This is a genomic window from Flavobacterium sp. TN-1 (assembly GCF_052828645.1).
Map to the genome: position 1 here is coordinate 288,358 of NZ_CM128253.1, position 57,671 is coordinate 346,028.

Annotated in this window: 47 protein-coding genes and 3 tRNA genes (2 of these 50 only partly in view); 26 read left to right on the top strand and 24 right to left on the bottom strand. The window is 29.5% G+C overall.

Going from position 1 to position 57,671, the window contains the following annotated elements:
• A protein-coding gene (locus ACUXZJ_RS01155) for a hypothetical protein (protein ID WP_060381662.1) crosses the window boundary here: on the bottom strand, nt 1-117 show its 5' end (the start). It extends 630 nt beyond the left edge of the window; only the first 117 of its 747 coding nucleotides appear in the window; it begins with the start codon at nt 115-117; its stop codon lies beyond the left edge, outside the window.
• 366 nt (nt 118-483) lie between these two features.
• On the opposite strand from ACUXZJ_RS01155, the gene pepE reads away from it, so the two are divergent.
• Nucleotides 484-1,191 carry a dipeptidase PepE gene (pepE, locus tag ACUXZJ_RS01160; protein WP_063743241.1) on the top strand — a complete coding sequence of 236 codons (708 nt, stop codon included), beginning with the start codon at nt 484-486 and terminating at the stop codon, nt 1,189-1,191.
• A gap of 276 nt (nt 1,192-1,467) precedes the next feature.
• On the opposite strand, the gene ACUXZJ_RS01165 is transcribed toward pepE, so the two are convergent.
• A tRNA-Gly gene (locus ACUXZJ_RS01165) sits at nt 1,468-1,540 on the bottom strand.
• A 573-nt stretch (nt 1,541-2,113) separates the two neighbouring features.
• Here ACUXZJ_RS01165 and ACUXZJ_RS01170 point away from each other — a divergent pair.
• Complete coding sequence (locus ACUXZJ_RS01170; protein WP_063743242.1) at nt 2,114-3,766, top strand: L,D-transpeptidase family protein; 1,653 nt, start codon at nt 2,114-2,116, stop codon at nt 3,764-3,766.
• Here ACUXZJ_RS01170 and ACUXZJ_RS01175 read toward each other — a convergent pair.
• The gene (locus tag ACUXZJ_RS01175; protein ID WP_060381658.1) at nt 3,710-4,417 is read right to left on the bottom strand and encodes a murein L,D-transpeptidase catalytic domain family protein; all 708 of its coding nucleotides are present in this window, start codon (nt 4,415-4,417) and stop codon (nt 3,710-3,712) included. The two genes, ACUXZJ_RS01170 and ACUXZJ_RS01175, sit on opposite strands and share 57 nt — an antisense overlap.
• An 803-nt stretch (nt 4,418-5,220) precedes the next feature.
• Nucleotides 5,221-6,498, bottom strand: coding sequence for a hypothetical protein (locus ACUXZJ_RS01180; protein WP_063743243.1), 1,278 nt, complete (start codon nt 6,496-6,498; stop codon nt 5,221-5,223).
• Between the two features lie 1,064 nt (nt 6,499-7,562).
• On the opposite strand from ACUXZJ_RS01180, the gene gpmI reads away from it, so the two are divergent.
• Nucleotides 7,563-9,080, top strand: coding sequence for a 2,3-bisphosphoglycerate-independent phosphoglycerate mutase (gpmI, locus tag ACUXZJ_RS01185; RefSeq protein ID WP_063743244.1), 1,518 nt, complete (start codon nt 7,563-7,565; stop codon nt 9,078-9,080).
• Between the two features lie 66 nt (nt 9,081-9,146).
• Here the strand turns inward: gpmI and galE are convergent, their stop codons facing one another.
• Together galE and ACUXZJ_RS01195 are read right to left on the bottom strand one after the other, a co-directional pair.
• On the bottom strand, nt 9,147-10,160 hold the full coding sequence (galE, locus tag ACUXZJ_RS01190; protein ID WP_060381655.1) for a UDP-glucose 4-epimerase GalE: 1,014 nt from the start codon (nt 10,158-10,160) through the stop codon (nt 9,147-9,149).
• A gap of 74 nt (nt 10,161-10,234) precedes the next feature.
• The gene (locus tag ACUXZJ_RS01195) at nt 10,235-11,365 is read right to left on the bottom strand and encodes a DegT/DnrJ/EryC1/StrS family aminotransferase (protein ID WP_063743245.1); all 1,131 of its coding nucleotides are present in this window, start codon (nt 11,363-11,365) and stop codon (nt 10,235-10,237) included.
• Nucleotides 11,366-11,458: 93 nt separating this feature from the next.
• Here ACUXZJ_RS01195 and ACUXZJ_RS01200 point away from each other — a divergent pair, with 93 nt between their 5' ends.
• Nucleotides 11,459-12,691, top strand: coding sequence for a 3-deoxy-D-manno-octulosonic acid transferase (locus tag ACUXZJ_RS01200; RefSeq protein ID WP_060381653.1), 1,233 nt, complete (start codon nt 11,459-11,461; stop codon nt 12,689-12,691).
• Complete coding sequence (locus ACUXZJ_RS01205) at nt 12,688-13,134, top strand: GNAT family N-acetyltransferase (RefSeq protein WP_060381652.1); 447 nt, start codon at nt 12,688-12,690, stop codon at nt 13,132-13,134. The genes ACUXZJ_RS01200 and ACUXZJ_RS01205 overlap by 4 nt, the downstream gene beginning before the upstream one ends.
• A 38-nt stretch (nt 13,135-13,172) precedes the next feature.
• Here ACUXZJ_RS01205 and ACUXZJ_RS01210 read toward each other — a convergent pair whose 3' ends face one another.
• The gene (locus ACUXZJ_RS01210; protein ID WP_063743246.1) at nt 13,173-13,892 is read right to left on the bottom strand and encodes a LytR/AlgR family response regulator transcription factor; all 720 of its coding nucleotides are present in this window, start codon (nt 13,890-13,892) and stop codon (nt 13,173-13,175) included.
• Between the two features lies 1 nt (nt 13,893).
• On the bottom strand, nt 13,894-14,976 hold the full coding sequence (locus ACUXZJ_RS01215) for a sensor histidine kinase (protein ID WP_060381650.1): 1,083 nt from the start codon (nt 14,974-14,976) through the stop codon (nt 13,894-13,896).
• Between the two features lie 696 nt (nt 14,977-15,672).
• Between ACUXZJ_RS01215 and ACUXZJ_RS01220 the strand changes: the two genes are divergently transcribed.
• On the top strand, nt 15,673-17,832 hold the full coding sequence (locus tag ACUXZJ_RS01220; protein WP_060381649.1) for a S46 family peptidase: 2,160 nt from the start codon (nt 15,673-15,675) through the stop codon (nt 17,830-17,832).
• A 190-nt stretch (nt 17,833-18,022) separates the two neighbouring features.
• Nucleotides 18,023-18,229: a hypothetical protein gene (locus ACUXZJ_RS01225; protein ID WP_060381648.1), complete on the top strand. Its 207-nt coding sequence runs from the start codon at nt 18,023-18,025 to the stop codon at nt 18,227-18,229.
• A gap of 136 nt (nt 18,230-18,365) precedes the next feature.
• On the opposite strand, the gene ACUXZJ_RS01230 is transcribed toward ACUXZJ_RS01225, so the two are convergent.
• The 3 genes from ACUXZJ_RS01230 to ACUXZJ_RS01240 all read right to left on the bottom strand — a co-directional run bounded on the left by ACUXZJ_RS01230 (nt 18,366) and on the right by ACUXZJ_RS01240 (nt 19,713).
• Nucleotides 18,366-18,725 carry a YegP family protein gene (locus ACUXZJ_RS01230; protein ID WP_060381647.1) on the bottom strand — a complete coding sequence of 120 codons (360 nt, stop codon included), beginning with the start codon at nt 18,723-18,725 and terminating at the stop codon, nt 18,366-18,368.
• A 318-nt stretch (nt 18,726-19,043) separates the two neighbouring features.
• Nucleotides 19,044-19,114 (bottom strand) — tRNA-Gln (locus tag ACUXZJ_RS01235).
• 528 nt (nt 19,115-19,642) lie between these two features.
• Nucleotides 19,643-19,713, bottom strand: a tRNA-Gln gene (locus tag ACUXZJ_RS01240).
• Between the two features lie 155 nt (nt 19,714-19,868).
• Between ACUXZJ_RS01240 and ACUXZJ_RS01245 the strand changes: the two genes are divergently transcribed.
• Together ACUXZJ_RS01245 and ACUXZJ_RS01250 are read left to right on the top strand one after the other, a co-directional pair.
• Nucleotides 19,869-23,072 carry a glycosyltransferase family 117 protein gene (locus tag ACUXZJ_RS01245; RefSeq protein WP_446195593.1) on the top strand — a complete coding sequence of 1,068 codons (3,204 nt, stop codon included), beginning with the start codon at nt 19,869-19,871 and terminating at the stop codon, nt 23,070-23,072.
• Between the two features lie 252 nt (nt 23,073-23,324).
• Nucleotides 23,325-24,002: a polysaccharide deacetylase family protein gene (locus ACUXZJ_RS01250; protein WP_063743248.1), complete on the top strand. Its 678-nt coding sequence runs from the start codon at nt 23,325-23,327 to the stop codon at nt 24,000-24,002.
• Here ACUXZJ_RS01250 and ACUXZJ_RS01255 read toward each other — a convergent pair.
• The 3 genes from ACUXZJ_RS01255 to ACUXZJ_RS01265 form a co-directional block, all read right to left on the bottom strand.
• Nucleotides 23,999-24,295 carry a thioredoxin family protein gene (locus ACUXZJ_RS01255; RefSeq protein ID WP_060381644.1) on the bottom strand — a complete coding sequence of 99 codons (297 nt, stop codon included), beginning with the start codon at nt 24,293-24,295 and terminating at the stop codon, nt 23,999-24,001. The genes ACUXZJ_RS01250 and ACUXZJ_RS01255 overlap by 4 nt on opposite strands.
• Before the next feature lie 52 nt (nt 24,296-24,347).
• The gene (locus ACUXZJ_RS01260; protein WP_063743249.1) at nt 24,348-25,583 is read right to left on the bottom strand and encodes a metallophosphoesterase; all 1,236 of its coding nucleotides are present in this window, start codon (nt 25,581-25,583) and stop codon (nt 24,348-24,350) included.
• A 618-nt stretch (nt 25,584-26,201) separates the two neighbouring features.
• Nucleotides 26,202-27,692: a hypothetical protein gene (locus tag ACUXZJ_RS01265; RefSeq protein ID WP_060381642.1), complete on the bottom strand. Its 1,491-nt coding sequence runs from the start codon at nt 27,690-27,692 to the stop codon at nt 26,202-26,204.
• A 214-nt stretch (nt 27,693-27,906) separates the two neighbouring features.
• On the opposite strand from ACUXZJ_RS01265, the gene polA reads away from it, so the two are divergent.
• From polA to tsf, 5 genes are all read left to right on the top strand, one after another.
• On the top strand, nt 27,907-30,741 hold the full coding sequence (polA, locus tag ACUXZJ_RS01270; protein ID WP_060381641.1) for a DNA polymerase I: 2,835 nt from the start codon (nt 27,907-27,909) through the stop codon (nt 30,739-30,741).
• Between the two features lie 471 nt (nt 30,742-31,212).
• Nucleotides 31,213-31,668 (top strand): 50S ribosomal protein L13, encoded by a 456-nt coding sequence (gene rplM / locus ACUXZJ_RS01275; RefSeq protein ID WP_060381640.1) that lies wholly within the window; start codon nt 31,213-31,215, stop codon nt 31,666-31,668.
• A complete protein-coding gene (gene rpsI, locus ACUXZJ_RS01280) occupies nt 31,668-32,054 on the top strand; it encodes a 30S ribosomal protein S9 (protein WP_060381639.1) in 387 nt (128 codons plus the stop codon). Before rplM ends, rpsI begins: the two co-directional genes overlap by 1 nt.
• A 161-nt stretch (nt 32,055-32,215) precedes the next feature.
• Entirely contained in the window at nt 32,216-32,974 is a 759-nt protein-coding gene (rpsB, locus tag ACUXZJ_RS01285) for a 30S ribosomal protein S2 (RefSeq protein WP_060381638.1), read from the top strand.
• 135 nt (nt 32,975-33,109) lie between these two features.
• The gene (gene tsf, locus ACUXZJ_RS01290; RefSeq protein WP_060381637.1) at nt 33,110-34,072 is read left to right on the top strand and encodes a translation elongation factor Ts; all 963 of its coding nucleotides are present in this window, start codon (nt 33,110-33,112) and stop codon (nt 34,070-34,072) included.
• A gap of 683 nt (nt 34,073-34,755) precedes the next feature.
• On the opposite strand, the gene ACUXZJ_RS01295 is transcribed toward tsf, so the two are convergent.
• Together ACUXZJ_RS01295 and ACUXZJ_RS01300 are read right to left on the bottom strand one after the other, a co-directional pair.
• A complete protein-coding gene (locus tag ACUXZJ_RS01295; RefSeq protein ID WP_063743250.1) occupies nt 34,756-35,697 on the bottom strand; it encodes a S41 family peptidase in 942 nt (313 codons plus the stop codon).
• Nucleotides 35,698-35,797: 100 nt separating this feature from the next.
• Nucleotides 35,798-36,235, bottom strand: a complete 438-nt coding sequence (locus tag ACUXZJ_RS01300; RefSeq protein WP_063743251.1) for a MarR family winged helix-turn-helix transcriptional regulator — start codon at nt 36,233-36,235, stop codon at nt 35,798-35,800.
• Nucleotides 36,236-36,867: 632 nt separating this feature from the next.
• On the opposite strand from ACUXZJ_RS01300, the gene ACUXZJ_RS01305 reads away from it, so the two are divergent.
• The 6 genes from ACUXZJ_RS01305 (at nt 36,868) to ACUXZJ_RS01330 (ending at nt 41,688) form a co-directional block, all read left to right on the top strand.
• Nucleotides 36,868-37,242 (top strand): hypothetical protein, encoded by a 375-nt coding sequence (locus ACUXZJ_RS01305; RefSeq protein ID WP_060381634.1) that lies wholly within the window; start codon nt 36,868-36,870, stop codon nt 37,240-37,242.
• Between the two features lie 645 nt (nt 37,243-37,887).
• Nucleotides 37,888-38,262 carry a hypothetical protein gene (locus tag ACUXZJ_RS01310; protein WP_060381633.1) on the top strand — a complete coding sequence of 125 codons (375 nt, stop codon included), beginning with the start codon at nt 37,888-37,890 and terminating at the stop codon, nt 38,260-38,262.
• 171 nt (nt 38,263-38,433) lie between these two features.
• Nucleotides 38,434-38,808: a hypothetical protein gene (locus ACUXZJ_RS01315; protein ID WP_060381632.1), complete on the top strand. Its 375-nt coding sequence runs from the start codon at nt 38,434-38,436 to the stop codon at nt 38,806-38,808.
• 627 nt (nt 38,809-39,435) lie between these two features.
• Nucleotides 39,436-39,810: a hypothetical protein gene (locus ACUXZJ_RS01320; RefSeq protein ID WP_060381631.1), complete on the top strand. Its 375-nt coding sequence runs from the start codon at nt 39,436-39,438 to the stop codon at nt 39,808-39,810.
• A 485-nt stretch (nt 39,811-40,295) separates the two neighbouring features.
• Entirely contained in the window at nt 40,296-40,937 is a 642-nt protein-coding gene (locus ACUXZJ_RS01325) for a hypothetical protein (RefSeq protein ID WP_145902534.1), read from the top strand.
• Between the two features lie 112 nt (nt 40,938-41,049).
• On the top strand, nt 41,050-41,688 hold the full coding sequence (locus ACUXZJ_RS01330; protein ID WP_060381629.1) for a hypothetical protein: 639 nt from the start codon (nt 41,050-41,052) through the stop codon (nt 41,686-41,688).
• 655 nt (nt 41,689-42,343) lie between these two features.
• Here the strand turns inward: ACUXZJ_RS01330 and ACUXZJ_RS01335 are convergent.
• The 5 genes from ACUXZJ_RS01335 to pyrH all read right to left on the bottom strand — a co-directional run bounded on the left by ACUXZJ_RS01335 (nt 42,344) and on the right by pyrH (nt 48,808).
• Nucleotides 42,344-45,100 (bottom strand): TonB-dependent receptor, encoded by a 2,757-nt coding sequence (locus ACUXZJ_RS01335; protein WP_446195603.1) that lies wholly within the window; start codon nt 45,098-45,100, stop codon nt 42,344-42,346.
• Nucleotides 45,101-45,129: 29 nt separating this feature from the next.
• Entirely contained in the window at nt 45,130-46,119 is a 990-nt protein-coding gene (locus ACUXZJ_RS01340; protein ID WP_063743252.1) for a hypothetical protein, read from the bottom strand.
• A 139-nt stretch (nt 46,120-46,258) separates the two neighbouring features.
• A complete protein-coding gene (locus ACUXZJ_RS01345; protein ID WP_060381626.1) occupies nt 46,259-47,332 on the bottom strand; it encodes a Ppx/GppA phosphatase family protein in 1,074 nt (357 codons plus the stop codon).
• 152 nt (nt 47,333-47,484) lie between these two features.
• Entirely contained in the window at nt 47,485-48,048 is a 564-nt protein-coding gene (gene frr / locus ACUXZJ_RS01350) for a ribosome recycling factor (protein ID WP_060381625.1), read from the bottom strand.
• A 52-nt stretch (nt 48,049-48,100) separates the two neighbouring features.
• On the bottom strand, nt 48,101-48,808 hold the full coding sequence (gene pyrH, locus ACUXZJ_RS01355; protein WP_063743253.1) for a UMP kinase: 708 nt from the start codon (nt 48,806-48,808) through the stop codon (nt 48,101-48,103).
• A 182-nt stretch (nt 48,809-48,990) separates the two neighbouring features.
• On the opposite strand from pyrH, the gene ACUXZJ_RS01360 reads away from it, so the two are divergent.
• Both ACUXZJ_RS01360 and ACUXZJ_RS01365 read left to right on the top strand, forming a co-directional pair.
• Nucleotides 48,991-49,632: a PAS domain-containing protein gene (locus tag ACUXZJ_RS01360; RefSeq protein WP_063743254.1), complete on the top strand. Its 642-nt coding sequence runs from the start codon at nt 48,991-48,993 to the stop codon at nt 49,630-49,632.
• A gap of 6 nt (nt 49,633-49,638) precedes the next feature.
• On the top strand, nt 49,639-50,874 hold the full coding sequence (locus tag ACUXZJ_RS01365) for an MFS transporter (RefSeq protein ID WP_060381622.1): 1,236 nt from the start codon (nt 49,639-49,641) through the stop codon (nt 50,872-50,874).
• Nucleotides 50,875-51,154: 280 nt separating this feature from the next.
• Here ACUXZJ_RS01365 and ACUXZJ_RS01370 read toward each other — a convergent pair whose 3' ends face one another.
• The 3 genes from ACUXZJ_RS01370 to ACUXZJ_RS01380 all read right to left on the bottom strand — a co-directional run bounded on the left by ACUXZJ_RS01370 (nt 51,155) and on the right by ACUXZJ_RS01380 (nt 53,372).
• Nucleotides 51,155-51,523 carry a hypothetical protein gene (locus tag ACUXZJ_RS01370; protein WP_060381620.1) on the bottom strand — a complete coding sequence of 123 codons (369 nt, stop codon included), beginning with the start codon at nt 51,521-51,523 and terminating at the stop codon, nt 51,155-51,157.
• A 73-nt stretch (nt 51,524-51,596) separates the two neighbouring features.
• Nucleotides 51,597-52,247, bottom strand: coding sequence for a queuosine precursor transporter (locus ACUXZJ_RS01375; RefSeq protein ID WP_060381619.1), 651 nt, complete (start codon nt 52,245-52,247; stop codon nt 51,597-51,599).
• A 54-nt stretch (nt 52,248-52,301) separates the two neighbouring features.
• Complete coding sequence (locus tag ACUXZJ_RS01380; RefSeq protein ID WP_060383798.1) at nt 52,302-53,372, bottom strand: Ppx/GppA phosphatase family protein; 1,071 nt, start codon at nt 53,370-53,372, stop codon at nt 52,302-52,304.
• 138 nt (nt 53,373-53,510) lie between these two features.
• Between ACUXZJ_RS01380 and ACUXZJ_RS01385 the strand changes: the two genes are divergently transcribed.
• The 4 genes from ACUXZJ_RS01385 to ACUXZJ_RS01400 all read left to right on the top strand — a co-directional run.
• Nucleotides 53,511-54,746, top strand: coding sequence for an MFS transporter (locus ACUXZJ_RS01385; RefSeq protein ID WP_060381618.1), 1,236 nt, complete (start codon nt 53,511-53,513; stop codon nt 54,744-54,746).
• Nucleotides 54,747-54,764: 18 nt separating this feature from the next.
• Nucleotides 54,765-55,238 (top strand): GNAT family N-acetyltransferase, encoded by a 474-nt coding sequence (locus tag ACUXZJ_RS01390; RefSeq protein WP_060381617.1) that lies wholly within the window; start codon nt 54,765-54,767, stop codon nt 55,236-55,238.
• 249 nt (nt 55,239-55,487) lie between these two features.
• Nucleotides 55,488-55,808 (top strand): DUF6370 family protein, encoded by a 321-nt coding sequence (locus tag ACUXZJ_RS01395; protein WP_060383797.1) that lies wholly within the window; start codon nt 55,488-55,490, stop codon nt 55,806-55,808.
• Nucleotides 55,809-56,064: 256 nt separating this feature from the next.
• Nucleotides 56,065-57,671 carry the 5' portion of a peptidase U32 family protein gene (locus ACUXZJ_RS01400; protein WP_063744147.1) on the top strand. 265 nt of this gene lie beyond the right edge of the window, so only the first 1,607 of its 1,872 coding nucleotides appear in the window; its start codon is at nt 56,065-56,067; the stop codon falls past the right edge of the window.

Sequence of the window (57,671 nt, forward strand, 5' to 3'; positions counted from 1 at the left end):
AATGGATTCTAAAACACCTAAATCAGATACAATTGTTCCTTCTAAGATTGTTTTGTTCTGTGAAAATCCTATTTGAAAAATGGCCAATAAAAGAAATATTATAATTTTATTTTTCACTATTATTAGGTTTATTAACTTTAAGACAAGTGTTAGAAGCAAAAATCTTAAGTCTACATTTTTTTATTTTTTATCTATCAAAAAATATTCAGATACCAAGACTGAGCATTTTTTTTTAAAATATTTTCTCTTAATCTTTAATACAAAAAGAAAAAATCACCTATCATGTATTTACTATATTATAAAGTATTTTATTTTTATTTGTCGTGTTTTTCTTAAATCAAGATTTTAACAATCTCTATCTTATTTCTTTTTCATACAAGACTCGCTTATTTTTTGTAAAAGTAATTGACTTTTTGGTCAATAAAGTATTAATGAAATAGTAAAATTTTGTTAATTCTGTATATTTGAATCAAATTATAAGAAATGAAAAAAGTTATTTTAGCAAGCACATCCACCTTATACAACGGTGGTTATTTAGAATATTTACTTCCAACCTTAAACAACCATTTTAATGAAATAAAATCTTTACTTTTTATACCTTACGCACAACCGAATGGAATAAGCTATGAAGAATATACTACAAAAGTAAAAGAAGTTTTTTTAAAAATTGGAATTGTTGTAAATGGAATTCACGAATTTGAAAACGCAATAGAAGCAGTAAAAAATGCTGAAGCTATTTTTACAGGCGGTGGTAATACTTTTTTGTTAGTAAATAAACTTTACGAAAAAAATCTAATTCCTATCTTAAAGGAGGTCATTAAAAATGGAACACCTTATTTAGGAACTAGCGCGGGAAGTAATATTGGAGGAAAAACAATGAACACAACAAACGATATGCCCATCATTTTACCTCCTAGTTTTGACACATTAGGTCTAATTTCTTTTAATTTAAACCCGCATTATCTAGATCCTATCGAAGGCTCTACACACATGGGCGAGACTAGAGAAACCCGCATTAATGAATTTCACAAGCTAAGTACAATTCCTGTTTTAGGATTACGAGAAGGAAGCTGGTTAGAAGTTTATAATTCTGATATTTTTTTAAGAGGTGAACTTACAGCAAGACTTTTCCGATCAGGTGAGTTTGCAGTAGAAATGGCTCCTGGGGAGAATCTAAATTTTTTAAAATAATCTTTTAAATTTTAAAAAACAGAATGGATCGGATTCTTAAATACAGAATCCGATTCATCAAAATATAAATTTTGCACTTTTTAGATTAACAAATTTGTATACTTAATCTATCTCACAACTTTTAGTCTTGATTCTGGATTTCTTCTTATTCGGATTATCCAATCTTTTTGCATAATCCCACTTCTGTTCTTAACCTCAGATTTTGGACTTGATCCCTAATCTAGGGATTTTAGAGTTGATTCCAAAAAAAAAGCCTTGAATTTCTTCAAGGCTTTGAGCGGAAGACGAGGCTCGAACTCGCGACAACCAGCTTGGAAGGCTGGAGCTCTACCAACTGAGCTACTTCCGCATTGCGAGTGCAAATATAAGCATGTTTTTTGTTTCTGCAAATTTTAAATCTATTTTTTTTAAAAAAATTTGATCATCAACTTATTTATTCGATAAAAATTTTGCTTTAAAATGAGTCTCTTATTAATAAAACTGTACTTTTGTATATCATGATCAGCATAGAAATTCTTTTAAAAAAACGAGCTTACTTTATTACAAATAAAGTGTTTATAAGAAAAAAAATATTAAGAAATACTTTTCTTACAATTTCACAATTATCTAAAAAAGTTGATTTCAATTTATTTTGTATTTATTTTTTTAAAACAGTCTTTTTGATCTTTCCTTTTCAAAATAATTTATTAAACCACGCTCATTCCTTTCCTACAAGAAACTTTACTTTTTTTAATACTATTACTAAAATAAAATTTTACAGGGAATTATTACGACACCATTTGGAACAATTTTTGAAAAGAAAACCTCTAAGAAAAGTTTATCTTAATAGTGAAATAAGCATTATATTTTTTTATAAACCATACATAAACAAAGTTAAACTAGTAAAGTATAATATAACCTATGATAAATAAATTTTACAGTTATGAAAAGTTTTTACCCCGTATTTATTTCTGTTTTGATCTACTTAGGTTGTGCTAACAACACAAATCCCAATCTTTTCTCAACAGAAGAAAGTATTCAAAATGCTTTAAAAAATGAAACTTTATTAGAAAATTGGGATTTAGATAAAAATAGAATAGCATTATTAGAGGCTATTAGGAAATCTACGGAAGAAGGACTAAATCCAGAAGATTATCATTATTCTGAATTATTAAGATACGAGGACTCAATAATACTAACCTCTGACCAGAAAGAAAGTTATCATAAACTACTTACTATCGCGCTGATTAAATATAGCTCTCATTTAAAAAATGGAAAGCTTAATGCTAACGAAATCTATTCTGATTGGGAAATAATCCCTAAACCTATAGTAACAGATTCAATATTAACTTTCGTTTTAGCAAAAAAGCAAATAGATAGTTTAATTAACGTAAGCAAACCACAACATCATATCTACAAACAACTCAAAAAGGCTTTATTAAAAATTAATACTATGCCGAATGAAGTTTTTGACACTATAAAACCTAAACCAAATGAAAAACTATACTTTGGATTAAAAAATAGCAGTACAATTGCTAAAATTAAAAAAAGACTAAGATTATGGGGCGATTTAAAACCTAATGATACTCTTTTTAATAAAACATTTGATGAAAATTTAAAAAAAGCAATCATCTTATTTCAAAATCGTCACGGATTGCAAACAGATGGTAAAATAGGCTTAGGCACACTGAAAGCATTGAATTACAGCAAGGAGTATCGCAGACAGCAAATACTTGTAAATCTTGAAAGATGGCGATGGTTCCCTGTAGATTTGGGTAATAATTTTTTAGCCGTTAATCTTACTGATTTTCAACTACAACTCGTAGAGAACAACGATACTATAAAAACATATAAGGTAGTGATTGGTCAACCTAAACGTAAAACGCCTATTCTGTCTTCAAAAGTTGACAATATTGTCTTTAATCCTACATGGACGGTTCCTCCTACAATTATAAAGGAGGATTTAATTCCTGCTGCTACAAAAAGTAAAAATTATTTTTATAAAAGCAAAATCAAAATTTTTAATTCTAAGAATAAGGAAATACCTCCATACTCGTGGAAGTCTGAAGACGCATTAAGTTATAAATACGTTCAAGATCCTGGCTATAATAATTCTTTGGGGTTAGTAAAAATAAACTTCAGCAATAAACACCTTGTTTATATGCATGATACAAATCATAGAGAACTTTTTATCAATCAATACCGTGCTTTGAGTTCTGGCTGTGTTAGAATAGAAAAACCACTACCATTAGCGGAATATTTATTAAAAGACAAATTTAAAAAGAAGTACGTAAAAGAGGAAATCATTCAAAAAAATAAAACAAAAAATACAATTCCTATATACAAGAAGAAATTAATAGAAGTACCAACTTATTCACTAGCAGAGATCGACACAATTCTTCAGAAAAAAGAAACAAAAGCTGTAAGAGTAAGTCAGAATTTTGGAATTCATTTTCTATACTTTACAGCTTGGTATGATAAAGAAATATTACAATTTAGAAACGATATTTATGAATATGATCCTGACTTATACTTACGATTAAGCGATCAATTTACTAGCAATATCATAAGCCCTAGTAGGATGATAGATAAATAAACATGTCTTATCTTTCACAACATTTATAACATCGTATTTAATAGATTCTGGTATAGCTGGACAACCTTGACTTCTTCCTAAATAACCTTGCCTCTTTATTGTTATTAGGTTAGCATATTCGGCTCCGTGCATTACAACGGAACGGTTTCTTGCGTTATCATTAATTCCTCTTTCTTGACCGTCTAACTTCAAAGACAAACCATGTTTACCTATATATGTTTCTCCTGTTATATAAAACCCTAAACTACTTTTACTAGAATTTAATTCATTTGAAAAACTACTAGCAAACTCAACTCCCGATTTCATTCCGTGTGTAACTAAATTATTAAACAAAATTCTGTTCGAAATCAAATCAATAACCCACATTCTTTTTTTAGTTGATGATAAACTAAAATCAATTACCGTTAATACATCTTTTTCTATTAATCCTTTTTCTTTTAATGAATAATATCCAAACATTGCTTTCTTAAAACATTCCATAGGCGGTAATGCCAAATGATTTGCGTCTAAAGAAAAATAGATCATCTCAATTTTGGCTAACATAGCAAAATTACTTTTACTCGTTACCAAGTCAGAACTCACGTTATTAGTAGTCTTTGGGGAAAAAGACATTAAGAATAACAAAACAAGGGGTAAAAATCTGTAAACCATTGACAATCTTTTATTTATATTGTTATTACTATAATACAAATTTCATAAAAAAAAATCGACATAGCAAATTATTTTTGCATTTTGTCGATTTTTTTTGCATTTTGTCGATTTATTGTTCTTTTTTATGATCCAATTCTTTTTGGTTGAAGGGAAATAAAAGAACCTTGTTTAATATCTTGATGATTTTGTTCCCAAGAAAAAATGCAGATACACTTTTTTGGAGTTACTACAAGATGTAAAATAAGAAGGCTGTCCTAAAATAGACTGCACTAGAAAAAATACTTCCTACTCCAAAAGTAATAGCTCCACTAACTGCTCTTAAAGAAGCTGCTTTTAAAGCACTACCTATACTCTAATATTTTAAACTTCCATCTTTAAAATACGTTATTGCGGTACAACTAAACAAAACTATTGTAGCTGCTATTCCCGCTGCAATAAGCAATGGCATAATCTCTCTACTCGGTTCATTGAATATCAATGAGTTATTCATTACGTATCCATACTTGTTATAACACTATATATGGGTCTGATCTTGTCTATTTTTGTCCGTATTCAAAAATCAACGTAAAATAGGATCATACAACCTACCGTTCATGTGAATCAACCCTTCCTCTTCGAAATATTCATGCCGGTATACTCTCTATCCAATAATTGCATGATACCACGTGTTAAATTTCCCCAAGCGTCAAAATCACGTTCTTCTAATAGTTTCCCTTTTTCAATCAATTATTACTAATATGGCTCCTAGATAGTTATTGTGCTGGATTAAGCGAAGAATTTTATATTATTTTTAAAAAAACTTATTACTTCCTGTTTTTTTTCTCCAATTCTTCTATGCGCTTATTTTGTATTTCCAATTGTTTTTTTTGTTGAATTACATATAATGTTAATTCTTCAATTTTTTGTAATAATTTTATCTGAAACGCTCCGACGTTCACACCTTCTTTTTCCATTTCTTTTGCTGATGCTATTTCGGGTAGATGTCTTTTTTCTTTTACATGTTTTTCTACTTCTTCTAATTTGGGCAGGTTATAATCGTCGGCAAAAACAAAATCCGCTGTAGGGGTAGTGGTTACTTTTATTTCTTTGGCTTCTAATTTTCCTTGTAGTGCGACATTACCATCTGCTTTAATAACCATACCTTTATCCCATTTCCAATTGTTTTCAGAATTGGGTGCTATATGCAATGTATTTCTACCGTCATCAGGCGTATGAAAAATCCATGAATTAGTTCCTCCTGATACAAGATCGCTCGCATATAAATTTTTACTTAAAGTAACATTCCCATTTACATTCATATCTCCATTATCGTGTAAAACTAAACGCTGATTTGAATTTGAAAAATTATTAGGATAATTCCAAAACTGTAAGCTATTACCATAGGGACCTGTCATATTGTACATTCTCCATACTGCTCCTGCTTCTGTTTTTTCTGGATTATATAAACATAAAGCAGGTCCTTCTTTACCTGAATTTGTAATTCTAATATATCCTCCATTGACTTCCATTTTTTCCGAAGGATTATCTGTACCGACTCCTACGTTTCCATTATCTAAAAAAGTAACCAATTTCATATTATCATTCCTTCTCCTAATATAAAACTTCCATCCTGACCCATCTCCAAAATCAATAGCTCCCGCATTTGGACTCTGAAAAGCTGCTCTGAAAATAGGCGAAGCTCCATGTTGAAAGTTCAAAGATATATCCCCATAAACATCTAGCTTTGTTATAGGTGATACTGTTCCTACCCCTACATTACCATTAGGTAAAAAAGTCATATATGCCTTGTTCCAGTCTTTACCAATAAATCCATAATCTAAAGTTGGAGCACCATTTATTGAAGTAGTTCCCTTACCTCCAAACATAATTAAATTAAGATTGTTTGGATCCGAGTTTTCTCCTATTTGAAAACCTCTACTCCATGCTCCATTCCATCCTTTTAATGAACTAACATCTATTCTAGCACCATAATTGGGACCTCCTAACCCAATACCTACATTATCAATAACTTGTTGTCCGTATCCTAAAGAAGCTACTAGTCCAAAACATACAGTTCTTAAATCTTTAATTTTTATTTTCATTTTGTTCTTTTAAATCTTAATTTTCATTTTGTTTAAAGGTTATGAACGAAAAGTAAAAAATTGATTTCTAATAATTATCTCATTTTTACTTCTTAACCTAATTTCAATTACAAAAACTCATTCCTTTGTGATTATTGTATTTTCTTCATCTCCTGTGATGTATTCCATCACTATTATATATATATTTCTCTGGGCAATTTTCCAAACTCAAACAGCGTGGTATTCATTTGTTCTACTTTTGTTGATGCACGTAATACTTGTCCCGAAAATAAAATTAAACAGAATAACCAAATTGATTTACCTTGAATGGATTGCCTATGTAAATACGACTGCTAGTAAACTGGATTGAAATAATAAGAGAATTATTACACCCTCGAAACCAGATGTAAATCAAACGATACCAATTCCTCAACTAACTTTATATCTATTTTATTTAAACTAGGGCAGTTTATACAAATAGAACGTTTAATCTGGTTGCCTACCTCATCATATTCAAAAAGTAGCTTACTTAAATCTTAAGCATAACAAATCCTTATAAGAAATAAAAAAAACACCAAAATAACTTCTCATAAAACCTTATTTCTTTAAAATTCACTACAAAAGTATAACAAAAACAGATCTTATCCCAAAACCCCTTTAATTCTCTAAGAATAAAGATTTGATTTACAGAAAGTATTATTTTTACAATTTGATGAAATACTTATTTATCAGATGAAATACACCTTTGTCTAAGATCTTTTATCCCCTTTTAAAAATGTTTTTTAATAAAATCTACGTGATAATCATCCTCTTTTCTAAACATTTTTTTACAAAAACAAAAATAGTTGATAATAACAGTCTAATTTCATAGTCTAACTACCTTTTATTAAAAACTATTTCATTCTTTTAGTTTACCCTATATCAATAAAATTACAATAATTATAGTTATTTATTTGTATCCATAATTTGATCTCTAATTCACAAAAAATAACGTTTGATAACCCCGCTTTATAATCTGTTCGAATTAAAAGATCATATTTGATTTCAAATTCCTAATTTTGAGGTTTCACATAACACTTCTAAAAATGAATAAAAAAGTAATTCTAATGATTCTTGATGGTTGGGGAAAATCACCTGATCCTAAAGTATCTGCTATTGACCAAGCCAATACTCCTTTTATAGATACCCTTTATACACAATTTCCAAATGCTACATTACGAACTGATGGACTTAATGTAGGCCTACCTGATGGACAAATGGGAAATAGTGAAGTAGGTCACATGAACTTAGGTGCTGGAAGGATAGTATATCAGGATTTAGCTAAAATTAATCTAGCTGTTCAAAACAAGACTCTTAATAACGAAAAAGTCCTGCTAAATGCCTACGAGTACGCTAAAAAAAACAATAAACCTGTACATTTTTTAGGATTAGTATCAGATGGAGGGGTTCACTCACATACAGATCATTTAAAAGGACTATTGGATGCTGCAAATGATTATGGTTTAAAAAAAGTTTTCGTTCATGCTTTTACGGACGGTCGCGATGTAGATCCTAAATCTGGTGAAAAACATATAGATGATTTAGCGCAGTATTGTACACGTTCAGCAGCTAAAATTGCCACTATAACAGGACGTTATTTTGCTATGGATCGTGACAAGCGTTGGGAACGGGTAAAAAAAGCGTATTCCGTTATGGTAGAAGGCATAGGGAAAAAAGCTACTGACCCTGTAACCGCTATTAGAGAGAGTTATTTTAATAACATAACAGATGAATTTATTGAACCAATTGTATTAGTTGATGCTCATCAAGAACCTTTAACAACAATACAAAATGGCGACGTAGTTATTTTCTTTAATTTTAGAACAGATAGAGGTCGTGAACTAACAGAGGTTCTTTCTCAAAAAGATCTTCAGGAACAAAAGATGAATCATCTAGACTTGTATTATGTGACAATGACCAACTATGATGAAACCTATAAAAATGTATACGTTATTTATGACAAGGACAATATTACAGAAACCTTAGGTGAAGTAATATCTAAAACTGATAAAAAACAAATTAGAATAGCCGAAACTGAAAAATATCCACATGTTACTTTCTTCTTTTCTGGAGGGCGAGAGGAGCCTTTTGAAGGTGAAAATCGAATTTTATGTTCATCTCCTAAAGTAGCCACTTATGATTTACAGCCTGAAATGAGTGCATTTGACCTAAAAAACGCATTAATTCCAGAATTAAAAAAAGAAACAGTAGATTTTGTGTGTCTTAACTTTGCAAATGGTGATATGGTAGGTCACACGGGAAATATGCAAGCAGCTATCAAAGCATGTGAAGCAGTGGATCAATGTGTTAAAGAGGTTATAACAACTGCTTTAGAAAATAGTTACACAACAATACTCATTGCTGACCATGGCAACTGTGATACTATGATAAATCCTGACGGAAGTCCCAATACTGCTCATACAACAAATCCCGTTCCTATTATTTTAATAGATCCAGAATTAAAAAATATAAACGATGGTGTTTTAGCTGATATTGCCCCTACTATTTTAGAATTAATGGGCATTTCTAAACCCGAGGTAATGACTGGAAGATCTCTATTATAAATACTTACAAAAAAGAGGTTGCCCAAAAGAATCTAAATTATTACTTTTAGGACAACCTTTTTTTAATTATCTTCTAATTTTTTGTTCCCATTCCCAAGCGCTTGTTAATGCTTCTTCTAGGGTAGATTGAGATTTCCAGCCCAAAACCTCATTAGCTTTTGCTGTATGGGCGTAAGCTTCTGTTATGTCACCTTCTCGTCTTCCTACAATTTTATAAGGTAATTTTTGACCTGATACTTTCTCAAAAGTAGAAATAACTTCTAACACGGAGCTTCCTGTTCCTGTTCCTACATTAAACACCTCTACTTTTTCTACATTCTTTTTAGCTAAAAGTCGTTCTAGGGCAACAACGTGGGCTTTAGCTAAATCTACTACATGAATATAATCACGAATAGCCGTTCCATCTTCTGTAGGATAATCATTTCCAAAAACCGATAATTCTTTTCGTAACCCTATAGCTGTTTGTGTAATAAAAGGTATTAGATTTTGGGGAACTCCTAATGGTAATTCTCCTATTTCTGTAGAAGGGTGTGCTCCAATTGGATTGAAATAACGTAGTAAAACAGCATTTATATTAGTTACTTTAGTTACATCTGCAATTATTTCTTCTCCTATTTGTTTTGTATTACCATAAGGAGATATAGCTGACTGTACAGGAGCATCTTCTGTTATAGGCATTTCTTCTGCTTGTCCATAAACTGTACATGAAGAACTAAAAATAAAATGTGCTTCTGTTTTTTGTTGTAATTCTTGTAAAAGATACACTAAAGTATTTATGTTATTTTCATAGTATAACAATGGATTTTCTACGCTTTCCCCAACTGCTTTACTAGCAGCAAAGTGAATAACTCCATTTACATCTTGATATTTTTGAAAAAAATCTTGAACTGATTTTTTATCACGTAAATCAATTTTTTCAAAAATAGGTTTCTTACTTGTAATATTTTCAATTCGTTGTAAAACTTCTATTGACGAATTTGACAAATTATCTATTATAATTACCTCAAAACCTTTGTTTTGCAATTCTACTACAGTATGAGACCCTATAAACCCCAAGCCTCCAGTTACTAATATTCTCATAAGAATTAATTAATTTGTTTATTGATTATTGTTTATTGATTATTGATTATTGATTATTGTTAACGAAGAAATATCTATCCTATAAAGTCTAGAACTACATCTGTAATAAATTTTATTTGTTCATCATCTAATTCAGTATGCATTGGTAATGCAATTACTTCCTTAACTAACTGATTAGTCACCATAAAATCAGCTTCATTATAACGTATGTCCGAATAGGCTTTCTGACTATGTAAAGGAATTGGATAGTAGATAGCACATGGTATTTCTTTTGATTGTAAATGTTCTAATAAAGCATCACGTTTACCATTAATAACCCTAAATACATATTGATGAAATACGTGATCATCAGTATTACTATTAAATTGAGGTATCACTATATTTGGGTTTGATCCAAGAGCTAGATTATATTTATAAGCCGCTTCTCTACGTGCTTTATTATACGCATCTAAATGCGGTAATTTTGTTTTTAATATACCCGCTTGAATACTATCTAAACGAGAGTTTACCCCTACTACATCATGATGGTAACGAACATACATTCCGTGATTTACAATTCCTCTCAAATTATGAGCTAATTGATCGTCATTTGTAAAAATAGCCCCACCATCACCATAACAACCCAAGTTTTTAGATGGAAAAAATGAGGTAGCTGCCACATGACCAATTGCTCCTACTTTTGATTTTGAACCATCTTTAAAAGTATAATTAGCTCCAATAGCTTGTGCATTATCTTCTATAACATATAAGTTATTCTCTCGGGCTATTTCCATTATAGCCTCCATATTTGTTGCTCGACCAAATAAATGTACTGGAACGATGGCTTTTGTTTTAGGTGTGATTGCCTTTTTAATTGCCTCAATAGAAATATTCATTGTATCTATATCTACATCTACTAATACAGGTGTTAATTGTAATAATGCAATTACTTCCACAGTAGCGGCAAAAGTAAAATCAGCCGTAATTACCTCATCTCCTGGTTTTAATCCTAATCCCATCATGGCAATTTGCAAAGCGTCTGTACCATTTGCACACGGAATTACATGCTTAACACCTAAATATTTTTCTAAATCAGCTTGAAATTGATGAACTAAAGGTCCGTTGATATAAGTTGTCGTATCTAAAACTTCTTGAATAGAAGTATTAACTTCCTCTTTTATTTTATCATATTGGCTTTTTAAGTCAACCATTTGTATCTTTCTCATCGAGTAAAATTTAGGTTACAAATCTACTAATTTAATAGCTTTTCTACTAAATTTTAGAAAACTAATGTATTTTAGCATCATCAAATTTTAATTATGCTTTTTCTATACAACACAGTTATACATTTTGTACAATTTTTCCTAAATATCATAGCTTTAGTTAACCCTAAAATTAAGTTATTTGTTAAAGGTCGGAAAGATGTATTTAACACTTTAGCTTCAAAAATTAATCCAACAGATAAAACAATCTGGTTTCACGCGGCATCTTTAGGAGAATACGAACAAGGTTTACCTGTCATAGAAAAGGTTAAAGAAAATTTTCCTTCGTATAAAATAGTATTAACATTCTTTTCTCCTTCGGGATATGAGGTTAAGAAAAACAATACAATTGCAGATATTACAATCTATTTACCTTTAGACACTAAAGCCAATGCTAATCTTTTTTTAGAATTAGTACATCCTGAAAAGGTATTTTTTATTAAATATGAGTATTGGCCTAATTATTTAAATGAATTAGGAAAAAGAAAAATTGACACTTACTTAATTTCTGGTATTTTTAGAAAAAAACAGTTATTTTTTAAATGGTACGGAGGATTTTACAGAAATGCTTTAAAAAACTTTAATTATTTTTTTGTTCAGAATGATTCTTCTAAAGAATTACTACAAACTATAGGATTTCAAAACACTATTGTTTCTGGAGATACTCGTTTTGATCGGGTAGTCACTATTTTAGGAAGAAATAATACGTTAGATTTTATAAAACAATTCAAAGATAACAAAACGACTATTGTCATAGGTAGTTCTTGGCCAAAGGATGAAGAATTGTTAATCCCATATATTAATCAATCCTCGGACGATGTAAAATTTATTATCGCACCCCATAATATTAAAGGTGAGCAAATATTAAAAACTAAGTCTCAAATTAATAAGTCCGTGATATTGTATTCTGAAATAAACAATAAAGATCTAGCTCAATTTAATGTATTTATTATAGACACTATTGGTATTTTGACTAAAATATATTCTTATGCTGACATAGCTTACGTAGGAGGTGGTTTTGGCAATCCTGGCGTACATAACATTTTAGAACCAGCTACTTTTGGCGTTCCTGTAATAATTGGTCCTAACTACTCGCATTTTACAGAAGCTACTGCTTTAGTATATCAAAAAGGATGTATTTCCATTTCGGATCAAACAGAGCTAATTCAAGCTTTTAATTTATTAATTCAAAATGAAGATGAAAGGCACGAAAAAGGACATATCTGTCAAACTTTTGTTCAAATGAATACTGGAGCAACTCAAACCATTATAAATACGATTTTTAAATGATACATTTCAAACTTATAGAACAAGATCAAATTGACTTAGCGGTTCAGATGATGCAGGATTTTTACGCAATTGATAATTATCCTATTAATCCAAAAACTTCTTCTGCTTTGTTTCATGAGTTTATTTCTAATAGCAACTTAGGACGATGCTGGTTTATATACCATGAAAATAAAATAGTAGGATATATTATTCTTACTTTTATTTTTAGTTTTGAATATCAAGGTACTTTGGCTTTTATAGATGAATTATACCTTATTGAATCTTCAAGAGGAAAAGGTATTGGAAAAAAAGCTTTGGATTTTATTAAAGAACAAGCATTCGTTTTTAATATAAAAATGATTTATTTAGAAGTTGAAGAACATAATAATAATGCTCAAAAACTATACATTTCTAATGATTTTGTCATTCATAAAAGAAAAATAATGAAATACAAAACAAAATAGTAAGATCCTACTAAATAAAAACCTTATTGAACAAAATCTTATAGGCTCATTTTTTCTTTAAACAAGCTAGATTGCCTTCTTGATATTTCTATTTTTTGATCATCCTTTAGATCTACCAATAAATTACCGCTAAACCATAGATCAATATTTTTTATATAGTTTATATTAATTATTTGATTACGATTAGCTCTAAAAAAATCTTCTGGAAGTTTTTTCTCAATCTGATTTAGTGACTTATTTAATACTGCTTTTTGATCATTAAAAAAAACTTTAGTATAGTTCCCCTCTACTTCAAAAAGATAAATATCTGCAACTTTTAAGAGCCAACATTTTTCGCCATCTTTGATAAAAATTTGATTAGATGCTTCTACTTTTTGTCTATTTTTTACAGCTTTGTTTTCTAACTTTTGTTTAACCTTATCAATTGCTTTTAAAAACCGATTAGGACTTACGGGCTTCATTAAATAATCTAAAGCATTATATTCAAATGATTTTAAAGCATATTCGTCAAACGCTGTTGTAAAAACAGTTATTGGAACATCATCTAACATTTCTAACAATTCAAAACCATCTTTTTCTGGCATATTTATATCTAAAAAAAGTAAATCAGGATTCAAAGAATTAATTAATTCATAGGCTTTATCTACGTTTTCCGCTTCTCCTAGAACTTCTATCTCAGGAAAATTTTTAATCAACTCTTTTAATTCATTTCGAGCCAATCGAGAATCTTCAACTATAACAGCTTTAATTTTTATCATTTTATATATTAAAAGGAATTACAACTTTAGCTTTTACCATTTTATTTTCTTCTATAATTTCAAAAGTGGCTCTGTTAGCGTACAGAAGAAAAAGTCTTTCCCTTATATTTTTCAATCCTATCTGAGTAGAAGCGCTCCTCTTTTTTAAAAATCCTGTATTCTCAACAATTAAATGTAGTTCGTTTTTTTTAATTTTTGAAATCAATTTTACAACACCTCCTTCTTTTATATTTGACACACCGTGTTTTACTGCATTCTCAACTAACATTTGTACTATCATAGGTGGAATAGAAAAATACAATGTATCAGAATTTATTTCTGTAATATATTCTAACCTATCTTCTAATTGTATTTTAGAAAGAGCTATATAATTACTAACCATTTCTAGTTCTTCTTCTAATATAATTTTATTCGTATCGCTTTTGGTTAAAGAATAACGCAACATTTCAGATAACCTAGTTAGCATTTCTCTAGATTTTGAAGGATTTTCAAGAATTAATCCACGTATATTATTTAAGCTATTAAACATAAAATGTGGATTTATCTGACCTTTAAGCGTATTTAAAGTTATTTCTCTTAAGTTAGTTTCTAGTTCTAATTGTTTAATTTTAATTTCTTTTAAATATTTAAAAATTTTATACGCCATCACAATAAAAAACCACACTAAAAAGGATACTGCAAATACAGGTATATTTGCCAATTTCATAAGAAAAGTTAAGGGATTTTCTCTATCTAAAAAATACTTTAATGGCACACTTAAAACAGGCCATAATAAAAGATGATATAATATTTGAGATAAAGCAAAAACAAGGACAATTCCCCAAAGAGATCTTTTTGAAATCTTACCAATTTGAACTTTATAATCTACATAAGCAAGAATAATATTAGATAGCAAAAAACCTAGTAATCCACATAAAAACCCTTCTGTAATAAAGTAATACATTTTGCTCCATTCTAACGTATTCCATTTCTCAACTTGAGAAAGTCCGTAGGATAATTTTTCAAAAGTTAAAATAGATAACAAATAAATTTGCCACCCGATAAAGTTTAAAATGTGATATCTCCAATTTGTTATTAATCTCATTTAAAATAAAACTGCAATAATTAAATCTACTAATTTAGTTATCAAATGTAATATAAACTGTATCATATTCTTATTTTTAATCTTTAGTATAACCTTACTTAAACTAAAGATGATTTCATTAATATATATTTTTTTATAATGTATAAGTCTGCTATAGTACAAAACTTACTGAATTAAAAACCTAGTGATTATAAAGTATTTCCCTATAAATTTCAAACTATTATCCCAAAAACATTAAAACTATTATAATAGAATATTTTATGTTTTAAAAAAATCTATTCATACTTTACAGACTTATTATTTATGACATTTTTTTATCACTATCAAAGAATATTCTGTTTTCACATCCTTTAACGTTTCAATTCCCTAAAAAAATTCTCCAAAAAACAGGAAAACAGAAAATTTTAAAGATTTTCTCAAATTTATTTTTTCATATAGATCTATTTAAAATTAATAATGATTTCATTCGCTTTTTGATTGATGATTTCTATTCGTTTTTTGATTGATTTTGATATTTATGAATCTTAGATTTCATTTAGTTATTTAAAAACCTAAAAATAATGCAATAATTTTCAATGATTATCAAAAAATGATGAGCGGTAAAATAAAATGATAAATGGTTTTTCTTAATCAAAACTAAAAAAAACCTTATAATTCTCTAAAAATTGTAACTTGCACGTGTTATAAATACATATTATGAAATTTTTACGACTACTTCTTATTTTAGTGGTTTCTCCCTTTTTTGCTCAACAAGGCGGAATGTGGATTCCTTCTTTGCTAAAAGGAATGAACGAAACCGAAATGAAAAATCTTGGAATTAAAATATCCGCAGACGATATTTATTCAGTAAACAAATCCAGCATTAAAGATGCCGTTCCTCACTTTGATGGAGGCTGTACTGCCGAAGTAATTTCTTCAAAAGGATTAATCTTAACTAATCATCACTGTGGATATGACAACATTCAAAGTCACTCAACAGTTGAACATGATTATTTAACTAATGGTTTTTGGGCTTATAAAATGGAAGAAGAACTTCCGAATAAAAATTTATTTGTAACCTTTATCATTCGCATTGAAGATGTAACCTCTAAAGTTTTAGAAGGTACTACTTCTATTTCATCTGAATTAGAAAAACAAAAGAAAATTCAGGAAAACATTACCATTTTATCAAAAACGCTACCTAAAGAATCTTGGCAAGAAAATCAAATCAAAACTTTTTATGACGGCAATCAATATCTTTTGTTTGTAACCGAAACATTTCGTGATGTACGCCTAGTAGGAGCACCACCAAGTTCTATCGGAAAATTTGGTTCAGATACAGACAACTGGGTATGGCCTCGTCATACAGGAGATTTTTCACTATTCCGCATTTATGCAGATAAAAATAATCATCCTACTGAATATTCAAAAGACAATGTTCCTTACAAACCAAAACATTTCTTCCCTATATCTATAAAAGGAGTACAAGAAAATGATTTTACCATGGTTATGGGATACCCTGGTCGTACACAAGAATATTTACCCAGCTATGCTGTAGAACAAATCATAAATGATTTAAACCCAGCACGTATCGAGCTTCGTGATGTTACCCTAAAAACCCAAAACACCTTCATGCGTAAAGATCCCGCAATTAAAATACAATATGCAGCAAAAAACGCCTCTATTGCTAACGCTTGGAAAAAATGGATGGGAGAAATAAAAGGATTAAAAAAAGCAAATGCAATTGAAGCTAAACAAAAATTTGAGACCGAGTTAACTGAAAAAATTAACAAAGCAGGTAAACAAAGAGAATATGGTAATCTTTTAAATGAATTTAAAACAAATTATAAAAATATCCGCGAATACGCCATTGCTCGTGACTACTTTTCCGAAGTAATAATGCGTAATTGTGAAATATTAAATTTTGGTTATCGTTTATATCAATTAGAGCAAATTTTAAACACAAAAGGCGAACAAGTTTTTACTGAAAGAAAAAACAATTTAATCACTAATTTTGAGGGTACTTACAAAAACTTCAATGTATCTGTAGATGAAAAAGTCTTCGAACAGTTAATTCATCTTTACGCTACAAAATCTCCTAAACAATTTTTACCCAATTCTTTAAACAATATCAATGCTTCTCAATTAACTACTGATGTTTTTCAAAATTCAAAACTAACCTCTTTTTCCGGTTTAAAAGAACTATTAAGCGGCGATACTAAATCTATTATTGAAAAAATAAATCAAGACAAAGGATATATCTTAGCAAAGTCAATCATAGAAGCCTATGATAAAAATGTAGCTCCTAAGTATAATGAAATCAATCTAAAAAATATTGCATTACAACGTACTTATATGAAAGCCATATTAGAATTAAGCCCAAAATCTGCCCGCATATTTCCAGATGCTAACAGCACCCTTCGGGTTACCTACGGAAAAGTAAAAGGCTACAAACCATCTGATGCGGTAATCTATTCCCCTTTCACCACGTTAGACGGTGTTGTAGAAAAATATATTCCTGGAGATTATGAATTTGATGTACCAAAAAAATTAATTGACTTATACAACTCGAAAGATTTTGGTCAATATGCTGATAAAAACGGTAAAATGCCTGTCGCATTTATTGCTACCAATCATACTACAGGAGGCAATTCAGGCTCCCCTGCATTAGATGCTAATGGTAACTTAATTGGATGTAATTTTGATCGTGTTTGGGAAGGCACCATGAGTGACATCTTCTATAGCCCTGAAATCTGTAGAAACATTATGGTAGACGCTCGCTATATTTTATTTATAATTGATAAGTTTGCAGGAGCACAAAACCTAATCCAAGAAATCAAAATCATACAATCAGGAGGAAGCTCTAAAAATAAATAAAAAATATTCATTATAAGGGCTTTTTTTTATAGTAAAAAGCCCTTTAAAAATGGGGAAATATTATATAAAAAAACATCTCATTGGCAAAGATTTTTTTTTTGAAAAAAAAGTTTAGAAAAAAGTTTTACATAATAAAAAATTTATATCTTTGCGACACGAATTAATAATTAACCTTTTATAATTAAGTAAGATGAAAAAAGTTGTTTTAACTATGGCTTTAGTTGCTATGATGAGTGTTTCTTGTAAAGATCAAGCTGCTGCTACTGAAGAAACTGCTGTAGAAGCTGTTGATACTGCTGCTGTAGAAGCTGTTGATACTGCTGCTGCTGCTGTTGATACTGCTGCTGCTGCTGCTGTTGACACTGCTGCTGCTGTTAAAGAAGAAGTAAAAAAATAATTAGATAAAATCTAATATTTTTCAAAAAGCCCCGAAAAACGGGGCTTTTGACTTTTATAAACACTACTAAATCTTTTTTAAAAAAAAACTTATTTTTACCAAAAAGCAAAATCCTCACAATCAAAACAAGAAAACACTACACAAACTCCAATTCAGGAAACACAAATTCATTAGCCGCAAAATCCAATACCTCAGCAACAACGGCAGAACGCATCATCTCATCTATTCCACGCTGCATCAACAATTGAGTAGTATATTTACGACTTGTAGCAATCTCTCTTTTCTCAACAATCAAACGAAAATAAAACTTCCCACTTGACGTTTTAAAACGCATTATAGTAGCTCCTTCCAAAGCCAACTTCAACTTTTCTATATCCTCTTCACACTCAAAACGCAACTCATAACTATCACTAGTCATAATCGTCTTACCTTTCCTAGACACAAATTCAAATTTATAATAACCATCCAAACGTTTACTAATCACAAAAGTCGCCATACACACCTAAAAAAAACTTCACCCCTAAAAACAAAAGAACACCTCAAAGACTATCCATCCTCAAGACTAAAACTTTTTCCTTAGAAATTTTACCTATATTAACCCTAAAAACATTAAACTAAACAACAAGCTCGCTAAAGCATTTTTAAACCCTAAAAACAGCCAACACAAGCCTTCCTAACCCAAAGCCCGAAGACAGAACCAAAAACCCATAAAAAAGTATTTTAAAAAACTCTCTAAGACCATAAGATCTTAAAAACCCAACTCACCCAAAACTATATAAAACAAAAAAGCCCTGATTTCTCAGAGCTTTTTTTGTTGGTCTACAAGGATTCGAACCTTGAATGACTGAACCAAAATCAGTAGTGTTACCGTTACACCATAGACCATCAGAACCGCAATACTTCCGTTTTGCGAGTGCAAATATAGAAGTTTTTTTTTATTATTTCCAAATTTTCAAACAAAAAAACACCAACAAAAAATAATCAACTAACAATCAAGCATTTAAAAACCCAGAAATACCACATTAAAGCAAATACACATACTCAAAAAAACTTAATCTAAAAAAAGAACACCATTAACACGCATACTCAAAGATTTCCAGAAAGCCATATTTTTTTTCATCATTCAGATTGTTTACTCTTCACACAATCTCAACTAAAGAAGAAAATCACGAAACACTACAAAACGATTACCAAGCTATTTCAACACCAAAAACTACTTAAACAAAAGTTTTTAGAAGTCAACCTAAAAGAACAAGAAAAACAGATTTCTTCTCATTCAGATTATCTATTTTTTTTTACATAACCCTCAGATTTTGCCCATGATTAAGCTTTATCCTCAATCCTCATTTTGAATTACCCCGTCGATTCGAGGTTATTTAACAAAAAAAGCCCTGATTTCTCAGAGCTTTCTTGTTGGTCTACAAGGATTCGAACCTTGAATGACTGAACCAAAATCAGTAGTGTTACCGTTACACCATAGACCATTAAACCTGCAAGACTTTTGTTTTGCGAGTGCAAATATACAAACCTTTTTTAGTTCTCCAAAAGTTTTAATGAAAAAATAAAAAAAAAATTTAACCTTTTCTTTAAACAAAAAACAGTTTCTTTGTGTTAGAATTCAAAACACTTAACTATTAATATGTCATTCAATTTCAAAAAATGGAATACCCTACTAGGTTGGGTTACTTTTTTTATTGCTCTGGTTGTTTATTCACTAACCGTAGAACCTACTATGAGTTTTTGGGACTGTGGCGAATATATTTCCACATCTGCTAAATTAGAAGTAGGTCATCCTCCTGGCGCACCTTTGTATCAAATGATCGGAGCTTTCTTTTCTATGTTTGCAATTAACAAAGAAAATATTGCTTTGATGGTAAACATGATGTCAGTCGTATCCAGTGCTTTTACCATTTTATTTTTATTCTGGTCTTCTACAATTTTATTAAGAAAGCTAATTGGATCAGAAAAAGAATTAAATAGATACAACAGTATAGCTATTTTAGGCAGTGCTTTTGTAGGGTCATTAGCCTTTACTTTTTCAGATAGCTTTTGGTTTAATGCAGTAGAAGCAGAAGTATATGCAATGGCTACTTTTTTAATTGCTATTTTATTTTGGCTCGGACTTCGCTGGGAAGCCGACATGAATGCCCCCAAAGGAAATCGCTGGCTTCTCTTAATAGCGTTAGTTGTAGGATTATCATTTGGAGTGCATTTTATGGCGTTATTAACAATTCCTTCTATTGGATTTTTATATTATTTTAAACATTATGAAAAAGTAACACTAAAAGGCTTTATTGCTGCCAATATTATTGTTATTTCAGTCCTATTATTCATATTCAAACTCCTTTTACCTTGGACCATGGCTTTTTTTGGAAGCACTGAAGTTTTCATTGTAAACGATATAGGATTGCCTTTCAACTCAGGAACCATACTAGCCACTATACTTCTTGTTGCTTTTTTCTATTTTGGTTTAAAATACACTCAACAAAAAGGAAAAGTGTTCTTAAACACTATTTTATTAAGTATTCTGTTTATTTTCATAGGATTTTCAACCTGGTTAATGTTACCTATAAGAGCCAATGCAGACACTCCTATCAATGAAAATAAACCATCTGATGCACGTGAACTTTTAGCATATTATAATCGTGAACAGTATGGAGAACAAAAATTATTCTATGGCCCTCAATTTTCAGAAACCTACGCAGGATTAGATGAGGACAATCCTTATTTAGATGAAAAACCAAACTATGAACGCGATTACAAAACGGGTAAATATAATATTGTAAACAACTATAAAAACGCCATTCAAAATACGGATGACAATCATAAGGCTCTTTTACCACGTATGTGGAGTAGCGAACACAATGTGAATTACATGAAATTCACATCGCCTCTTGAATTTTCTGTCAAAGAAGAATACAATCAAGAGCAAGAGTTATTACAAATCGTATCTGAATTCAGAAATGCTTTTAAAGCTGGAAAATTAGATTTAGAAGATTATGATAAATTCTTAAAATCCTATGGAGAATACCTGAATATAGAAAAACCAAGCACTTTAGACAACCTTCGATTCATGGTTGAATATCAGTTTGGGTATATGTATTGGAGATATTTAATGTGGAACTTTGTAGGTCGTCAAAACGACGAACAAGGCAACTATGACCTTAAAGACGGTAACTGGCTAAGCGGCATATCATTCCTAGATAGCGCACGTCTTACCAAACAAGAAAACCTTCCAGCAGATTGGAAAAATAACAAAGGACGAAATGTATATTATTTTATTCCGTTTATTTTAGGATTAATGGGATTCTTTTTTCACTCAAAAAAAGACCTAAAATCCTTTTATGTTTTACTTTCTCTTTTCTTATTTACAGGTTTAGCACTTAAAATATACTTAAACGAACGACCTTTTGAAGTACGCGAACGCGATTATGCTTTAGTTGGTTCTTTTTATGTATTTGCCCTTTGGATTGCTTTAGGAGTTTACGCTCTTTACGAATCAGTTCAAAAATACCTTCAACCTAAAATAGCATTACCTCTCACGCTATTAGCTTCTTTATTAGCCGCACCTGTTTTGATGGCATCTGAAAACTGGGATGATCATGATCGTTCAGGTAAATATACTGCTGTTACAGATGCTAAAGCGTACTTAGATTCTTGCGACAAAAATGCTATCTTATTTACTATTGGCGATAATGACACATTTCCTTTATGGTATATACAAGAAATAGAAGGTTATAGAACAGATGTACGCATCGTAAACACCAGTTTATTAATGACCGATTGGTACATTGATTCAATGCGTAAAAAAGCGTATGAATCAGACCCTATTCCTCTGTCTTTTGAACACAAAGATTATGTAGATGGCAAACGTGATTATCTAATCTATGAGGAAAGAACAAAAGAAAGAATTAGCATAGATGAGTTTATGGAATTTGCGCATAGTGATGACCCTAGAACATTAATTGAATTACGAAATGGTCAAAAAGTTCAGTTCTATCCAACTAACAAAATCAGAATCCCTGTTGATAAAAAATCAGTCATTTCCAATAAAATCATCAATCCAAAACAAAATGATTCTATTGTACCTTATATAGACATAGACATCAAGGGAAGTGCTTTATATAAAAATCGTTTAATGATGTTGGATATTGTCAGAAAAAACAACTGGAAACGTCCTATTTATTTTTCTACAGGAGCATTTGGCGATGATGATTATATCTGGATGAAAGAATACCTTCAATTAGATGGTATGATTTACAAACTAGTTCCAATCAAAACACCTCTTCCAAAAGAGGCATATAACTTTGATATGGGACAAATAGACACCGATAAAATGTACTCCATTTTTACCAAATTACAATGGGGCAATGGTGATAGTTCATCTATCTATCATGATCCTCAAACACGTAAAAACTGCATATCTTACCGTACCCACATGGCACGTCTTATGACTAACCTAATAAACGAAGGCAAAACAGCTAAAGCAGAAAAAATAATTGACCTTGTTTTATCTAAAACACCTATAGAATATTATGGTTTTTACAGTCTTATAGATCCTTTTGCAGAAGGTTATTACAAATTAGGTAAAAAAGAAAAGGCACGTGAGATAATAAAGAAAATAACTTCAAAATATCAAGATGAGCTATGCTATTATAGCGAATTACCTCAAAGTGATCAACGTCAATTTTTTGCTAGTGACATTTACACTGATTTAATGCGCTACAAAGGTTTATTAGAAATAGCAAAAACGTATAAAGACAAAGAATTTCACGATCAAGAAAAAGATGCTTTCAACAATTTAAACAAGCGTTTCCCTTTTTTTGAAGTAGAAATAGAATAAGATCTTAGGTTTTCAAAACTACCTAAATTTCATCAAAAAAAGCAAAGAGGCTGTCCTAAAAAAATTTTAGAACAGCCTCTTTAATTTCTAAAATATTTAGATACCTACTAGTATATTTTTTTGCATATCTAATTCTCAATAAATAAGTTTTTCTTTAACTCTCTTATTCTTATATTGTGAATAATAAATAAAACCGTTTTTTAAACAAACAAAAATTACTCATTAACATATATCCTACTAAAAAATTCAAGTATGTTTTATTGGATCAAAACAAATAAGTTCATCAAATGGTTATTTTATAATCATGTTTGGTCTATTCCTAATACATCCAAAACAATTTACTTAACTTTTGATGATGGTCCTATTCCTGAAATTACAGAATGGGTTTTAGACATATTAAAAGAAAACCAGATAAAAGCTACCTTTTTTTGTGTTGGAAAAAATATCGTAAAGCATCCTGAAATTTTCAAAAGGATTCTAATAGAAGGACATTCTATAGGAAACCACACCTATAATCATGTAAATGGTTGGGAAAAATCTACAACAGAATATATAAATAATGTAATAGCTTGTGAGAAGATAATTCAGGAAAATATTAAGATTCTAGATCATGGTCTTAAAAAATCAGAAATTAAAAATCAGAAATCTATTTTTTTTAGACCTCCCTATGGCAAAATAACATTTAATCAGTCTAAAATTTTAAGAAAAAGAGGTTATAAGATCATCATGTGGGATGTATTAAGTGCTGATTTTGATAGTTCTATAAGCCCTGAGCAGTGTATAAAAAATGCCACCCAAAAAGTAGAATCAGGCAGCATTATTGTTTTTCATGATAGTCAAAAAGCTTATCATCTCTTAAAAAATTCTCTCCCAAAAGCCTTAGCTTTTTATAAAGAAAAAGGGTTTACTTTTGATATTATAAAAATTTAAAACTGCTCTTTTACAAGATTAATGATAGTATTAGCGTCTAATTCTCCAGACTGACGCCATTTCATCTGTCCCTCTTTATAGATCATTAAAGTAGGCAATCCTTTGATACGAAGAGCTTCTGCTAATTCTTGATTTTTATCCACATCAATCTTTATTACTTTAGCTTTATCTCCTAGTGCCGCCGCTACATCTTTTATAACAGGGTGCATTAACTGAGAAGCTTCATTCCAATCAGTATAAAAATCAATTAAAACAGGAACATGGGTACCTATTAACTCTCCAAATTTTGACATATACGTACTTTTTAAATACAATTTGCATTACAAATATACTGTTTTTAGCGATTTATGCTAATTTTTGAGTTTTTTTTAACTGAATAACCGTTATTTCAGGCATAATACCAACTCTTCCTGGATAAGCATGAAATCCAAATCCTCTATTTACATAAATATAGCGTCCTAAATGCTCATAACATCCCGCCCATTGCTTATACATGTATTGTGCTAAACTCCATTTAAAATACCCTGGTATTTCTATCCCAAATTGCATTCCATGAGTATGCCCGCTTAGTGTTAAATGAAATTTTTTATCATGATGTTTTACTATTTCTTCCCAATGACTAGGATCGTGACTCATTAAAATTTTAAATTCTTGATTCGTTAGTCCTTCTGAGGCTTTATCTATATCTCCTATCATACCAAAATGTTTTCCCCAGTTTTCAACTCCAACTAGAGAAAATTCTTCACCATCCTTGCGAATCTTAACATATTCGTTTAATAATAATCTAAAATTTATCTGTTCATGTATTTTTTTTATGTCTTTAAAGTTTTGAACTTTTGCTTCTTCTGATTCCCATTCTATATAAGCTCCGTAATCATGATTTCCTAGAACAGAAAATTTACCAAAACGATGTTCTTTAATACTTTTAAAAACTGAAATCCAAGGATCCATTTCTTCTGCCTTTGCGTTTACTATATCTCCTGTAAACAGTAAAATATCAGAATCTTGCTTATTAATTAAATCAATTGCGTATTGTATCTTTTCAGAATCATCAAAACTCCCTGAATGAATATCCGAAATATGAGTAATTCTAAATCCATCAAAAGCATCTGGTAAATCATCAAAAAACAAGTCTTTTTTAAAAACTTTAAAATTATATTTCCCTTTTGTTACTCCATAAATCAATGACAAAAAAGGAATTGCGGCTAAACCAAAGGCTACTTGACTAATAAACTTTCTTCTTTCTGGTAAAAAAGTACTTCGATTATCATACTCAATAAAATAGTTGGTCACCCCTGATAAAAAACGAAAAACGTCTTCTCCAAACATAAAAAGGGTTAAAACAATTTTTGGTAAATAAATGGCAAGCAATAACCCAAGAGCAAGCAAACTTTGCTTAGTTTGTCCTACTTTACGATCAAAATTAAAAATAGTGTAAAATATAAATATATAAATTAACATGCTTATTCCTACTCCTATCCAAAATATCCATTTTGAACGAACTAAGGTTTTAAAAGCTTGCAGTGAATAAATTTCTATCAGTAATAATAAAACAGCAATTACTATAAATCGGAACAACATCTTAAATCATTTTCAAGCAAAGTAACAAAATCGTGCGCAAGTTCATATCACCTTTTAACAGAACTTTTGTATTTCAAACTTAAACTCAGATTATGCGTTAGATTTTATGATAAAAATAAAAAGCAAAAATAGACTGAATTTTTTACCAAAATTGTAGTTATATTACATTGAATCTAAAAAATAGTTATTTTTTAGATTCAATGTAATATTTATCTGTACTAAATTTCTAATGCGTAATGCTGATTTAGGCACTACCTACAAAAGCAATAAAAATTAGTGTTAGTTCTCGATGCGCTTCACGCTCGAACTAACGATGATTTCAATTATATACTCAACCGTTTGTTAGAGTTGTTTTAAAACAAAAAAAACATATCGAGAATTTTATTTTTTAATCCAGCATATTTTAAGTTTAAATGGTATTATACATGAAGATTTACGAAAGAAAAACACAAGGCACTAACTGTATATTCAGAAGTAAGATTATTTTCATCTATTTACTTCTGAATACACCTTAAACATCCAGAGGATAAAATCAAAAGCCTTTTATTTGATAAACAAATTTCTTTCTTTTAAAATAATATAGTCTATGAAAAAATAATTTTAACTACAAAACATCTTTTATTTAATAATTAGAGTCATATTAGGTGTTATTATTGCATCTGTTGTTCCTCCCGTATAACGCTGTGCATAAACCTCTACATAATCATTACTAGACAACTCTACAGAGGCATTTAAAGGCAAAACCACAATATCATTAGTTGTCAAACCTCTACCATATATTTTGTATTGTGATATAACGGTACCGTTTTTCGCAATGTAAATTATATATGTTCCCGCCGCTGGTACTTGAAAAGAAATTGAGCCCGTAACTTGAAATATTCTTTTCTTTTTACCTAAATATTTTAATCTATTACTTACTCCTCCATCCGTAGAAAATCGAAATAAATTAGTAGAAGTTGAGACTCCTTGAACTTTTACTATATTACTTGGATTAGAAGTATTAAATGAGGTAGAAGCACCACTCCCTACTGGGTAATCAACTGCAAAGTCTCCTACGGCTGATGCGTCTGTTTCGGTTGGAATACCAGGACAACGAACATTCCAATTATTATTAAAATTATACCCCGTGTATCCTCCTACTGTGTAAGGATTTACATACTTTCCTGTTGTAAGAGTACCTGTAAAACCGGTAGATTCTAATATAGCATCGCCTGTAATAATAGGGTTTGAGGAAACATCAAATCCTATGCTTGCTCCATTAACTTCACTAAAACCTCCTTGTTTAGCCGCTAATGAAAATGTTCCAACTAATTTTTCATATATTCCCGTATTATTACTAAACCAACCTGTATTGCTCAATAATAATCTTCCTACATTTTCATAAATTACGCCATTTGCATTTGCATAATATTGTACGATACTAAGAAAAACTAAAGCAAAATTTTTCAATAAACCTACAGATGAGGAACCTGCCACTATACAATCTCTAAAAATAAGACTAGCCGTTCCTCCTCCGTCTATATTAAAAACATTTCCTGAAGGAGCTGATAACGTCAAGATTCTAATACTCCCTCCTGTAGCTCCTGTAAAAAGATCTCCAGAAATTCTTACCAATTTATCTTCACTTGAATCTTGTCCGCTTATATAAGCATTATTTATTTCAATAGGAAAATTTAGATTAATTGTGCCATTTATCTCATATAAAGTTCCTGAATCTAAAAGATATTTAGATCCTCCTCCAGCGGTAAGCTCATCCGCTAATACGGTAGCTAATACATCTGTTGATTTTATTAATTTATATTTTAAACGACCATCTGAATTTATATTCATTCTAATCCAACTAACAGAAGTGGTATCATAAAAATAAAATGATTTCAAATCTGTATCATACACCATCAATCCATTTGCGGGACTAGTAATTGCTAACTTTTGGGCTGTTGTCATCCTAGGTGTTAACATTCCTTTATCATTAGATACTATATCTAAAATAGAGCTTGCATCAGGCGTTACTGTACCTATACCTACCTGAGCTAACAAACTAGCCGTTGTTAGCAAAAAAGTCAATAGGTAAGCAAACAATGTTTTTTTGGGGGCTTTGTTTTTTTTCATTGTTATATAAATTGGTATTAAACATTACAATTTACCTATAAAATTAACCTTTTTTTTCAATATAATAAAACAATTAACCATCAATACACAAAACTTAACATTGTTTTTTTCACACCTATCTTAACTAAATAATTAAGATTATTGAAATCTTATTTTTTAACAAGTTCTTTATCTAACAAGTTTTGTATTTTTGAATGCTTACAAAACAATAATCATGTCAACACAAAAACGTTTATTTCTGCTCGACGCTTATGCACTTATCTTTAGAGGTTATTATGCTTTTATTAAAAACCCTCGAATTAACTCTAAAGGCTTAGATACTTCTGCTATTATTGGTTTTATGAATTCCTTAATGGATGTCATTAAGCGCGAAAAACCAGACCATTTAGCAGTAGCATTTGACAAAGGAGGCAGTAATTATCGTTTAGAAATGTTTACCGAATACAAAGCTAACCGTGACGAAACTCCTGAAGCTATTAAGATTGCTGTTCCTTATATACAAGAAATCTTAAGTGCTATGCACATTCCTATCATAGAAGTTTCTGGATATGAAGCAGACGATTTAATAGGTACATTAGCTAAAAAGGCTGAAAAACAAGGTTATCAAGTTTTCATGGTTACACCCGATAAAGACTTTGGTCAGTTGGTTTCTGAAAATATTTTCATGTATCGTCCAGCAAGAGCTGGAAATGATATAGAAATTTGGGGAGTAGAAGAAGTCAAAACAAAGTTTGAAGTACAAGATCCTTTACAAGTTATTGACTTTTTAGGAATGATGGGAGATGCCGTAGATAATATACCTGGATTACCTGGTGTAGGCGAAAAAACAGCCAAAAAACTATTGGCTGAATATGGTTCTATGGAAAACCTTTTAGCAAACACAGACAAACTAAAAGGAAAAATGAGAGAAAACATTGAAAACAATAAAGAAAAAGGAATTCTTTCTAAAAAACTAGCTACCATCCTACTAGACTGCCCTGTAGAATTTGATGAACAAAGTTTTGAACTTTCAAAACCCGATATAGAAAAAACTGATATTTTATTCCAAGAACTAGAATTTCGTCAAATGAAAGCTCAATTTGACAAACTTTTTAGCGGAGGAAGAGAGTATGATGAAATAGATACTTCTGATTCTTCTTCGAAGAAAAGTTCAAAAAAAACACCTGAAAACCAAATGGATTTGTTTGGTTTTTCTGATCCTGAAGAAAGCCAATCTACAGTTGGTTTTCAGTATGCAAATCTAAATAACACATCTCATTTTTACCAAATAGTAAATGGGAACTTACCCATTAATCTATTATTACAAAACTTACTACAACAAACAGCTGTTTGTTTTGACACGGAAACTACAGGAATAGACACTAACAATGCAGAATTAGTCGGTCTTTCTTTTTCTTGGGAAAAAGGAAAAGGTTTTTACATTCCTTTCCCTGAAAATCAAGAAGAAACAAAAAATTTAATTCACAAGTTTAAGCCTTTTTTTGAAAACGAATCCATTACCAAAATAGGACAAAACATCAAATACGACCTAAAAATTCTTGCCAATTACGAAATCAAAATAACAGGTCCTTTGTTTGACACTATGATTGCCCATTATTTGATTAATCCAGATATGCGTCACAACATGGATGTATTGTCCGAAACTTATTTACAATACAGCCCTAAATCTATCGAAGCTTTAATTGGAAAAAAAGGAAAAAATCAATTATCAATGCGTCAAGTAGCATTAGAAGAAATCAAAGAATATGCGGTAGAAGATGCAGATATTACATATCAATTAAAGGAACATTTTCAACCAATTTTAGAACGAGTAGGCACAAAAAAGCTATTTGATGAAATAGAAATCCCATTAGTGCAAGTTTTAGCAGATATGGAAAGAGAAGGAATTAATCTAGACAAAAACTTCTTAAAATCCATGTCAATAGATATGCAGAAAGAAATTGAAACCATAGAGAACAATATATACGAACAAGCAGGAGAAAAATTCAATCTAGCATCTCCTAAACAATTAGGAGACATCTTATTCGAAAAACTCCAAATTGGCGGAACAAAACAAAAAAAGACCAAAACAGGGCAATACGCTACAGGTGAAGAAATTTTAAGCAATCTCGCAAACGATCACAAAATAGTACAGGATATATTAGAATGGCGTCAACTTGTAAAACTAAAAAGCACTTATGTAGATGCTCTACCATTACAGGTTAACAATAAAACCACTCGTGTACATACTGACTATATGCAAACTGTAGCAGCTACAGGAAGATTAAGTTCTAACAATCCCAACTTACAAAACATTCCTATTAGAACTGAAAGGGGTCGTCAAATACGCAAAGCATTTATTGCTCGCGATGAAAATCACACCCTTCTGTCTGCCGATTATTCACAAATCGAATTACGTATTATAGCTGCTCTCTCTGGAGAAGACACTATGATTTCTGCATTTCAAAACAACGAAGATATACACAAAAGTACTGCCGCAAAGGTTTTCAACGTTCCTCTGAACGAAGTAACAAAGGAACAACGTAGCAATGCAAAAACGGTTAACTTTGGAATTATTTACGGTGTTTCGGCATTTGGTTTGAGCAACCAAACTTCATTATCAAGAAAAGAAAGTGCAGAACTCATTGAAGCTTACTATAAAACCTACCCTAAACTAAAATCATACATTACCACTCAAATTGATTTTGCTCGAGAAAATGGATTTGTAGAAACCATATCAGGACGTCGTCGTTATTTAAAAGATATTAACTCAGCCAATGCTGTCGTTCGAGGCGCAGCAGAACGAAATGCTGTAAATGCTCCCATACAAGGAAGTGCAGCTGACATTATTAAAATAGCCATGATTAATATTCATAAACGCTTAAAAGAAGAAAAATACCAATCAAAAATGCTACTCCAAGTTCACGACGAATTAGTCTTTGATGTACATAACTCGGAACTAGAAAAGATACAACCTTTGATAAAAGAGGAAATGGAAAACGCTTTTAAACTAATCGTACCACTAGAAGTAGAAATAGGATTAGGTAAAGATTGGCTAGAAGCACATTAAAAAATATCTTTATTTTAAAAAAATAAACTTTCATTCTATCAAAGAAAATATTTCAACTACAAATACTCTTATTTGACAGAATGAAAGTTTTTATCTTATTTCTTCAAAAAAATCACACAACAAATATATCTGTGTTTTTTTATACAATCAGATTTATTAGCAAAAGCCTTTCTTAACTTTAACATAACTTTACATAATAGAAATTCATTGCTGGCAAAAAACGTAACAAACCTATTATTTACAAAAAACTTCCGAATATTTTCCCCGCTTAATCTTTTTCATCTTCATCCAAAAACTCGTCTATCTAATATTATAGCAAACAATAAAAAAAGAAGAAATAGATAAAAAGGATAACTTACTGAAAAGCAATAAAAAAGAAAATATATTAAACCTATTTGCTTTATAAATAAATAATTGTACTTTTGCACTCCCTTAATTGGGAATGGAATGTTTAATTAAAAAGTAATTATTGTGAACACATTAAGCTACAAGACAGTATCAGCAAACAAAGCCACTGCAGACAAACAGTGGATTGTTGTAGACGCTGAAGGTCATAACTTAGGTCGTCTTGCTTCAAAAGTTGCGATGCTTTTAAGAGGTAAGTACAAGCCAAGTTATACACCACACGTGGACTGTGGAGATAATGTAATTATTATCAACGCGGAAAAAATCAACCTTACAGGTAACAAGTTAGAGGACAAAACTTATGTTCGTCATACAGGTTACCCTGGAGGTCAAAGAACATTAACAGCTAAAGTAATGCAACAAAAAAACCCTGCATTATTAGTAGAAAAAGCTGTAAAAGGAATGTTGCCTAAAAATAAATTAGGTGCTCAATTATTCCGTAATTTGAGTGTAAATGTAGGTTCAGAGCACAAACATGCTGCTCAAACACCTAAAACCGTTAATCTAAACGATCTTAAGTAATGGGAGTTATTCACAAAATCGGTAGAAGAAAATGTGCTGTGGCACGTGTTTATGTATCAGAAGGTACAGGAAACATTACTGTAAACAAAAAAGCATTTGAAACTTACTTCCCTACTGCAACTTTACAGTATAAAGTTATGCAACCACTAGCAATGACTGAAAACGCTTCAAACTTTGACGTAAAAATCAATGTTTATGGAGGTGGTACAACAGGTCAAGCAGAAGCTGTACGTATGGCTATTGCTCGCGCTATGTGTGAAGTAGGAGAAGGAAACAGAGCTATCTTAAAACCTGAAGGATTACTAACTCGTGACCCTCGTATGGTTGAGCGTAAAAAATTCGGTCAGAAGAAAGCTCGTAAGAGATTCCAATTCTCTAAACGTTAATATTTATTATTATTTATTAAAAAAAACTAAGTTATGTTGCTTTTCCGTGCTGAGGCCGGAGATTAGTTTAGCATCTAAATGGGTTGAGATTAGAAAATTTATTTTCCAATCTAAATTTAAAGACACATTGCTAATTCAACAGAACGTAAACTATTTCTAAAATGGCAAATAAAGTAGAAGTTAAAGAATTACTAGAGGCAGGTGTTCATTTCGGACACATGACTAGAAAGTGGGATCCAAACATGGCTCCTTACATCTACATGGAGCGTAATGGTATCCACATTATCAACCTATACAAAACTGCAGCTAAAATTGAAGAAGCTAATGAAGCTTTAAAGAAAATTGCTGCGTCTGGTAGAAAAATTTTATTCGTTGCTACCAAAAAACAAGCAAAAGATATTGTAGCTGAAAAAGCTAAAGCAGCAAACATGCCTTACATCACTGAAAGATGGCCAGGTGGTATGTTAACCAACTTCGTTACGATTCGTAAAGCTGTTAAAAAAATGGCTTCTATCGACAGAATGAAGAAAGACGGTACATTTGACACTTTATCTAAAAAAGAGAAATTACAAATCGATCGTTTACGTGCTAAGTTAGAAAAAAACTTAGGATCTATCGCTGATATGTCAAGATTACCAGCTGCATTATTTGTAGTAGATATTAAAGCTGAACACATCGCAGTAAAAGAAGCTCAAAAATTAAACATTCCTGTATTTGCAATGGTAGACACGAACTCTGACCCACGTCAAGTTGACTATGTTATCCCTGCAAATGATGATGCTTCAAAATCTATTGATAAAGTATTATCATTAGTAACTGCTGCTATTACTGAAGGTTTATCTAATAGAACTTCAGAAAAAGAAGTAGAAGCAACTGAAGAAGCTAAAGCAGCTAAAGCAGCTACAGCTTCTGAAGAATAATATTTCAAATTCCAGTCGCAGTTCCAAATTCCAAAAAATCATCAAATTTGATGATTTAATAAAATTAGAATTTAGAATTAGTCGATTGGAATTTTTTACTTTTAAAAATTATTAAATTTATTAAAATAAAATAGTATGTCAACAATCACTGCTGCAGACGTAAATAAATTAAGACAATCTACAGGTGCCGGAATGATGGACTGTAAAAAAGCTTTAGTTGAGGCTGAAGGAGATTTCGACAGAGCGATACAAATCCTTAGAGAAAAAGGACAAAAAGTTGCTGCTAACCGTTCTGACCGTGAGTCTTCTGAAGGGGCTGCTGTTTCTTTTGTTAATGCTGATAACACTAAAGGAGCCATCCTTACTTTAAACTGTGAAACTGACTTCGTAGGTAAAAATGAAGCTTTCGTAGCTTTAGCTAAAGATTTAGTTGAAAGAGCGATTAATTTTTCTACTAAAGAAGAATTATTAGCTTCAGATTTCGGTGGAATCACTGTAGCTGAGAAGTTAATCGAGCAAACTGGTGTAATTGGAGAGAAAATCGAAATCGGTGGTTTCGAAATTTTAGAAGGTGCTTACGTTGGTTCTTACGTTCACGTAAACAAAATTGCTGCTTTAACTGCAATTACTTCTCCGATCGCTAATGCTGAGGTTTTAACTAAAGACATCTCTATGCAAGTTGCTTCAATGGGAGCTGATACGTTATCTTACAAAGATTTTGATCCTGCTTTTGTTGAGTCTGAATTAGCTGCTCGTATTGCAATCATTGAAAAAGAAAATGAAGAAGCTGCTCGTTTAGGAAAAACATTGAAAAATGTTCCTAAATATATCTCTTACTCTCAATTAACTGAAGAAGTTTTAAAGCAAGCTGAAGAAGATGCTAAAGCGGAATTAAAAGCAGAAGGTAAACCTGAGCAAATTTGGGACAAAATCATCCCTGGAAAAATCCAACGTTTTATCTCTGATAACACTACTTTAGATCAAGAGAAAGCTTTATTAGATCAAAACTTCATCAAAGAAGATAGCAAAAAAGTAGGCGATTACGTTAAAGGATTCAATGTTGAAATCACTGGTTTCAAAAGAGTTTCTTTAGGATAATCTAATTATCTCATACAAAAAAAAGGGGTATTCAAAAATATGGATACCCTTTTTTTTATTAAAAACACATTACCTTATACAAAAACTCTTAACTAGGAAACTTCTTTTACCTTATACCATTTAAACTTTGAAATTTCCTCATAATACTATTTTTTTAACCTTGAAACTGCCCAAAAAGTTCACAATCATATCATTTCGACCAAAGGGAGAAATCAGATAATATTGATTATAAAACTCCTCCTTACGTAGGAGTAACAAACTGTGTGTTGATTTAGACACTATCCTACAAAACAATAAATATTAGTGTTGGTTCTCGATGTGCTTCGCGCTCAAACTAACGATGATTTCAATTATATACCCAACTGTTTGTTCGAGTTGTTTTAAAATAAAAAAACAGATCGAGAATTTTACTTTTTAATCCAATATATTTTAAGTTTAAATGGTATTATTCCTTTTCTATATAAAATTTGAATCAAATTTAATTTCATATATTCTTTTGATTCAATTTCATTTAAACCAGATTATCTATTAGAAAATTATCACAGAAACGTTCTAACGCTTGGCGAGGTTGTAAGATTCGAAACCAATTATTTTCTGTTAAAGATAAATTTTCTTGCGAAACATGAATTTACTACACAATTCACAATCTTGCCAAACACTTCTTAGTAATAGGTAAAATTTGCCTACAACTGTCTTTTTAGTTTCAAAATATTCTCTTTAATTTCATTTTCTGTTAGTTCCGTTTTTATATTTGATTTTAACAAATTTTCAAGGGCTAAAATTTGCGCTTTTATTAATGCTTTTTCAGAATTTATTTTTATATCAGCATCAATTCCAATGTGCTCCCAATTAGAATTTGTGATTGCATTTTTCTCTAATGAAACAGGTATAAATACCTGATATTTATTTCCAATAAGAAATGCTTTTACTGGATTTGCAGCACCATAAGTTTTTTCTCCAATTATTGTTGCAATTTTATTTTGTTGTAAATTATATGCGAATGCTTCAGCAGCAGATATGGTTTTGTTATTTACAAGAATATATACTGGTTTATCTAAATATTTTTTACCATTTACTTTTTTTGCAGTATAGGATTTTGTAGTTTTATTATTATATCTTGAATAAACCTCATTTAATTTTATTTTTTTATCAAAAAAGTAGCTTAAAAAAAGTTCAACCATTTTACCATCTCCGCCTTGATTATTTCTTAAATCTATAATTAATGTATTAGTGTTTGATACAAAACTCATTGTTGCATCAAGAATTTGTTGAGCTGCTTGGTTTCCTTCTGGAAATCCAGTATATTCGATATATCCAATATTTCCATTTAATCTTATCACTTTTTCAAAACCATAATTCCATTGTTTATTAATGGCATCATATTCTTTCAGTATTTCTTTTTCAGTGACTACTTTTTTTTCTTTTTCTTGTCTTGGGCGGTATAATACATTGAAATGTAAATCATTCCCGTTTTTTGTTAAATAGGTTGAAAGAGATTTTGCAAATTCTACATCAGGTAGGCTGTCAAAAGTTTTAAGATTTATTTCTGATTTTAATTTTTTAGATAGTTGATTGGCTATATCTTCAAAAATGTAATATTCTTTAATTTTGTCAGCTATTTCCAATATTTGTTTATTCCGTTCTGTAACATCTTGTGCATTTGTTTTTGAGTTGAAGGAGATTACAACGTAAATTAAGAATAGATTAAAACTTTTTTCATTTTTTTTAGATTTTACAATTACTAATTATTTTGTTTAAAGTTTTATCGAGAAAATTTATTTCTTCTAACGACAGACCATTAAGCGCAGTATCCCTATTTATTTGTATAATTGGATTTATTAATTTGAGCGTTTTTTTCCCTTTTTCGGTTATTTCCAGATTAAATTTCCTTCTGTCGTCTGGATGAATAGTTCTATTTAGGAAATCTTTTTTCACCATTAATTCTACCATTCTCGTAATGGATGCATTGTCTTTAAATATAAGATTTGCCAATTCATTTTGAGAAATTTCCGTATTCTTATTAAGAATTATTAATACTAAACATTGATCTACAGTAATGTCTTTTACAATTTTGGTGATATTTTTCTGTGAAATTTTCCTATATTCCTTAATTGCTTTCTCAATTAAATAAAGTACTGTTCCTGTTGGATTTTTAACATTCATATTATTTTGTTTGATACAAATATAATTGATATATCAACAAAAATAACGATTTTATTTTTTTTAAAGATATGTTCTTACGACTAAACTTATTTTTATGAGTTCAGTAGATTTTTAAGGATTGCTTACTGCTCACAATCTCCTTAAATCTAAGGAGATCTCTTTCCTTTTCCCTCAACAATAAAATCAGCCCTATCTCTAAATTTACATTTTTATTAAAAAGCTAACGATAATATAACTTCAACCTATTTTTTATATTAACTCAGGGGTAAACCCAAAAATAAGTTTATTTATTTTTCAATAATTAATGTACTTATTTAAATCTCATTCCTATAATCACAAAATAGATCAATAAATCTTTCGAGTATAAGCAAGCCAGAATAAAACAACTCATCATTCTTTTTTCCTAAATCTTTTATTTTTTTTGATTTTATTACTTTCTATCTCACAACAATAAGGATACCTAATTCTTGATTTAGGTTTAACCAATATAAAGCAACTAGGTATAAACACAGTTACTAAGTCACAAAACAACAATTAAGATTAAATAAAAACTATATATTGTTTAACTTTTATTTCAATATGTGTTATTTTTTTATTAAATTTAATACCATATTAACCAAAAACATACGCTTATGTCAGATTTTTTACAACAATTCGGTGAAGACTTAAAAAATAATGTCCCAGGTTTTATTGCAGTAGCAATAGCAGAAATTAAAAGTGGAATATCGTATTACACTTTATCAACAAATCCAGATTTTGACCCAGAGTTAGCTTCTGCTTTTAACTTGGAAGTGGTAAAGGCAAAATTAAATGCTATCAATGCACTTGGTCTTGATGAGCATATAGAAGATATTATGATCAATCTTAACAGCCAAATACACATTATTGATATTTCTGAAAACAATGAATATTTTATCTATTTAGCTGTTGACTCAAGAAAAGCAAACTTAGGCATGACAAAGGCCTTATTAAACAAATACAAAAAGGATATAACAAAAAAAATGTAATTCCCCCTTTTAACCCAAATTACGTAATAGAAATCTATTGATTTTAATTTTATTCTATTAGCTCATACTAAAGTTTTCGGTGAGTCTTATGTTTGCTGTTTTTTTAAAAACAATATCTATTACGTAATTTATTTTTCAAAATTTTCTTATCAGTTTGTCACCCTATTAGATAAGAAGAATAAACATTTAAAAGTATTCAATATCTTTTACAATGTATTCTAAAAGAAGTCTTTTAATCCAAAACAAAGCTTTTCATCTAAATCTAACGTTCGAAATTTAATACAGATAAAAATGACCTTGAATCTAAAAAAGTCTTCTTTTTTTATCCTTAGTATAGGACAGCTGTAACAATTTTTTTTGTGTATTTCTATCCTCTTTCCTCTCTTATTTTCAGCATAAAGTCTATTATAATAGAGTTAAAATGGGTTGAATATTAAATTAAAAATATATTTTTTAAAAAAGCATACAAAGAGAAATACAAGATTAAAATTACTCAAAATTTATTTATTGACGAATTATTAATTTTTATTATTTCTAAATAAAAATTAACATTCGTAGAATTTTTTCTACACAGCCAGCATTCAAAAAATCACGCTGCTAATTTACATTTGTATAGAAATTTAACCCTTTAATACTTATTTAATAATGTCAGATTTTTTAAAACAATTTGGAGAAGATCTAAAAAGCAACATCCCAGGATTTGTTGCAGTTGCAGTTGCAGAGATTAAAAGTGGAATATCGTATTACACTTTGTCTTCTGACCCCAATTTTGATCCGGAATTAGCTTCTGCTTTTAACCTAGAAGTAGTAAAAGCTAAATTAAATGCCATTAATGCTTTAGGTTTAGATGAAACCATTGAAGACATAATGATTAACTTGAAATCTCAAATTCATATTATTGATATTTCTGAAAACAATGAATATTTTATTTATTTAGCTGTGGATTCTAATAGAGCTAATTTAGGTATGACTAAAGCTTTATTAAATAAATACAAAAAGGATATTACTAAAAAAATGTAATACCTCTTTCCTATCAAACCAAATCTTATAAAAGCCATCTAGAACATAGATGGTTTTTTATTTAAAATATAAGAAAATACTCATAGAAAGCTTTCTACAACCAAAAACTTAAAATTTCTTTATATTTAAGTATATTTGTTATTAGAACCTTTATTATTAAATACTCATAATATGTCAGATTTTTTAAAACAATTTGGAGAAGATTTAAGAAGCAATGTACCTGGATTTATAGCCGTTGCCATTTCAGAAATAAAAAGCGGAATATCATATTATACACTTTCTGCTAATCCTAATTTTGACCCTGAATTAGCCTCTGCTTTTAACCTAGAAGTAGTAAAAGCTCAATTAAATGCAATTAATGCTTTAGGCTTAAATGAAACTATTGAAGACATAATGATTAACTTGAAATCTCAAATTCACATCATTGATATTTCTGAAAACAATGAATATTTCATTTATTTAGCTGTGGATTCTAATAGAGCTAATTTAGGTATGACTAAAGCCTTATTAAACAAATATAAAAAGGATATTACTAAAAAAATGTAATTTCATTTTAATTGAAAGTTGTCTTAAAAGATCAAAGTTTGTATTTCGTTATTTATCATAGACTCGAATAAAGTAGGTCAACACAAATAGAGTAATTTGTTATGACATTGTGCTTTTCTTTAGTATTTAAAGATTAAAATGTACTTTTAGGACAACTTCTTTTTAACAATTCCTTTTCATCTATACCATTAGATTATACCCTAATTTAATAGATCATTTTTATTTTACTTCAGATTAAGACATTACAAATTCGTTATAAATAAAACAACTTTAAATCTAAAAAGTAATCTATTTTTACTCTTGATTCAGTAAGACTACTTAAAAAAAGTTTTCGTTTATTTTATCCTCTTTATATTTTTCCCGTCATCACATGATTTGAGTTTAAATTTTATTTAAGATCATCACCATTAAAAATGGTTTTATAAGTCTTTTATTCTTTTTAGATAAAAAAATCACATAAAATATACTTATTTTTATTTACATTAATTTAAAACACATAGATTAATTTTATTATTTAGAAATAATAAAAATTAACCATCATTGAAGTATTTTAAAGAAATAGCACAAATAAAAACAATATTATTATATAACTTTGTGTTATAAACTTAACCCCTATATATATTTAAAATGTCAGATTTTTTAAAACAATTTGGAGAAGATCTAAAAAGCAACATCCCAGGTTTTGTAGCAGTTGCAGTTGCAGAAATAAAAAGTGGAATATCATATTATTCTCTATCCTCGGAGTCTAATTTTGATCCAGAGTTAGCTTCTGCCTACAACTTGGAGGTGGTGAAAGCTAAATTAAATGCTATTCAAGCATTAGGATTAGACGAAACGATAGAAGACATTATGATTAATTTAAAATCTCAGATCCATATTATTGATATTTCAGAGAATAATGAATATTTTATTTATTTAGCTGTTGACTCTACAAAAGCAAATTTAGGAATGACTAAAGCTCTTTTAAACAAGTACAAAAAAGATATTACTAAAAAAATGTAATTTCAAAATATTTTTCGGCTTCCAAAACGAAAGATTCTTTAAAATTGATTTTTATTTATTTTTAGAAAAGAGAAATCTTATATGAGTCAGATCATAAGATTTCTCTTTTTATTTGTAAAAAAATAGAGCACTTTAAGACACTTCTCTTTAATTTACCGCCTCTAAGAATAATAAAATATCATACAAAAACTCTGCAAATCTTTTTTAGAAAACTTAATTTATCTAATAAGCAACAAAAGAGGTATTTAAATAAACTTTAATTAATATTAAGACTCTTTTTTTTTTGAAATCTTAAAGATCTAAACACTCTGCATCTCTTTTCTTAAAACACATCATTTAAGCCTCTTTTTCAAGACTATAGCTCTCTTTTTAGGCATTTTTTCAGTATCTTTGTAGTATCCCAAACTATTCTCTAAAACCTACTTTAAGTAATTTGATTTAGCATAATGCTACTTCTAAAAATAAACTTAAAATCGGACAAAAACATGAGAAAATCAATTTTATTTTTATCATCATTAATAATCATTAGCTGTAAAGCAGATAAATATTCAAACGAAAAAATCAAAAATCAAGGTTTTGTTTCAACAAGAGATATGCTTGTAGATACGAATCCATCTGAAGAGAAAGAAGAAAACACTTCTTATTTAATTCCTTCAGAAAAAAGTAAATTTCCTTTTATAATTGATCAAAAAGTTTACAATGAATTAGCTGATAGTCAATATACTCCTATCAAAGACATTAACACTGTTAATAGTTTATTAATCCCAAAATATAAAAAGGAACTTATATCTATAAATAATGATACGCATCTATTGAGTAATTATAGTTTTATAAAAATTGCCGAAAGAAAGATCAAAAATTTTAAAATAACTTTTTTTGTATCTCGCTACCACGGAAATGGAGCTTTTACCACAACTTTTGCAAATGTAACAAGGGAAAATTCTAACAAAATTATAGATTCAAAGAAAGTGGGTTATTATTATTCTTATGTGGGAGAAAGTAAGTTAGTAACTTTAGTAATGGATAAAAATGGAAAAATAGAAATTACCACAATGATTGACAGGGATAAACCTACTATGGAAAATTTAAAAATTGATACAAATGGAAAAATTGTGGCTTCAAGATAATCTATTTTAAGATTGGCATTAACCTAATCTTTTCAAAATAAGATTTTTAAAGAAGCGTAAATTGAATTAGAAAAAAATTAACAGAATATAAGACTTAAAATTAGACAAACACATGAAAAAAACGATTTTACTTTTGTCATCTCTAGTAATCATTAGTTGTAAATCCGACAAGCATTCTAACGAAAAAACAAAAGATGAAAAAGTTTCTTCAATAGAAGATACACTGGCACATATTAATCAATCAGAAGAAAATATTTCTTATATGATTCCTTCGGAAAAAGAAGCATTTCCTTTTATAATTGATCAAAAAGTTTACGATAAATTAAGTAATTCAGATAGTCAATATACTTTTATCAAAGACATTAATACTATAAATAAATTATTAACTCCAAAGTATAAAAAGGAACTTATATCCCTAAATAATAACCCTAAATTACTAGATGATTATAGTTTTGTAAAAATAGCTGAAAGAAAGTTTAAAAATTTTAAAATAACTTTTTTCTCGGCTCTCTATCATGGAGATGGTGATTTTATTGCAACTTTTGCTAATGTAACAAAAGAAAATTCTAGTGAAATCATAGATTCTAGAAAAGTTTGTGACTATTATGACTATATGGGAGGAACAAAACTAGCTGCTTTAGTAATGGATAAAAATGGGAAAATAGAAATTACCACCACCGTTGATAAAAAGAAACCTAGTATAGAAAGTCTAAGAATTGATATGGATGGGAAAATTATTTCTTCTAAATAATTTATTTTTAAAATTTATTAAACTCAGTAGTCTTAAAAATTTCTTATTATAAGGTTGCTGAGTTTAATAAAAGTATATTTAAAGTGTCTTTTTAAACTTTTAAAATTCTATCTCTAACTTATACGAATAAACCTCTTTTATATCTCTCTATAAACAATCATAAAAGTATGATTTAGCAACAATAATCTTTTTTTTAAATAAAGGTATAGGATTAATAAATTCAAGGTTAAAATTACATTTATATCATTTAAACTTTGAAATTTCCTTATGATAATATTTTTTCAACCTTGAGACTCTCCAAAAAGTTCGCAATCTTGTTATTTAGACCAAAGGGAGAAATCAGATAATATTGATTATGAGACTCCTCTTTACGTCAGAGTAACAGACTGCATGTTTATTTAGACACTATCCTACAAAAACAATAAAAATTAGTATTGATTCTCGATGCGCTTCGCGCTCTAACTAACGATGATTTCAATTATATACTCAACTGTTTGCTAGAATTGTTTTAAAATAAAAAAAACAGATCGAGAATTCTACTTTTTAATCCAGTATATTTTAAGTTTAAATGATATTATTTATATAAAAGGGTCATTTATTTTAACAATAAAAAAGGGTATCCTCTCGGATACCCTTTTATTTTTTAAACTAATTTTTAAAATCTATATTGGACAGCAAAATTCCAAGTTCTTCCAAGACCAAAAAAGGCTGTATTAGCTCCATTAATCCCTTTAAAATTAGCAGGAAAAGCATTGCCATAAGTTGTATTCGTACCAGGAAGATTTTGATTATTTAAATAACTTCTTGTAGATTCAGTTATGTAAAGTGTATCAAAAATATTGTTCATAGATAAACCTACATTAACTAGATCTTCATTATTAAGTCTAATTTTGTATTTTAAGTTTGTATCAAATAATAAGAAAGAAGGTAATTTTAAATCATGTACAGCATAACTATCTGGATACCAAACAGGATCATATTGTTCAGCTGAGGTATTACTATAAAAGTTATCATGATATTTCCCTGTAACTGTAAAAGATAATCTTCTAATTGGCTCTAAAGACAAAGAAAGACTGCTCATCCATTCAGGAACACTTCCTATTCTAGTATCTTTTATATATAAAGTGGTTGTTTGATTATCATCATACTCTGTATATAAAGCATCTTTAGTATATTTTCCTTCTCCGAAAGAATGGCTACTGTAAATTGTAAATTTCTGGAAAGGTTTGTATGTAAAGTCTAACTCAATTCCTGAATTTCTTTTACTTAAATCATGTGTAAAGCCTGTAACTCCGTAACCTGTTTCAAATAATTGTTCTGTTGAATTATCTAAATAATTTGTATAGGCAACGAAATTTAAATTAAAGCTTTTACTTAAGAAAGTATACCCTGCTTCAATTGATTTAAAGTTTTCATTTTTAAAACCATTCTTAATTTTGTTTGTTTGAAAATCAAAAACATAATTTAAAATTGGAACTCTCGATACTAGACCACAGTTAAACCAAATATTGTTTTTAGCATTCATATTCCAGTTTGCACCAAATTTTACGTTATATGAATCTAAATTTACATGTTGTGAAGACTCCGATAGATTCGTATTAAAAATATCGTATGTTACCTTGCTGAAATCATTTTCGCTATATCCTCCTTGAAGTAAAAAGTTGAATTTTTTCAAATTTAACTGTAACTGTGAGTAGGCCCCATAATACGAAATAATATTTTCCTTGTAGTAATCAATTTTTGTAGACTTAATTACTTTAAAAGGATTCCATAAATCATCTTTCAAAGAAAAGGTTTCTGTAGTAAAGATTGATTTATTTTGCAATTGATTAACTAAATAACCATCAGCTCCAAATAAATCGTTTAAATATTTAGTATGTATAGAAGAGGATTTTCTAATATCAATACCAATATCAAATTTAAGTTTAGAAGTCAAGTTTGTTGAATAGTTTAATAATCCTCCATATACCTTGCTTTTAGCAAAATTCTCTGTTTGAGATATACCAGAAGTCTCTGTATTAAACTCAGTAGAATTTAAATATAATTGTTTTCCATTTACTATATAAGGAACACGAGTGTAAGATTTCGGGGTTGAACCTATTTTTTGTTCTATTATATTTGTTGCTAAACCTCTATTATAAGCTCTAATATAATTGTAATCAATTGTATTATTAGAATTTAAGAACTTACTATAATCATTAAAAATTTCAGTTCCTGTATAATCTTTGAAAGAGGTATTTCCATAAACGCCATATCCTTTTAAGGCTAATATGTTATTTTCATTTATTTTATATTGCCATTCTAAGCTCAAGGAAGGTGTATGGGTAGCATTATTATTTAACGAAAGATTTTTACCATTGTATTCGTTATAGGTAACATTGTATTTAGGATCTAGTCCTGACTCATCAGTACTGTCATCTATAGTAGATATTCTATTTCTAAAATCAATCCAATTTGGTGATCCTATCAATTTAAGGATAAATTTATGGTGATCTGTTTTGTACCCCATACCTAGGTAATAACCTGTAGCATTAAAAGCCGTTCCAGGAAAGTATCCGTTACTAGAGGTATTAGATAATGATAAATTAAGACCAAATCCTTTATCTACATTTCCTGTGTTTAGACTTAAACTATATTTTCTATAATCATTATTTCCTGATTCAACTGATATATAGTTATCATATTTTGTAAAAGGATCACGTAATATAAAGTTAACTGTACCTGCAACGGATGCGTTTACAAGTTTAGAAGATCCTAAACCTCTTTGAATTTGAATAGCATCTAAAGCATCGCTTGCTGGTGCAATAAATGACCAGTTTACTTCTCCACTTTCAAAATCTCTTAACGAGATACCGTCTAATAAAGGAGTTATATTATTTTGATTATATCCTCTAAGACGAAGTCTACTTTTAGAATAACTTCCTCCTAAGGGTGTTGTGTATACCCCTGGTAACAGGGCAGCTCTTTCTATAAAATCTTTATTACTATTGTGATTAAATTCAGTGCTCTCAAAAATTGTATTTGTGGCTGTTGGCGATTTTCTCAAAAATGCTAAGTCGACTAAAGCCGATTCTGTTTCTAAATTTTTTAATAAATCTTCTTCTAAATAAATAATACCTACATCTAACTTACTTTTGGTAAATTCTATAAATTTATAAGTAGTCTTATAGCCTGGTAATTTTAGTATTAATTTACCTGTCTTTTCTTTTGAGTTCAAGATAAAATTACCTGATTTATCTGTATGAACTTGATGAATATATTTCTTTTCATCTGCACTAGCTAAAATTACTTTTACGGAAAAAAGATTATCATCGTTACCATTTCTGATATTGCCAAAAACTTTGAATTGAGCAAAATTGGCTTGATGAAATATTAAACTCAAAAAGAGAAGAAGTTGTATTTTTTTATTCATAAGTTTGTTTTTTACAAAAAATTAATGGGTTAGTCAATAAGCTTATTGGCTAAATAATTAACCAACTTTGCTTTATTAGTATTTTTACAATATAAAATCTTTTTCTTCGAATTTGTTTCTAAATTTTTCAAAATTAATGTTAGAAATTTATTCCCAATTGAGAGTTCATATTTTGAATAGTATGTGAGTACTTTATCTGCTTCAATATTAGCTGATGCTAATACTTGATAACGATCAAATTTTTTATCTAAACTAATTTGATGATTTTCAAGATCTTCAATTTTCACTGGATTGAACTCTAAATCAATAGCTCCTCCATTAAACAAAGCATAAGATGCCCAAGCTGATTCTCCTGTGAGATAAATATTTTTTTTATCTCTCATTTCATCATTGTAGTAATAAAGTTGTTTGATATTTTCATTTAATTTGGAAATTTCTGCTTTTTTAGAATCATCATTTAAAAATTCTAACTTTTGGAAATCACTATTGGGTATAACGGTTACTTTGAAACCATCTTTTTTGGTATAGCTAGAAAAAGTTGTTTCTTTTTCATTAATATTGATTAATGCTGCTTCATCTTTATCTTCTTTTTTAAGCAATCCTTCAAAAATATATTCACAACTTTTTTGATTATTTAAAAAATCAATCTTTGCTATTTTTTTGCTCAAAAGCTCTTTTTGGATAGCAATCATTTCAGCCTCAGAAAACAAATCTGAATCGCTAATCAAAAATGTTTTATCTGATTCTACATTTTGTTCTAATTTGATTTTCTGAACATTAGCGATTATAGCTGCGGTTATTTTTTTTACCAAACTTAAACGATCCTCATTAGGATCTGGCACTATGGGGTCTGACCAAAAACTTTTAAGTTTAAACTCATCCGCTACATCAGGTTTAGATTCAATAACAAGTACTTTTACCTCCTTGTTATTGAACTCTAGACCTACTATTTTTTTTTGAGCAAATCCTACGAATGCTTCTAAAAATAAAATAATTAAAAAAAGGTTTTTTTTGATCATAATAGAAACGAAAAGGCTATGTAAAATATTCTATAATAATTTATTTTTGTTTGATATTTTAGTACAGATTTTCACATTTGACAATAGAATGCAAACTTAAAAATAAGCTTACGAAACTAGACATTCTTTCTTTAATTAATTACCATATTTTTTTTATCTTGTTTGACCTATCAACTATATAAGAAACTAACCATGCGGTTTGTCCTTGTTTTGCAAAGAATAATTTTTTATCATTAATATTCGGAATATCTTCTAAACAAACTAACAGAAGAGCAGAACCTGATATTAAATGTTTTTGAGAATATGTTTTCAAAACGCGTTCTACTTCTTTGTTTTTCTTAGCTAATTCTTCAAATTTTTGAAAATTATTTTTTACAACAGCATCATAGTTGATTACATCTTCCAATGTAAAGCCATTAAAATTATCTTTTGCCTCACCTCCATTATAAAGTGTATAGAAAGCCCATACTGCCCCTCCTGACATATAAACATTTTGCTTTTCTAAGGCTTGGGGTTTAGAATTGTACATTGCTTTTATTTGTTCTCTTAACATAGGTGTTAGACCAAATAATTTTTCGTTATACTCTCCTATACTTTCGCTTTTAGTCTTCTTTTTAACTGTTTCTGTTAATGTTATACTTCCATAATCGAATGAAAGAGGAAAAAAAACGAAATTATCGTTATTAAAAGTATCTACATAACCTCCTTTTGTGTTCCCTCCTCCAATATCTAGAACTGTCGAATTCAAGTAATTAACAGGTGGAATACATCCTTTCAATAACATTTTCCCTTCTGCTTGTGCGTCTATAAAATCAAGTTCTTTGTTCGTCAATTTTTTAACTGCATCAACCAGTTCCTTTGTATTAGATGCCATGGCTACTCCAGAAGATCCAACAATAAAAATATTTTGTTCGGTAACTTTAAACTCATTTTTAACTCTTAAATAACTTCTATAAACTACTTCTGAAGCTATCTTTATATCTTCAGCTGCCAATTTACCATCAATAGCTATTCCACGTGCAATACCTACATTTTCTGTCCAAAAGGATTTAATTTCATAACTCCCTTTTTTGATGTTATCTACATCTAGAACTGAAATTTTAATTCCTTTACTTCCTATTTCAATTCCTCCGAAAAGGCTATCATCATAAGATGCTGACGCAAATTGAGCGAAAACAAACGATAGTAATAAAAATATTTTTTTCACTTTCATAGTAAAAATATTATGTGTTATTTATATTAGAAAAACAGAACGCAATTTACGCGCCTTTATTCAAAAAACAATGTAGAAAGAAATCTACAAAAACCAATCTGTTAAAAAAGCAATGTTTTTTATTTTCCTAAAAATCATTGCTTTTCTAATTTTTAAACTTTCATTATTTCTGCCTCTTTTACGGCATAAAGTTCATCTACTTTTTTAATGTAGGCATCTGTTAACTTTTGAACATTTTCTTCTGCTGTTTTACAAACATCTTCTGATGTTCCTTCTTTTTCTAATTTTTTAATATCATTATTTGCTTCCTTACGTGCATTTCTAACACCTATTTTAGCATCTTCTGCCTCTGATTTTGCTTGTTTTGCTAATTCACGACGGCGTTCTTCTGTTAGAGGAGGAACGGATATAATAATATTATCTCCGTTATTCATAGGATTAAAGCCAATGTTTGCAATCATAATAGCTCTTTCTATTGGTTGAAGCATGCTTTTTTCCCAAGGTGTTACGGTTATTGTACGTGCATCTGGAGTATTAATATTGGCTACCTGAGAAAGAGGCGTTTGAGAGCCATAATAGTCTACAAAAACACCCCCTAACATTTGTGGAGATGCTTTACCTGCTCTAATATTTAAAAATTCTTTTTCTAAGTGAATTAAAGAACCTTCCATTGATTCTTTAGTACTATCTAATATAAAATTAATTTCTTCTGTCATTTCTCTATACGTTATATTAATTCAAATTTTTCTGAATAAATGAATCTTAATACTAAATATTAACAACGGTTCCTATATTTTCTCCTTGGCATATTTTAAGTAAATTACCTTCTTTATTCATATCAAATACAATTATAGGTAATTTATTTTCCTGACTTAGGGTAAATGCTGTAGTATCCATTACATTTAACCCTTTTGCCAATACGTCGTCAAAAGAAATATAATCAAATTTTACTGCGTCTGGATTTTTTTCTGGATCTGCATTATACACCCCATCTACTCGAGTTCCTTTTAGTATTACATCTGCATCTACCTCTATTCCTCTCAACACAGCAGCTGTATCAGTTGTAAAATAAGGATTTCCAGTACCTGCTCCAAAAATTACAATTCTTCCTTTTTCAAGGTGTCTAACAGCTCTTCTTTTTATATAGGGTTCTGCTATGGCTTCTATTTTTAACGCAGTTTGCAAACGCGTTAACATTCCTTTTTCTTCTAGAGCACTTTGCAACGCCATACCGTTAATGATAGTTGCCAACATTCCCATATAATCTCCTTGTACTCTATCCATACCATTACTTGCCCCTGCAACACCTCTGAAGATATTTCCTCCTCCTATAACAATTGCTATTTCTACACCTAGGTCATGTACTTTTTTTATTTCCTCAGCGTATTCTGCTAATCTTTTTGGTTCTATTCCATACTGTCGTTCGCCCATTAAGGCTTCTCCACTTAATTTTAAGAGTATTCTTTTATATTTCATTACGCGTTAATTTGCTATGCAAATATAAAAATTAAATCTTTATTTTCTCCTTTATAAACGAAAGCAATTCCAATTAAAATAACTCAAAAGATGTTTTTTTTATTTTTTTATGACAAAAATCAGTTTTTGTATTTTTTTTCGCCGTAACTTTACTGTTGCAAATAAGCAAATTTGGATTAAATATGGATTTAGAAATTAAAAGACCATTACCTCTAAATGAAGAGGTTGTTTGGGATACTACTAAAACTATTATGAGTAAAACTGACATTTATGGAACTATTGAGTATGTAAATGAAGTATTTGCAGAAGTTTCGGGCTATCAAGAGTATGAATTGGTAGGCCAACCTCATAATATTGTTAGACACCCAGACACACCTCAGATCATCTTCAAGGTAATGTGGGATAACATCAAAAAAGGGCATAAATTCCATGGAATTATCAAAAATCTTTCCAAATCAGGTCGTTATTATTGGGTGATAACTGATTTTGATTATGTAGTGGATGAAAATGCCAATATCACTAAATATATTGCAAGAAGAAAAGCTGTACCTAGCGAAGTAGTTAAAAAAGTAGATGATTTGTATAAAAAATTATTACAAATAGAACAAGTAAGAGGAATTGATGGAAGTGAAAAATTTCTAACAGGATATCTTGAAGAATTGGGTATGACCTACGTTCAGCTCATAACCAAAATAATGGTAGATGAAACTAATGAAGTAGAAGAAAAACAAGAATTAGAAGTAGCAAAAACAAATGATGACTTAGAGCATGTTCGCAGTGGGTTTTTCTCTAAATTTTTTGCAACTAAACTTAATCTATTCTAATGTTTTATGGAATTTATAAAAAAAAATCGAATACATTTTAACTTAGAAATAAAAGTAATTGCCTTAATCACATTAATTAATAGAATGGGAGCCGTAGTGGTTCCCTTTTTATCAAAATACCTTAACGAAACCCTAGGTTTCACCTATTCTCAAATAGGTTGGATAATGGTTTGCTTTGGGATTGGCTCTTTAGTAGGAACTTTTACTAGCGGTCGTCTATCAGACATTATAGGATCTTACAAAGTAATGATTTTCAGTCTTTTTACCAGCGGTATTGTTTTTTTTATTCTCAAATATGTAAAAAGCTTTGAGGCCATTTGTTTTACTGTTTTTTTGCTCACCACCATTGCAGATATGTATCGTCCTGCAATGATGCTAACAGTTAATAGCTATGTAAGTAAAGATATGAAATTACAATCCTTATCTTTAATTCGATCAGCTTCTAATTTAGGTCTTGTGTTTGGCCCTGTAATTGGAGGATTAGTTATATCATACTGGAATTATGACGTTCTTTTTTGGGTAGATGGTATAACTTGTCTTTTAGCAATTTCCGTTTTTTCATTATTAGTAAAAGAACGCAAAGTTCCGTTTGATCTAAATCTAACAAAAACTACTTTGGATAGATTAGCACCTATAAAAGATATTCCTTTTGTGTTAAATTGGATTATTGCAATGATTACAGGTTATCTATTCTTTCAAGTTTTTACTATTTTACCTTTGTTTCAAAAAAATTCTTTTCAACTAAAAGATGTAACAACTGGAATGCTTTTTGGATTTAGCGGAATCCTTTTTATACTATTTGAAGTACGTTTAATTAATAAGATGCAAGTAAAAAGAATAAATGAAACTTTAGCTATTATAATTGGACTTATACTCTTTTCTTTAGGATATTTTTCTTTATACTGTATTCATAACAGTACTGTTTTATGGTTTTTTATGGCTCTCATGACTTTTGGAAATATGCTTACTTTTTCCTACGCAAGTGGTCTAGTACTAAAAAGAAGCCATAAAAATCATGAAGGAATATTCATGTCAGTATTTCAGATGAGTTATGGTTTTGCTCACGTTCTAAGTTCAAAAACAGGTCTATCTATAGTTCAATATCTTGGCTATGAAGCAAACTGGTTAATAAATTCAATCATATCTATAATTGGAGTTGGATTAACCTACTTATTGTATTTAACATTAAAAAAAGAACAAATTTCTCTTAAAGAAAAAATAGCAAAGCAATTATTTAATTAAACATTATATTTAATACCATGTGATTGTTTGTTAGAAGTCCTAAAAAAAGAAGTATCAATTAAAGAAACCATTTATACTCTTTAATATAGAACTTCTTTTATTTTAGGACTTCTTTTGTCCCAAATTGCGTAATAAAATTTTCTTACAAAAAAAGGCATTGAATCTAAAAAAACACTCTTTTTTTGTTCTCAATACATCTCCAGAAAAGATCTAGTTTTTTTATTTCCTTATATTTTCCCTTTCATTACAAAATATAATAACGTATACTTGGGTTTTGATTTTACAAACTAATACTTTTCTTATATTTATTCAACAATGCCTTTGTCATAGTTAAATTCGCTTCAGAGGCATCTACCACAAGATAAATTAAAAACTCATGATTATTTGAAATATCAATAACATGATATTGTGAAGTTAACGTAATTGTTATATCTTGAACGTATTGATTTTGTTTTAGTGCATGAATTCCGTTTAGTTTAGCACGAACCATTTCTAAAATATAATTAGAATCAAGATCTATATTATAATCCTTTAAAACGGATTTTGAATGATAAATGATTCCTTTATGAATATCAAGAATACTAACCGCTATAAAGCCTGGTAAATTTTTAGCGATAGAATCACCAAATTCTGTAAGTAGATCAGCCATTTTAAATTATTTTTTTTGGGTAGCAAATGTAAGGAATATGATTTTTTTGGGGACTAAAGTTTTTAATCATTTTTCATGAATCTTCTTTAAGATATTTTTTAATTAGGTAGTGACTTAAATATATCAGGGGAGTTAACAAGATAGCCAAACTCAATTTAATTGTATAACCTGTTAAGGCAGAAGATATAAAGGTTTCGAAATTTATTTTCCCTGGCAACCAGAATGCAATTCCTAAAACTACAAAAGAATCTACTAGCTGAGATATCATTGTTGACCCTGTTGCTCGTAGCCAAATTTTAGAATTTCCAGTTTTTTGTTTTACAAGATGAAAAATACTGACATCTATTAATTGAGAGCAAATAAAAGCTACAACACTTCCTACAATAATCCACATACTTTGCCCAAAAACAGCAATAAACTGAGCATCATCAACAGGGCTAATTCCTTTTGCAGACGGAATTGAAATAGCCATAAAAAGTACTACAAACGAATAAACAATAAGACTTGCTGTTATGTATGAAAGTTTACGAACTCCTTTTTCTCCAAAATATTCATTAATTAAATCTGTTGTTAAAAAAACAATAGGCCAAGGCAATATACCAATACTCATCACAAAAGGACCTATCTGGATTAATTTGCCTCCTATTAATTCTGCAACTACGGCATTCGTTATAAATATACCTGCTAAAATGGTAAATAAAAGTTGTTCTCGATTCTTAAACATATATAAGAAAATCTATAATTTCTAATTAAACAAAAAAATTTGGCAATCTAAAGATTACCAAATTTTTTTTACTTTTTTTGAATATTCTGCTACATAAGAAACTAGCCAAGCAATATGTCCTTGTTTTGCAAAATATAATTTCTTTTCATCTATGTTAGGAATTGCTTCAAGAGCGACTATTAATATATTACTTCCCGATATTAAATGCTTTTGTGAATATGTTTTTAACACTTTATCTATTTCTGGATCTTTTTTAGCTAATTCTTCAAACTTTTTAAAATTATTTTTTAAGATTGCATCGTAATTAATAACATCTTCTAATTTAAATTCATTAAAATTTTCTTTAGCTAAACCATTATACAGTGTATAAAAGGCCCAAACGGATCCTCCTGAAAGATATATATTAGGTTTATCTAAAGCATTTTTACCTGAATTATACATAGCTCTTACTTGATCTCGTAATTCTGGTAGAAAACCAAATGCTTTCTCAGTAAAATCAGAAAGGGAGCTTGATTTTGTTCTTTTGTTAATTGCCTCAGTAAGGGTTATCGTTCCATAATTTAAATTAATAGGAAAGAACACGAAGTTTTCGTTGTTAAGAACATCTATATAACCTCCTTTTGTATTTCCTCCTCCAATATCTAACACCATAGAAGTAGCATAGTTTTCAGCAGGAATTAATCCTCTCATCAACATTTTACCTTCATTATTTGCTGTAATAAATTCTAAATCTTTATTGATGACTGTTTTTATTTTTTCTGTTAATTCGTTTGTATTCTTTGCTTGTGCTACTCCAGAAGATCCTACTACAAAAATATTTTCTACTGGTACATGAAATTCATTTTTTATTTTTAAAAAATCCGCTGTTACAATTTCAACAGCTTTTGCAATGTCTTCATTAAGTAATTTTCCATCTATTGATATTCCTTTTGCTATACCAATATTATCTGTCCAAAAGGATTTTATTTCATAATCGCCTTTTTTAATATTATCAACATCTATAACAGATACCTTAACTCCTTTGCCCCCAATTTCTATTCCTCCATAAAGGTTCTTACTCTGAGCAATAGACAAAGTAACACTTGCAAACAAAAAAAAATGTGTAATTAATTTTTTAATTTTCATACTCTTGAATTTCATGCTCAATTTTAAGCATTTTTAGATACAAAAGCAAAAATAAAAGTAGAAATATTTCTATGGTTTTTATAGGATTTTACACCATTTACTTTTTAAATTTGCGTAACATTTAAACTTAACTTGTATATGAATTCAATTTTAAAGGACTTCAAAACTTTACCAAGAGAAGTTTGGTTTTTTTTCTTTATGATATTAATCAATAGAATGGGTGCAATGGTTGTTCCTTTCATGTCTAAATATCTATATGAAGATTTAAAATTTAGCTATACAGAAATAGGAACCATTATGATGTGCTTTGGTGCTGGTTCTATCGTCGGTACTTTTCTTGTGGGAAAAATTTCAAAAAACATCAGCAGCTACAAACTCATGATTTGCAGTATGTTTTTTAATGGTGTAATTCTATTTAGCTTACAATTTGTAAAGAATTTTTATTCTTTATGTTTTACTGTTTTTCTTTTAAATGTTGTCGCAGATATGTTTAGACCTTCTATGATGGCTACATTAAAAGATTTTGTTAAAAAAGAAGACCGAATTAAAGCTTTTTCTCTTATGAGAACAGCTTCTAATTTTGGTTTTATAATATCTCCTATCATTGCAGGTATCTCTATTGCTACTATTGGTTATTACTTATTATTTTATATTGATGGTTTATCATCTATTGCTGCTGTATTATTTTTTGTAACTTTTGTAAAAGAAAAAAAGCTATTACACAAATTAACTTTCTCTAATTTAAATGAAGAAAAATTTGTTTTCCTAAAAGATAAATTATTATTAATACATTGTTTGATAACCGTTATTACAGGCATCATATTTTTTCAAATATTTTCTGTTTTACCATTATACTATACAGATATTCTAAAACAATCCCCTACGTTCAATACCTATACATTAGTATTTTATGGATTAATTTTATTCTTACTAGAAGTAGCGGTTGTTTCATACATTAAAAACAAGGGTATAAAAACACTAAATGCTATTCTTTACGGATTAATTTTAATGGTTTTTGGTTATTTAATCTTAGTTCTTTTACAACAAACCATAGGTGTTTTTCTTGCCTTATTGTTTATTAGTTTTGGTGTTATGCTCACCTTCCCTTTTGCTGCTGACTTTGTTCTTGAGCGTTCTTATAAAAAAATGGAAGCTAAATTTTTATCTTATTTTCAAATGTGTTATGGGATAGCTCAGTTTTTAAGTGCCAAATTAAGTTTATTCATAATTCATAAATTGGGATATAACACAAATTTCTTTTTAAACATTGTATTAGGAATAACAGGAGCAATACTTTCTTATTTTTTGATTAACTTAGTTATAAAGGAACGAAGAGATAAGAAAGCAGCCATTGTAAATTCATTCTTTAAATAATGCTTTAAACAAACTGTTATGCTTGGGGCAATCCACGAAGTAGGGATTCAAGAATTTGCCAAAGTTGAAAATATTATTTTAAAATCAGGGCTTGTTCTCGATGAGTTTCTAGGAGGAGGCAATGGGTCTCTGCCTTTACTTCAATACAAATTAGAACGAAATCAATGCAAGATTTATATCTCTAAAATTGATGAACAAATTGTTGGTTTCATTTTGTTATTAACAAAAAGAAGTATCATATCAAAACTAGCATACGATTGGCATATTGCTTATTTGTATGTTGATGAAAATAAGAGAAGAGAAAAAATAGGAGAATCTTTATTAGATCATACTATACAATTTGCTTTATCAACTAAAGCAAACGAATTGTCCTTGTATACGACTAGAGATAATTTTCCTGCCATAAAATTATATAAGAAAAAAGGGTTTTTAGAAAGCAACTTTTTAGCTAATTACCTTACTTTCAAATTGCTTTTAAATGACTATAGGTAAGATTTTTGTATTTTTTAGGTTCCTGTTTATTCAAAAGCTAATTAGATTCTAAAAACTTTTTAAAGTCACCTCAAATGAGGTGGCTTTTTTTACACCAATATTTCTTATATTTGATATTAAAAGCAATTCATTTTATTATGAAACATTTATTATTATTAGCACTTCTAACGATGGTTTCTTCTTGTGGTCCTAAAAGACTCAAATGTGGACCCAAACGCTGTGAAATTCAAAAAACTAAAAACATTTTTAATGAAAAAAACACTCTTTCTTACTATAATACTCTTTATATTTAGCCTATCCGCACAAGAGAAAAAAGAAAAATTAAAAGACCAAGAAGTAGATGCGTCTTGTGGACTATGCCAATTTGGGACAAAAGACAAAGACTGCATCCTAACCATTCGTTATCAAAACAAAGTATACACTGTTGTTGGCTCTCACATAGATGATCATGGAGATGCACATGCTAGCAATGGGTTTTGTAACACAATAAGAAAAGCCAAAGTTTCAGGAACATTACACCAAGGAAAATTTCTAGCAAAAAAATTCAATTTAACCCAAATTATTCGTTAGCCTTTGTAATAAAAATAAAAATACATAAAAAACTCCACAGATGCACTAAGTACAAAAAATAGAGTATTTTTAAAAATTCAAAGTTATTTTTATCCTGAACAAATTTATAACACATAATCCAGAATAAACTCTAGTTAATAGACCTTCAATTATTTTTTAAAATCTAAAAAACAGAATCTATATTTAAATGTTACTTTTTTTTCAGAACTTTGCACACCTTTTTTCGGTATAATTCCCGAAAGATATGTTTTTAGCAATGAAAAGAAAGATTGAAATTTTAGCTCCCGCAAAAGATTTAACTACGGGTATTGCCGCCATAAATGCTGGTGCTGATGCTGTGTATGTAGGTGCTCCGCAATTTGGTGCACGTTCTAACGCAAATAACTCTATTGAAGATGTAGCTGCTTTGGTTCAGTACGCACATCTTTATAATGTGCAAGTTTTTGTGGTAATCAATACCATCATTTATGATGGTGAATTAGAAACTTGTCGTCAATTAATTTGGAAACTATATGAAATAGGTGTTGACGCACTTATTGTTCAAGATATGGGCGTATTAGAACTTGATCTCCCTCCTATACCTCTTCATGCAAGTACACAAGCCAACAATCGAGATCCTAAAAAAATTAAATTTTTAGCCGATGCTGGTATTCAACGTGTAGTTTTAGCACGCGAATTAAATTTACATCAAATTAAAGAAATCAGTGAAGCCACTGATGTTGAGTTAGAGTTTTTCGTAACAGGTGCTTTGTGCGTTTCATTTAGCGGAAATTGTTATATGAGTGTAGCAAATGGAGAACGTTCAGCCAATAGAGGATCCTGCGCACAAAACTGCCGTTTACCTTATAATTTAATTGATGGTCATGGAGAAACTTTAATTCGTAATAGTCATCTATTATCTATTAAAGATTTTGATGTAACAAACCAAATACCTAATTTAGTAGAAGCAGGAATTTGCTCCTTTAAAATCGAAGGTCGTCTAAAAGATGTTGTGTATGTAAAAAATAATGTTTCTTTTTTACGTAAAAAATTAGATACCTTCTTGGCTGAAAATAACGAAAAATACACAAAAGCTTCTTCTGGAAGTTGCACCTATACTTTTGATTCAGAACTAACACGTACCTTTAATCGTGGTTATACAGACTATTTTGTAAACGAAAGACACCAATCCATTGGTTCTTGGGACAGTCCAAAATCTAAAGGACAATACATTGGCAAGCTTATTAAAACCGTTGGCAATTCCTATATTATTGAAAATGGCGAATTATTAAATAACGGCGATGGTCTTTGTTATATCAACGAAGATAAAATAGCAGAAGGTATCTATGTAAATAAAGCTGAAAATGGTATCATATACCCTAATGTACTAAAGGAAATACCTCCTGGAACCGAAATTTATCGTAATAATGATGCTGCCTTTATCAAATTAGTAGAAAGAGAAGACAGCGCAATCAGAAAAATCAGTACTTCATTACTATTAAAAGAAAATGAAAATGGTTTTGAATTAATTGCTACCGATGAAGACGGTAACATAAGCACCGTTCAATTAGTACATCCTAAAGAAAAGACTAAAAATGGTGAATCAATAGAAGAAAATTTTAAAATAAATTTAGCCAAAACAGGATTTACCCCTTATACAGCAGATGAAATAACTATTGAGTTCTCTGAAAACTGGTTTCTTCCTATTTCTAAAATCAATGAGATGCGCAGAAATGTATACGAACAATTATCAACAATTCGTTTAGAAAACTACAATCGTAAAGAATTTCAATTAGAAAAAACATCACATCCTTATCCTGAAACTAAATTAGATTTCACGTATAATGTAGCAAACAAAACCGCTCGTAAGTTTTATGAACGTCA

Coding starts and splice junctions, on each gene's coding strand:
- ACUXZJ_RS01340 (WP_063743252.1), bottom strand. CDS start 46,119: ATGATCAAAAAAAACCTTTTTTTAATTATTTTATTTTTAGAAGCATTC.
- ACUXZJ_RS01175 (WP_060381658.1), bottom strand. CDS start 4,417: ATGGTTTACAGATTTTTACCCCTTGTTTTGTTATTCTTAATGTCTTTT.
- ACUXZJ_RS01360 (WP_063743254.1), top strand. CDS start 48,991: ATGGATTTAGAAATTAAAAGACCATTACCTCTAAATGAAGAGGTTGTT.
- ACUXZJ_RS01225 (WP_060381648.1), top strand. CDS start 18,023: ATGAAAAAAGTTGTTTTAACTATGGCTTTAGTTGCTATGATGAGTGTT.
- ACUXZJ_RS01230 (WP_060381647.1), bottom strand. CDS start 18,725: ATGGCGACTTTTGTGATTAGTAAACGTTTGGATGGTTATTATAAATTT.
- ACUXZJ_RS01245 (WP_446195593.1), top strand. CDS start 19,869: ATGTCATTCAATTTCAAAAAATGGAATACCCTACTAGGTTGGGTTACT.
- ACUXZJ_RS01180 (WP_063743243.1), bottom strand. CDS start 6,498: ATGAAAATAAAAATTAAAGATTTAAGAACTGTATGTTTTGGACTAGTA.
- rpsI (WP_060381639.1), top strand. CDS start 31,668: ATGGGAGTTATTCACAAAATCGGTAGAAGAAAATGTGCTGTGGCACGT.
- ACUXZJ_RS01195 (WP_063743245.1), bottom strand. CDS start 11,365: ATGAGAAAGATACAAATGGTTGACTTAAAAAGCCAATATGATAAAATA.
- ACUXZJ_RS01385 (WP_060381618.1), top strand. CDS start 53,511: ATGAATTCAATTTTAAAGGACTTCAAAACTTTACCAAGAGAAGTTTGG.
- gpmI (WP_063743244.1), top strand. CDS start 7,563: ATGAATAAAAAAGTAATTCTAATGATTCTTGATGGTTGGGGAAAATCA.
- ACUXZJ_RS01205 (WP_060381652.1), top strand. CDS start 12,688: ATGATACATTTCAAACTTATAGAACAAGATCAAATTGACTTAGCGGTT.
- ACUXZJ_RS01380 (WP_060383798.1), bottom strand. CDS start 53,372: ATGAAAATTAAAAAATTAATTACACATTTTTTTTTGTTTGCAAGTGTT.
- ACUXZJ_RS01370 (WP_060381620.1), bottom strand. CDS start 51,523: ATGGCTGATCTACTTACAGAATTTGGTGATTCTATCGCTAAAAATTTA.
- frr (WP_060381625.1), bottom strand. CDS start 48,048: ATGACAGAAGAAATTAATTTTATATTAGATAGTACTAAAGAATCAATG.
- ACUXZJ_RS01365 (WP_060381622.1), top strand. CDS start 49,639: ATGGAATTTATAAAAAAAAATCGAATACATTTTAACTTAGAAATAAAA.
- ACUXZJ_RS01200 (WP_060381653.1), top strand. CDS start 11,459: ATGCTTTTTCTATACAACACAGTTATACATTTTGTACAATTTTTCCTA.
- ACUXZJ_RS01315 (WP_060381632.1), top strand. CDS start 38,434: ATGTCAGATTTTTTAAAACAATTTGGAGAAGATTTAAGAAGCAATGTA.
- ACUXZJ_RS01255 (WP_060381644.1), bottom strand. CDS start 24,295: ATGTCAAAATTTGGAGAGTTAATAGGTACCCATGTTCCTGTTTTAATT.
- ACUXZJ_RS01310 (WP_060381633.1), top strand. CDS start 37,888: ATGTCAGATTTTTTAAAACAATTTGGAGAAGATCTAAAAAGCAACATC.
- ACUXZJ_RS01220 (WP_060381649.1), top strand. CDS start 15,673: ATGAAATTTTTACGACTACTTCTTATTTTAGTGGTTTCTCCCTTTTTT.
- ACUXZJ_RS01215 (WP_060381650.1), bottom strand. CDS start 14,976: ATGAGATTAATAACAAATTGGAGATATCACATTTTAAACTTTATCGGG.
- galE (WP_060381655.1), bottom strand. CDS start 10,160: ATGAGAATATTAGTAACTGGAGGCTTGGGGTTTATAGGGTCTCATACT.
- rpsB (WP_060381638.1), top strand. CDS start 32,216: ATGGCAAATAAAGTAGAAGTTAAAGAATTACTAGAGGCAGGTGTTCAT.
- ACUXZJ_RS01260 (WP_063743249.1), bottom strand. CDS start 25,583: ATGTTGTTCCGATTTATAGTAATTGCTGTTTTATTATTACTGATAGAA.
- tsf (WP_060381637.1), top strand. CDS start 33,110: ATGTCAACAATCACTGCTGCAGACGTAAATAAATTAAGACAATCTACA.
- ACUXZJ_RS01170 (WP_063743242.1), top strand. CDS start 2,114: ATGAAAAGTTTTTACCCCGTATTTATTTCTGTTTTGATCTACTTAGGT.
- ACUXZJ_RS01300 (WP_063743251.1), bottom strand. CDS start 36,235: ATGAATGTTAAAAATCCAACAGGAACAGTACTTTATTTAATTGAGAAA.
- ACUXZJ_RS01345 (WP_060381626.1), bottom strand. CDS start 47,332: ATGAAAGTGAAAAAAATATTTTTATTACTATCGTTTGTTTTCGCTCAA.
- ACUXZJ_RS01250 (WP_063743248.1), top strand. CDS start 23,325: ATGTTTTATTGGATCAAAACAAATAAGTTCATCAAATGGTTATTTTAT.
- ACUXZJ_RS01265 (WP_060381642.1), bottom strand. CDS start 27,692: ATGAAAAAAAACAAAGCCCCCAAAAAAACATTGTTTGCTTACCTATTG.
- pepE (WP_063743241.1), top strand. CDS start 484: ATGAAAAAAGTTATTTTAGCAAGCACATCCACCTTATACAACGGTGGT.
- ACUXZJ_RS01320 (WP_060381631.1), top strand. CDS start 39,436: ATGTCAGATTTTTTAAAACAATTTGGAGAAGATCTAAAAAGCAACATC.
- ACUXZJ_RS01305 (WP_060381634.1), top strand. CDS start 36,868: ATGTCAGATTTTTTACAACAATTCGGTGAAGACTTAAAAAATAATGTC.
- ACUXZJ_RS01390 (WP_060381617.1), top strand. CDS start 54,765: ATGCTTGGGGCAATCCACGAAGTAGGGATTCAAGAATTTGCCAAAGTT.
- ACUXZJ_RS01375 (WP_060381619.1), bottom strand. CDS start 52,247: ATGTTTAAGAATCGAGAACAACTTTTATTTACCATTTTAGCAGGTATA.
- pyrH (WP_063743253.1), bottom strand. CDS start 48,808: ATGAAATATAAAAGAATACTCTTAAAATTAAGTGGAGAAGCCTTAATG.
- polA (WP_060381641.1), top strand. CDS start 27,907: ATGTCAACACAAAAACGTTTATTTCTGCTCGACGCTTATGCACTTATC.
- ACUXZJ_RS01395 (WP_060383797.1), top strand. CDS start 55,488: ATGAAAAAAACACTCTTTCTTACTATAATACTCTTTATATTTAGCCTA.
- ACUXZJ_RS01335 (WP_446195603.1), bottom strand. CDS start 45,100: ATGAATAAAAAAATACAACTTCTTCTCTTTTTGAGTTTAATATTTCAT.
- ACUXZJ_RS01210 (WP_063743246.1), bottom strand. CDS start 13,892: ATGATAAAAATTAAAGCTGTTATAGTTGAAGATTCTCGATTGGCTCGA.
- ACUXZJ_RS01330 (WP_060381629.1), top strand. CDS start 41,050: ATGAAAAAAACGATTTTACTTTTGTCATCTCTAGTAATCATTAGTTGT.
- ACUXZJ_RS01325 (WP_145902534.1), top strand. CDS start 40,296: ATGAGAAAATCAATTTTATTTTTATCATCATTAATAATCATTAGCTGT.